At 43.0% G+C, this 52,724-nt stretch carries 33 protein-coding genes and 2 pseudogenes; 19 read left to right on the top strand and 16 right to left on the bottom strand.

From position 1 onward, the window contains the following. A partial coding sequence (locus ACE1B6_RS07885; RefSeq protein WP_413256701.1) for a hypothetical protein occupies window positions 1-195 on the bottom strand: 195 nt, incomplete at its 3' end. A gap of 10 nt (window positions 196-205) precedes the next feature. Here ACE1B6_RS07885 and ACE1B6_RS07880 point away from each other — a divergent pair. Continuing rightward, a complete protein-coding gene (locus tag ACE1B6_RS07880; RefSeq protein WP_413256700.1) occupies window positions 206-859 on the top strand; it encodes a hypothetical protein in 654 nt (217 codons plus the stop codon). Window positions 860-899: 40 nt separating this feature from the next. Here ACE1B6_RS07880 and purM read toward each other — a convergent pair whose 3' ends face one another. Then, the gene (gene purM / locus ACE1B6_RS07875) at window positions 900-1,928 is read right to left on the bottom strand and encodes a phosphoribosylformylglycinamidine cyclo-ligase (protein WP_413256699.1); all 1,029 of its coding nucleotides are present in this window, start codon (window positions 1,926-1,928) and stop codon (window positions 900-902) included. Window positions 1,929-2,383: 455 nt separating this feature from the next. Between purM and ACE1B6_RS07870 the strand changes: the two genes are divergently transcribed. The 3 genes from ACE1B6_RS07870 to ACE1B6_RS07860 all read left to right on the top strand — a co-directional run bounded on the left by ACE1B6_RS07870 (window position 2,384) and on the right by ACE1B6_RS07860 (window position 6,920). After that, a complete protein-coding gene (locus tag ACE1B6_RS07870) occupies window positions 2,384-3,508 on the top strand; it encodes a septal ring lytic transglycosylase RlpA family protein (RefSeq protein WP_413256698.1) in 1,125 nt (374 codons plus the stop codon). A gap of 176 nt (window positions 3,509-3,684) precedes the next feature. Further along, a complete protein-coding gene (locus tag ACE1B6_RS07865; RefSeq protein ID WP_413256697.1) occupies window positions 3,685-5,259 on the top strand; it encodes a bifunctional pantoate--beta-alanine ligase/(d)CMP kinase in 1,575 nt (524 codons plus the stop codon). 662 nt (window positions 5,260-5,921) lie between these two features. Beyond that, a complete protein-coding gene (locus ACE1B6_RS07860) occupies window positions 5,922-6,920 on the top strand; it encodes a polysaccharide deacetylase family protein (protein ID WP_413256696.1) in 999 nt (332 codons plus the stop codon). Between the two features lie 25 nt (window positions 6,921-6,945). On the opposite strand, the gene ACE1B6_RS07855 is transcribed toward ACE1B6_RS07860, so the two are convergent. After that, entirely contained in the window at window positions 6,946-11,706 is a 4,761-nt protein-coding gene (locus ACE1B6_RS07855) for a glutamate synthase-related protein (protein ID WP_459562986.1), read from the bottom strand. Window positions 11,707-12,251: 545 nt separating this feature from the next. Between ACE1B6_RS07855 and ACE1B6_RS07850 the strand changes: the two genes are divergently transcribed. The 12 genes and pseudogenes from ACE1B6_RS07850 (at window position 12,252) to ACE1B6_RS07795 (ending at window position 23,074) form a co-directional block, all read left to right on the top strand. Next, window positions 12,252-14,144, top strand: coding sequence for a phosphodiester glycosidase family protein (locus ACE1B6_RS07850; protein ID WP_413256694.1), 1,893 nt, complete (start codon window positions 12,252-12,254; stop codon window positions 14,142-14,144). A 283-nt stretch (window positions 14,145-14,427) separates the two neighbouring features. Beyond that, the gene (locus tag ACE1B6_RS07845) at window positions 14,428-14,844 is read left to right on the top strand and encodes a cupin domain-containing protein (RefSeq protein WP_413256693.1); all 417 of its coding nucleotides are present in this window, start codon (window positions 14,428-14,430) and stop codon (window positions 14,842-14,844) included. A gap of 5 nt (window positions 14,845-14,849) precedes the next feature. Further along, window positions 14,850-15,200 carry a HesB/IscA family protein gene (locus ACE1B6_RS07840; RefSeq protein ID WP_413256692.1) on the top strand — a complete coding sequence of 117 codons (351 nt, stop codon included), beginning with the start codon at window positions 14,850-14,852 and terminating at the stop codon, window positions 15,198-15,200. Between the two features lie 49 nt (window positions 15,201-15,249). Beyond that, window positions 15,250-15,633, top strand: coding sequence for a 30S ribosomal protein S12 (gene rpsL / locus ACE1B6_RS07835; RefSeq protein WP_413256691.1), 384 nt, complete (start codon window positions 15,250-15,252; stop codon window positions 15,631-15,633). 208 nt (window positions 15,634-15,841) lie between these two features. Continuing rightward, window positions 15,842-16,312 (top strand): 30S ribosomal protein S7, encoded by a 471-nt coding sequence (gene rpsG / locus ACE1B6_RS07830; RefSeq protein WP_413256690.1) that lies wholly within the window; start codon window positions 15,842-15,844, stop codon window positions 16,310-16,312. Between the two features lie 158 nt (window positions 16,313-16,470). After that, window positions 16,471-18,549, top strand: a complete 2,079-nt coding sequence (gene fusA, locus ACE1B6_RS07825; protein WP_413256689.1) for an elongation factor G — start codon at window positions 16,471-16,473, stop codon at window positions 18,547-18,549. Window positions 18,550-18,574: 25 nt separating this feature from the next. After that, window positions 18,575-19,804: an elongation factor Tu gene (gene tuf, locus ACE1B6_RS07820; RefSeq protein WP_413256688.1), complete on the top strand. Its 1,230-nt coding sequence runs from the start codon at window positions 18,575-18,577 to the stop codon at window positions 19,802-19,804. Between the two features lie 244 nt (window positions 19,805-20,048). Beyond that, window positions 20,049-20,366, top strand: a complete 318-nt coding sequence (rpsJ, locus tag ACE1B6_RS07815; protein ID WP_073594782.1) for a 30S ribosomal protein S10 — start codon at window positions 20,049-20,051, stop codon at window positions 20,364-20,366. A gap of 260 nt (window positions 20,367-20,626) precedes the next feature. Further along, window positions 20,627-20,716 (top strand): annotated as a pseudogene (locus ACE1B6_RS07810) (LON peptidase substrate-binding domain-containing protein); the annotation flags it as partial. Window positions 20,717-20,875: 159 nt separating this feature from the next. Further along, complete coding sequence (gene tuf, locus ACE1B6_RS07805) at window positions 20,876-22,102, top strand: elongation factor Tu (RefSeq protein WP_413256687.1); 1,227 nt, start codon at window positions 20,876-20,878, stop codon at window positions 22,100-22,102. Between the two features lie 135 nt (window positions 22,103-22,237). Continuing rightward, window positions 22,238-22,366: a hypothetical protein gene (locus ACE1B6_RS07800; protein ID WP_413256686.1), complete on the top strand. Its 129-nt coding sequence runs from the start codon at window positions 22,238-22,240 to the stop codon at window positions 22,364-22,366. Between the two features lie 66 nt (window positions 22,367-22,432). Beyond that, window positions 22,433-23,074 (top strand): LON peptidase substrate-binding domain-containing protein, encoded by a 642-nt coding sequence (locus ACE1B6_RS07795; RefSeq protein WP_413256702.1) that lies wholly within the window; start codon window positions 22,433-22,435, stop codon window positions 23,072-23,074. Window positions 23,075-23,335: 261 nt separating this feature from the next. Here ACE1B6_RS07795 and ACE1B6_RS07790 read toward each other — a convergent pair whose 3' ends face one another. Together ACE1B6_RS07790 and pheA are read right to left on the bottom strand one after the other, a co-directional pair. Then, window positions 23,336-24,742 (bottom strand): hypothetical protein, encoded by a 1,407-nt coding sequence (locus ACE1B6_RS07790; protein ID WP_413256685.1) that lies wholly within the window; start codon window positions 24,740-24,742, stop codon window positions 23,336-23,338. 54 nt (window positions 24,743-24,796) lie between these two features. Continuing rightward, complete coding sequence (gene pheA / locus ACE1B6_RS07785; RefSeq protein WP_413256684.1) at window positions 24,797-25,693, bottom strand: prephenate dehydratase; 897 nt, start codon at window positions 25,691-25,693, stop codon at window positions 24,797-24,799. 286 nt (window positions 25,694-25,979) lie between these two features. Here pheA and ACE1B6_RS07780 point away from each other — a divergent pair, with 286 nt between their 5' ends. Beyond that, window positions 25,980-26,555, top strand: a complete 576-nt coding sequence (locus tag ACE1B6_RS07780; protein ID WP_413256683.1) for a DUF1997 domain-containing protein — start codon at window positions 25,980-25,982, stop codon at window positions 26,553-26,555. Window positions 26,556-26,627: 72 nt separating this feature from the next. Here the strand turns inward: ACE1B6_RS07780 and ACE1B6_RS07775 are convergent, their stop codons facing one another. From ACE1B6_RS07775 to ACE1B6_RS07755, 5 genes are all read right to left on the bottom strand, one after another. Next, window positions 26,628-27,215 carry a ribonuclease HII gene (locus ACE1B6_RS07775; RefSeq protein WP_413256682.1) on the bottom strand — a complete coding sequence of 196 codons (588 nt, stop codon included), beginning with the start codon at window positions 27,213-27,215 and terminating at the stop codon, window positions 26,628-26,630. Between the two features lie 108 nt (window positions 27,216-27,323). After that, window positions 27,324-29,636 carry a ribonuclease E gene (rne, locus tag ACE1B6_RS07770; RefSeq protein WP_413256681.1) on the bottom strand — a complete coding sequence of 771 codons (2,313 nt, stop codon included), beginning with the start codon at window positions 29,634-29,636 and terminating at the stop codon, window positions 27,324-27,326. Window positions 29,637-29,909: 273 nt separating this feature from the next. Further along, window positions 29,910-30,050, bottom strand: a complete 141-nt coding sequence (locus ACE1B6_RS07765; protein WP_413256680.1) for a hypothetical protein — start codon at window positions 30,048-30,050, stop codon at window positions 29,910-29,912. A gap of 580 nt (window positions 30,051-30,630) precedes the next feature. Then, on the bottom strand, window positions 30,631-33,345 hold the full coding sequence (locus tag ACE1B6_RS07760) for a TIGR03960 family B12-binding radical SAM protein (protein ID WP_413256679.1): 2,715 nt from the start codon (window positions 33,343-33,345) through the stop codon (window positions 30,631-30,633). A 382-nt stretch (window positions 33,346-33,727) separates the two neighbouring features. Next, window positions 33,728-34,063, bottom strand: coding sequence for an STAS domain-containing protein (locus tag ACE1B6_RS07755; RefSeq protein ID WP_413256678.1), 336 nt, complete (start codon window positions 34,061-34,063; stop codon window positions 33,728-33,730). A 539-nt stretch (window positions 34,064-34,602) separates the two neighbouring features. On the opposite strand from ACE1B6_RS07755, the gene ACE1B6_RS07750 reads away from it, so the two are divergent. Further along, window positions 34,603-34,797, top strand: coding sequence for a hypothetical protein (locus ACE1B6_RS07750; RefSeq protein WP_193980889.1), 195 nt, complete (start codon window positions 34,603-34,605; stop codon window positions 34,795-34,797). 142 nt (window positions 34,798-34,939) lie between these two features. On the opposite strand, the pseudogene ACE1B6_RS07745 reads toward ACE1B6_RS07750, so the two are convergent. Further along, a pseudogene (locus tag ACE1B6_RS07745) lies at window positions 34,940-35,676 on the bottom strand (RNA-guided endonuclease InsQ/TnpB family protein); the annotation flags it as partial. 104 nt (window positions 35,677-35,780) lie between these two features. On the opposite strand from ACE1B6_RS07745, the gene ACE1B6_RS07740 reads away from it, so the two are divergent. Beyond that, entirely contained in the window at window positions 35,781-36,962 is a 1,182-nt protein-coding gene (locus tag ACE1B6_RS07740) for a pyridoxal phosphate-dependent aminotransferase (RefSeq protein WP_413256677.1), read from the top strand. Window positions 36,963-37,219: 257 nt separating this feature from the next. Here ACE1B6_RS07740 and ACE1B6_RS07735 read toward each other — a convergent pair whose 3' ends face one another. The 5 genes from ACE1B6_RS07735 to ACE1B6_RS07715 all read right to left on the bottom strand — a co-directional run bounded on the left by ACE1B6_RS07735 (window position 37,220) and on the right by ACE1B6_RS07715 (window position 52,414). Beyond that, window positions 37,220-38,059, bottom strand: coding sequence for a hypothetical protein (locus tag ACE1B6_RS07735; RefSeq protein WP_413256676.1), 840 nt, complete (start codon window positions 38,057-38,059; stop codon window positions 37,220-37,222). Window positions 38,060-38,198: 139 nt separating this feature from the next. Beyond that, a complete protein-coding gene (locus ACE1B6_RS07730) occupies window positions 38,199-39,266 on the bottom strand; it encodes a D-alanine--D-alanine ligase family protein (RefSeq protein ID WP_413256675.1) in 1,068 nt (355 codons plus the stop codon). A gap of 102 nt (window positions 39,267-39,368) precedes the next feature. Beyond that, entirely contained in the window at window positions 39,369-46,226 is a 6,858-nt protein-coding gene (locus ACE1B6_RS07725) for a hypothetical protein (RefSeq protein ID WP_413256674.1), read from the bottom strand. A 2-nt stretch (window positions 46,227-46,228) separates the two neighbouring features. After that, window positions 46,229-48,181, bottom strand: a complete 1,953-nt coding sequence (locus tag ACE1B6_RS07720; protein WP_413256673.1) for a right-handed parallel beta-helix repeat-containing protein — start codon at window positions 48,179-48,181, stop codon at window positions 46,229-46,231. Between the two features lie 33 nt (window positions 48,182-48,214). Then, on the bottom strand, window positions 48,215-52,414 hold the full coding sequence (locus ACE1B6_RS07715) for a hypothetical protein (RefSeq protein WP_413256672.1): 4,200 nt from the start codon (window positions 52,412-52,414) through the stop codon (window positions 48,215-48,217). Window positions 52,415-52,724 lie beyond the last annotated feature (310 nt).

Here is a 52,724-nt window from a genome sequence, read left to right as displayed (position 1 = left end):
TGGGGACTGGGGACTGGGGACTGGGGACTGGGGACTGGGGACTGGGGACTGGGGACTGGGGACTGGGGACTGGGGACTGGGGACTGGGGACTGGGGACTGGGGACTGGGGACTGGGGAGAATATTTTCCTTTATCCTCCTTGCCCTCTGCCCTTTGGTAGTAATTGGCTAAAATCGAAAGTACAATCGCATCCAAGGAAATAGTAATGATCGGAAGGATTTGGCAAAAAATAGTGCAGTTTTTTCAGAGATTGTTTGGGCGCAGTGGAAGCAGAAGATCCAAATCCTCCCTAGCAGCTATAAAACAGCAAGCTCAAACGCCCAAACCATTAGAAAATGCTGATTACGAGTTTTTATTCATGCAGCTATTAGAAGGGATAGCTCATGGTTGGCAAGCGCCAAAAGTAGAAAAATTTTTCGCAGAATTAGACGATCGCACCACCGAAACTCAATGGATACAATGGATACGCAGCTTTGGTGAAAGATTACTCGCCTCACCTGCCCCAAACCAAGAATTAGCCATGAGAATGTTAGCATTAGGCGAAATGGGTTGTGGAGAAATTAGCGATACAGCAGGTGAAATTGGTTTTCAGTTATTACAAAAACATGAAAAACCATTAATACAAACACCAGAAACTTATAGCCCTTCCTCTACTGTTTTTCTTGCTGTTGATGAAGCAGGTAATTTTGCCGATCAACCGCAAACTATCTCCTTAGAACAACTTTGGGAATTACTCCAACAAGACCCAGAATTAGTGCAACAAATGGCAGCGTTACTACAAATTAATACTAACAATCCCGAAGAAATTATTCGGGTTTTGATGAATCAGTCCAATAGTAGTTTCAGTGATGAAATTTAGACGGATTAAAAACAAATTATCGTCTAAACCTTTTCGACAATTACGCTGGTAAACCAATCAAATTACCTGTACCAGGAATCACTTTACCAATGCAATAAGCAGCAATATTTTGTGATTCAAACCATTTGATAGTTGCTTCTTGTGCTTTTGGATTCACCAAAACTACAAAGCCAATTCCCATATTAAAAGTGTCAAACATTGCTTGAGGAGTAACTTTACCAGCAGCAGCTAACCACTCAAAAATTGGTAAAATATTCCAGCTATTCGGGATAATTTCAATTGATTGATTAGCACCCAAACAGCGAGGTAAATTTTCTGGTAAACCGCCACCTGTAATATGCGCCATGCCATGAATTTCAATTCCCGAAGCAATTGCAGCTAACACAGGTTTGACATAAATTTGAGTGGGAGTTAGTAATACTTCACCTAAACTTTTACCGCCTAATTCTTTTGGACGATCGCTCCAACTAAACCCACCATCATTAACAATTTTTCGCACCAAACTAAAACCATTACTGTGGACACCTTGAGAAGCTAACCCGATCGCCACATCCCCCACTTCCACCTGAGAACCTGACAAAAGTTGGCTTTTTTCCACCACACCCACACAAAAACCCGCCAAATCATACACCCCAGGCGGATAAAAACCCGGCATCTCCGCCGTTTCCCCACCTAACAAACTACACCCCGCCATTTCACATCCTTGGCTAATACCAGCCACCACCTCAGCCAGTTGTTCTGCTTCCAACTTTCCCGTCGCTAAATAATCCAAAAAAAACAAAGCTTCCGCACCAGAAGTCAGCACATCATTGACACACATTGCTACCAAATCAATGCCTACAGTATTGTGGCAATTTAAATCATGAGCCAACTTCAGTTTCGTACCTACCCCATCAGTTCCCGAAACTAAAACAGGTTCTCGATACCCGCTGGGTAACGCAAAAAAACCGCTAAAACCACCCAATCCACCAATCACTTCCGATCGATGGGTTTTATTCACCAAACTGCGGATTCGATCGACAAAAGCTCTACCCGCCTCTACATCTACACCTGCGTCTCGATAATCCATTCATTAATCTCCCACTTCATTCAATCTTCGCCCTTAATTAGGGGGTAAGTCTTACATTTTAGGTGTTAGGGAAAAAGACAATTCCCTACCCCCTATCCCCTATCCCCTATCCCCTAAATTTAGGGTGGCAAATTATGATAACAATTCCAAATGAATTAATAAATATTCTATAAAAATTTGTTTTATACTTCTCCAGTCAAAAAAGCTTGAAACGTAGATTATACCAGTAGTTATACTGAAATTTTATGGTTTAGTACAGAACTGCTGAATTGCAAATTCCGGCATATACCGATCCCCAATTCTAAAAGTTCATGGTAATCTGTTGCAGTTGCAAAATTTAGTAAAGCGAATACAAATCGACTACAAGTTAGCCGAAAAATTCTCGGCTTGGTGCTGATACCAAATAATCACAGCCCTCAATAGTAGCGATATTAACCTCGACAGAGCAAAAGCTTATGAAGCAAAGATTTTGGAGCGGCGTTTCTGCTGCCATACTAACAACTGCCCTGGGCACAACCCTTTCCTGCAATGCCGAAACTAACAAGGTAGCGGGAACGGAATCAGAAAACAAGCCAGCGGCAGCTGCTAGTCAACCTTCAACGCCAATCAATACTCCACCCGACACCATCAAAGTCGGAGAGTTTCAATCAAAGACTGGAAGTAATGCTCAAGAGCAGGTAATCGCAAAAATTCAAGCTCATGAAATAGCAGGTCGTCAAGCTGCAACCCTTTATTTACGAGACATCCCCGTTTTAACCTTTGTTAGTACTTCCCCAGTTGAGTCCAGCAGTGTCAAAGAAGGTACTTCATCTCAGAGTGGCAACCCACAAGTTGAAAGTGTAACGATCAACCCAACGGCAAGAGCCAGTACGATCGCCGCTAAGCTAAACCAACTAAATCGGGAAAACCTCGACGCTAGTCAAATCACAGTTACTTACGCTGGAAGCAACAAAGTAAGTAACAGTAACGAAGAAACATTACAAGCACAAGCAAACACAGCCAGCAATCAAAAAACCGCGTTATTAGCTAAGGTTAATCGCGATCGCTACATCATCAAAATCAACGGTGAAAAATTAGTAGAAATCACCGAAAACACCAGACTGCCAGATACCACAAATAACCTAGCTGAAGATGCCCTCCAAGCCACCAACAGAATCCGGCGACTGATGGGCAACGCTCCCCCCTTAACCGAAATACCCGGTAAACCTACGCCGCAATCTCAGCCGGGACAAGTTGCATTTCTCCGTACTCAACCCACAATTAAAGCAATTCTCAGAGGGATTGCTTCTTGGTATGGCCCCGGTTTTCACGGCAATCGGACCGCCAACGGTGAAAGATACAACCAAAATTCCCTCACAGCTGCTCACCGTAGCTTACCCTTTGGCACAATGGTCAGAGTGACCAACTTAAGAAATGGTCTGTCAGTAGTAGTCAGAATTAACGATCGCGGCCCATTCACCAGAGGTCGGATAATCGACCTTTCCGCCGCCGCCGCTAGAACGATCGGGCTAACAAGCTCAGGAATAGCTCGTGTAACCGTCGAAGTCTTAGGTGAACCACAAGTAGCCACCAATAACTAAAGACAAGGGGACAAGGAGAATTTTTAAAAGCCTTCTGCCCCCCTGCCCCTCTGCCCCCCTGCCCCCCTGCCCCCCTGCCCCCCTGCCCGATTTCCACCCATCAACAGTGTCTTTTCTGCCGGATTCGCTATAAACTACTATCGATCTAAATTCGGTGGAAACCTGAAGGAATCAAAGTGCGCCTGTTTACTACAGTTGCGGCACTGCGCTGCTACCTGCGGCAAGCCCGTGCTGGACAACCTAATTCTGAGTTTGAAGTTGGCTTGGTTCCTACGATGGGAGCTTTGCACGCAGGTCATCTCAGCTTGATTGAAAAAGCTCGAAAAGAAAATAATCTGGTAGTAGTTAGTATTTTTGTCAATCCCCTACAATTTGGGCCAACAGAAGATTTTCACAAGTATCCCCGGCAACTAGAGATCGATCGCCAATTTTGCGAACCAGCTGGGGTAGATGTGATTTTTGCTCCTACTCCAGCAGAACTGGGAATAATTCCCCTGGCAAAAGTTACACCAGAGGAAAGTTCTTTACCCGTAACAGAAGTCATCCCACCAGCGGCAATGATTTCTGTGATGTGTGGACGATCGCGTTTGGGACATTTCCCAGGCGTAACTACCATTGTGGCTAAGTTATTCAACATAGTACAACCGGACAAAGCTTATTTTGGTCAGAAGGACGCGCAGCAACTAGCGATTATTCGCCGCATGGTACAGGACTTGAATTTCCCGATGAAAATTGTCGGTTGTCCGATTATTCGGGAACCTTCTGGACTAGCGTTAAGTTCTCGCAATCAATACTTGACCCCCGAACAAAAAGCAGAAGCCACGATTTTATATCAAGGACTAAAACAAGCAGAAATCGCTTTTCATAAAGGAGAAGTAAAAAGTCAGCAGCTAATTGCCATTGTTAAGGCACAATTAGCAAGGGTATCTTCTCTTCAGACAGAATATGTGGAGTTGGTACATCCAAATACACTAAAACCTTTAACAGAAATTGAGGAGGTTGGACTGTTGGCGATCGCAGCGAGGTTGGGTTCTACCCGTCTCATCGATAATATTCTTCTTGACAAACGTCTGCCCATTGTGGCTATTGATGGCCCAGCGGGTGCAGGAAAATCTACGGTAGCCAGATCGGTAGCCCAAACTTTGGGACTACTATATCTGGATACGGGTGCAATGTACCGAGCTTTAACTTGGTTAGTCTTGAAATCAGGTATTTCTGTTGACGATCGACCAGGAGTGACAGAAATTGCTAGTACTGCTCAAATCGATCTCCGCATGAGTGACGACCCCCAAACCGGGGTGCGGGTGTGGATTAACGGTCAAGAATGTACTCAAGAAATTCGCTCTGTAGAAGTAACTTCTAATGTTTCTGCGATCGCAGCCCAAAAAGCTGTTCGTGACGTATTAGTTCAACAACAGCAACAATGGGGTGAAAAAGGCGGATTAGTTGCCGAAGGTCGAGATATTGGAACTCATGTTTTCCCCGATGCGGAACTCAAGATTTTCTTAACGGCATCAGTCGCAGAACGTGCCCGTCGCCGTCGTGCTGATTTACTGGCATCAGGCGAGGCGGAACTCAGTTTAGAAAAAATGCAAAAAGACCTTTCGGAACGCGATTGGAAAGATAGCAACCGTGATATTGCACCTCTGCAAAAAGCTGCTGATGCGATCGAAATTCAAACCGATGGCTTAAGCATTACCCAAGTTACTGAGCAAATTGCTAGCCTCTACTGGGAAAAAACCAACCACTAGCAATTTAGAACTCTTTGCCTAGATCTCCGACCTTTTAAAAGTCGCCGGGGGTCTAGATTAAGACTTACGCACTCTCAGCCTGAAACCCAGATCCCCCCTAGCCCCCCTTACCAAAGGGGGGAATTTCTCAAGCCCCCTTGGTAAGGGGGTTGGGGGATCTGAGTGCGTAAGTTCTATAGATTTTAAGACTTACGCACTCTCAGCCTGAAACCCAGATCCCCCCTAGCCCCCCTTACCAAAGGGGGGAATTTCTCAAGCCCCCTTGGTAAGGGGGTTGGAGGATCTGAGTGCGTAAGTTCTATAGATTTTTTTATCTTATTCTTTCCTCTGCGGAAATTCTTTGAGGATTTACACTCCAAACCCATTTTTTTAACGTAATTCCGTTATTTTAGAGTCAAAGTAGTAACGAAAAATCAGGTTTCTTGACCTATGACGACGTAAGTCAGATGCTTTTGCCATTTTTTCTAAATTTATTTCCCACTTATAGTAATTTGGGCAATTTTATGTGTATAACTTATATCAAATAACTTTTTGTTGTTTCAGCTTCTGGCATGACAGAATTATCTAGCTCAAGCAAACTCAGTGCTTTTTCCTAAAAGTTTGTGGTTATACAAAGACGCTGAACATTTCAATTTTATAATGAGGAGTGTAAAAAGAATCAAATGATCAAGGTTAGTCGCAGAAACTTGCGGGCTTTCACTTTTATGACTTTGTGCGGTGCTGTTTTTAGTTTTGTCATTGGTTTGAGCCTGTCAATTAATCACTACCGTCAGCCAGTACCTTACCAGAATCATCCCGTAGTAACAGCAACACCACATTTACCAATAAATGATTTGGATACAGAGAAAAAAGAGAAGCAAAAGTCACAACTAAAGCTAGGCGATCGGGAAAAAGTTCCCGTTGTTGACAAAAACAAACTAGAACCGCAAGCTTTTAACCCACCTGCCAACTTTCAGGGAAAAACTCTCAAAGAAGTTCATGTGGCGGCGCAAAATAAAGTCATTGCCTTGACATTTGATGATGGCCCTTGGCCGAAATATACGCAAAAAATTCTAGAAATACTTAAGAAAAATGATATTAAGGCAACATTTTTCTGGATTGGGCGAAATCTGAAGGCATTTCCTGAGATTGGCTTACAAGTAGTTGCAGAGGGTCATGCGATCGGCAATCACACTTGGAATCACTCCTACCGGAGAATGAGTCAAACCCTTGCCTCCCACGAAATTGAGGATACCGCAGCAATTATCGAAAGCACCACGAAAGTAAGAACCACGCTTTTTCGTCCCCCAGGCGGAATTTTGACCAATGGGCCAGCAGGTTACGCCCTCTCACACAAATATGCTGTATTGATGTGGTCAGCTGATTCTACAGATTATGCCCGAAGAATTTCTGTAAATACGATGGTTCAAAAGGTTCTTAACAGCGCCAAACCTGGAGGCATGATCCTAATGCACGATGGTGGAGGCGATCGCCAACGCACCGTTCAAGCCCTACCAATCATCATCAACTCCCTGAAAAAACAAGGCTACAAATTCGTCACCGTTCCCGAACTGCTAACAATGGAAGAAAGCAAAGGCACTTCGGTGGGACAAGGACACAAAGAAGAGGAGCAGGGGAGCAGGGGAGCAGGGGAGCAGGGGAGAGTTGTTGATGTAAATTAAGAAACTTCTCCCCAGTCCCCAGTCCCTAAACTGAACTGAGAACCTTATCTGCCGTTGCTTCTGGGTTAGCTTCAGGAGAATCAGCTTCCGAAGGCGGAACTACTTGCCAGAACATCGGCAGATAAGACTGCCAATTTTCTAGAATTAGTTTCGCTTTTTTGCTGTCAGTGCGATCGGCATGAGCAGCAATCAATTCCTTTAACTGCGCTTCCCCAGCAGCAGTTAACACCCGTTGGACTTTAACAATTTCCGGGTTAACTTTCTGAGAAAAACTACCATCTTCATCTAAGAAATAAGCCAAACCGCCTGTCATCCCAGCGCCGACATTGCGACCTACTTTACCCAAAACCACAATTACACCACCAGTCATGTATTCACAACAGTGGTCGCCAGCACCTTCAATCACTGCTTTAGCCGCTGAGTTCCGCACTGCAAAACGTTCCCCAGCTTGACCGCAAGCGTACAATACGCCACCAGTTGCCCCATAAAGGCAAGTATTACCGACAATCACATTGGCTGACGCATCGTAAGTAGCTGACTCTGATGGCTTAATAACGATCTCTCCACCGTGCATTCCTTTACCGACATAATCATTTGCCTCACCTGACAAATTCAAGATTACTCCTGGCAAATTGAAAGCGCCGAAGCTTTGACCGACACTACCCGTTAAATTGAGCGTAATTCGACCTTCAAATCCAGTATTACCGTAAGTTGAAGCGATCGCACCCGCAATCCGAGTCCCGAAAGTCCGGTCAGTATTTACCACCCCGACATCTTTAGTCACCTCAGAAGAGTGCGTAATCGCTGCCGCAATTTCGGGATCTGCTAAAAGTCGATCGTCTAAAACTGGGCCATTGGTATGTACTTCTTCATGTGACAACCAACTGCGATCGACTCTAGTATCCGGTAAAGCCAACAGGTAAGATAAATCCAAATGTTCTGTCTTCGCCAGTTGAACATCTTCCCGCATTTTCAACAAATCAGCCCGACCAATCAAGTCATTGAGAGTGTGATAGCCGAGTTTTGCCAAGATCGATCGCACTTCTTCGGCTACATAATAGAAGAAATTCACCACATTCTCCGGCACACCAGAAAACCGTTTCCGCAGTTGTTCCTGCTGAGTCGCTACACCAACCGGGCAATTATTAGTGTGACAGATCCGCGCCATAATACAGCCCTCAGCGATCATCGCGATCGATCCAAAGCCATATTCCTCGCCACCCATCAAGGCACCCATCACTACATCCCAGCCAGTTTTAAAGCCACCATCAACTCGTAAAATCACTCTGGAACGCAATTGATTTTCCATCAACACCCGATGGACTTCAATTAAACCCAACTCCCAAGGACTTCCGGCGTGTTTAATCGAAGACAAAGGCGAAGCCCCAGTCCCCCCGTCATGACCAGAAATTTGGATAATATCGGCGTTAGCTTTAGCCACACCCGCAGCGATCGTACCAATCCCCACTTCAGCCACTAATTTCACCGAAACCGCAGCCTTGGGGTTAATTTGGTGTAAATCAAAGATTAACTGCGCTAGGTCTTCGATCGAATAAATATCATGATGCGGAGGCGGAGAAATCAAAGTCACACCCGGCTTAGAACGCCGCAACATCGCAATATAAGGACTAACCTTCTTACCCGGTAACTGTCCACCTTCTCCGGGCTTGGCACCTTGAGCAATCTTAATCTCAATTTGCTTGGCACTCATCAAGTATTCTGGAGTTACGCCAAAACGACCAGAAGCCACCTGTTTAATCGCACTAGAAGCAGTATCCCCATTCCGCAAACCTTTCAAATGCGGGAAAGTAGGCGACAATCCATTTTCGTCTACATCATGGAGAATCTTGTAACGCTTCGGATCTTCTCCACCTTCCCCAGAATTAGATTTACCACCAATTCGGTTCATGGCGATCGCCAAAGTCTCATGCGCCTCCGGTGACAAAGCACCCAAAGACATTCCCCCAGTGGCAAATCGCTTCATAATCTCCTGGGCAGATTCTACCTCTTCAATCGGGATTGAAGGGCGATCGCTCTCAAACTCTAACAAATCCCGCAAAGCCGTAACCGGACGTTCGCTGAGAATTTTCCGATACAGTTCATAGTAATTAGAAGGGGACTGGGGACTGGGGACTGGGGACTGGGGTAGAGACGTTGCATGCAACGTCTCTACAGCTTTATATTCTGCTACTGCTTTATGCAAAGCTTTAGCCATTTCCGGCGAGTTCATGTGATATTCACCACCCGGACGGAACTGCACAAAACCGAAGTTTTCCAGTTTCTTAATTGTTAATTCTGGGAAAGCTTTACTGTGGAAAGACATCACTTCCGATGCCAATTCTTTCACAGTTAAACCACCAATCCGAGAAGCTGTACCCTTGAATCCTAATTCTAATAATTCTGGGCCAATTCCAATTGCTTCAAAAATTTGTGCTCCTTGGTAAGAAGAAAGCAGCGAAATTCCCATCTTCGAGAGAATCTTCAACAAGCCATCTTCCACAGCTTTTTTATAATTAGCTTGCGCTTTTTCCAAAGTACAAGCAGCAATTTTCCCTCGTTCCATCATGCTTTGAGTCTTGGGATTTGACCACCAACTCCGCACAGATTCAAAAGCTAAATAAGGACAAACAGCCGCCGCACCATAACCAATTAAACAAGCAAAATGATGGGTACTCCAACATTGTGCTGTATCAATCACGATCGATACTTTCATCCGCAATCCTTCACCAATCAAATGATGGTGAACTGCCCCCATAGCCAACAAGGTCGGAATATAAGTACAATCGGCACTAATTCCTCCATCTGTCCTGTCACTTAAAATCAAAATCTTCGCGCCAGATTTCACTGCTGCATCTGCATCAAGGCAAAGTTTATTAACAGCAGCTTTCAAACCATCAGGACCAGAAGCTACGGGATAAAGTGTAGACAAAGTAGCTGTAGGGGCGGGTTTTGTTGTAGAATTTTCGGCTGTGTTAACAGAGTTATCTCCTAAACCCGCCCTTACAAAACCCGAATTCCTTACGGCATCCAAATCAGTTTCACTCAAAACCGGAGACTGAATTAATAACTTTTTCGCATACTCTGGGTTGGCTTCTAAAATATTACCCCGTTCGCCCAAAGTCATGCTCAAAGACATTACCAATTTTTCCCGCAAGGGATCGATCGAAGGATTAGTAACCTGAGCAAAACGTTGCTTAAAATAATTGTAGAGTAAATGGGGACGACCCGAAAGAATCGCCAAAGGAATGTCATCACCCATGCAGAAAGTCGGTTCCTTGGCATTTGCTGCCATTTCCTCGATAATCATTTCTACATCTTCGATCGTATAACCAAAAGCCGACTGCCAACGCAGCAAATCTCGATCGTCCAACAAGCGAGTTTCTGGGAAAGGTTGAGATTGTAAAACTTGCCGATTTTTCAACCATTCACCGTAAGGATGATGTTGAGCAATTCTAGTCTTCAGTTCCCAATTTTTCAGAACTTCCTGAGATTCTAGATCGACTGCAATCATTTGCCCAGGCCCCAGGCGACCTTTTTCCAGAATTTCTGCTTCAGGAACATCAACCACACCAGCTTCTGAAGCCACAATAATGCAGCCATCTTTAGTAATCAGAAATCGGGCGGGTCTTAAGCCGTTGCGATCGAGTGTAGCACCCACCTGTTTCCCATCACTAAATACTAACAGCGCCGGACCATCCCAAGCTTCCTGCAAACCGCTGTAATACTCGTAAAAATCAACAATTTCTTGATGTTCTAACAAATCCGGCTGATTTTTATAAGCCTCTGGCACCATAATCATTAATGATTCCATTGGAGAACGCCCAGAACGCACCAGCAATTCTAAAACATTATCCAAATTTGCCGAATCACTATTTTTCGCATCCACAGAAGGTTTTAAATCAGCAATATTTTCTCCCCAAACTGGATGCGCCAACTCTGATTTTCGCGCCATCATCCAGTTAATATTGCCCAACAAAGTATTAATTTCCCCATTATGCCCCAACAACCGCATTGGTTGAGCCAAAGGCCATTTAGGCATAGTATTGGTGCTAAAACGACGATGGTAAACGGCGAAATTACTCTTATATTCTGGGTTTTTCAAATCTGTATAAAATTCTGCCAATACTGCCGATCGAACCATGCCTTTATAAACAATCGTCCGGCAAGAAAAAGAACAAATATACAGATCGTCAGGCCATTTCAAAGAAGTTTCCGTTTCTAATCTTTTCCCAATTCGCCGCCGCACTAAATACAAATGTCGCTCTAATTCATCCCCTTGCAGCGCCTCAGACTTAACAATTAACTGCTCAATTTTTGGCTGATTTTCCCTAGCTTGAATCCCTAAAACATCAGTTTCCACAGGAACTTTTCGCCAAGCAACTAACGTCAGCTTTTCCTCTGCTAAAACCCGTTCAATTACATGACGGACAATTGATGCTTTCTGCGCTTCTGGTGGCAAGAAAACCATACCCACAGCCAAGCGAGATTTGTCAGTTTCACCACCTAACCAATCCTGCAACAAATCCCAAGGAATCGCAGTCATGACTCCCGCCCCATCTCCAGAGTCATAATCTGCACTACAACCGCCTCTATGTTCCAAACAGGCTAGAGCAGATAACGCTTTATCCACAATATCATGGCTAGCGTGTCCATCCTGATTAGCAATAAAACCAACACCACAAGCATCTCTTTCTTCTACTAACCAAGGTTGACCCAAATAGCCAACATTAGATAGTTGATTTGATTCGTTTAGCAAAGTATTTTCCTGCGAAATTCTCTGATTCATGGATTGACTCATCTGTTACTACTTTCTTGATTGACGTGAATGTTTCGGCAAAAATTAAACAATTCAAAACTCGACCATAATTTTTGGATTAACAAGATTTAGAGGTTTTATGTAGAGACGTTGTATACAACGTCTCTACATACTTCAGAATCAATCCCGAAATCCTCAAATCCTTTAATCCCGATCCAGGGTTGAATTAATTTAGATACTCATTTCGTTCTTTTAAGATCTTAAAAAAGTAAATCGACCTAAGAACAACTTCTAAACAAATAAAAACTGCAATTGGATTCACTTAATTCAAGAAGCTCTCTTGATAGCCAAAGTACAGCGACTCACTTGCGACAGATGTTTAAGATTCTATAAAAAAAGTTGTACGCAAGCAACACCTAATTTGGTATCCTTTATCAGCTAGAGTTTTTGTTCATAAGGAACTCCAAGCCGCAGCTAAAAGCATCTTTACTCTCCCGATCTGTCTATATCACAAATGTAGCGTCCTGCTCAAAAATTATTGTAAATAACGTCATCATTCCCTGACTATTGACATCGTGAAAGCTCTCTCCAAAAATCTCCTATTTAACTTTTTCAGTACCATTCCCTTTGTCGCTACCCCCATTTGGGTGAGTGTAAATACCTTACATCCTGATTTTCCGGTAGAGGCGGCAGTGCAGGGATGCAGGGGTGCAGGGGTGCAGGGGTGCAGGGCGGCAGACGAAGCTAAGGACTGTTTCTCTAGCTCAACACTTTCTTCTGCCTTCTGCCTTTCTGAGTCCCTAATCTCTAGTTCTGCTGGTAATCAAATTTCTGTTAATGGTCGCAGTTTTCCTTTTCCTTGGAAACAGTGGGGAACTTCTGCAACGGGTGGGGTGCGAGTTGGGGTTAGTGAAGCTGGATTAATTCAGGCGATCGGACTAGAGTTATTAAGTAGTTTAGATCCGAAAACCCAACCAATCCAATGGTTTTCTGCTAATACTCAACCTTTTGTCTTAGCTACACAGTTTACCGGACAAGATCGTTATTTAGATATTACCGATTTAGCTAAAACCTCCGGTTGGCAAATCCAAACTTTAGGCGAGACTCTACAAATTACCACAACCCCAGCAACTATCCAAGAAATTCGCGTCGGAAATCAAGATTGGGGACAAAGAATAGTTGTAGACTTAGACCGTTCTACACCTTGGCAAGTAATTTCCGATCACAAAAGTTTAACTGTAAAAATTGACGCTCAAGCAAATCCAGAACTTTTAGAACGATTTCAAGCGATCGATTCTACTTTAAGAGTAACCAGTACAGAAAATCAAATTTTACTACAAACGAGTATCCCGAAAAATCTTCGCCCTCGCGTTTGGACTTTAAATAATCCTAATCGCATCGTTATAGATTTAGCCGCCGAAGTCTTACAAGAATTAGATATTCTTTGGACTCCTGGCATCCGTTATAAACAAAAAATTATTAATTTAAATAATTCTCGATTTCCTGTAACTTTATTAGAAATTAATCCCCGTCAACCAGGATTAAAATTAAGACCAATTTGGGGAAATTCGCCAACAATAACCGGAATCAATCCTTTAGTTAAATTAGCAAGAGAAGCTCAAGTTGCTGCGGCAATTAATGGAGGTTATTTTAACCGAAATACTCAATTACCTTTAGGCGCAATTCGTCAAGATGGTAATTGGATTTCTAGTCCGATTTTAAATCGAGGTGCGATCGCTTGGAACGATAACAGCGAATTTAAAATCGCTCGTCTTAGCCTCCAAGAAACATTAACTACATCTAACGGACAAAAATTACCCATAGTTAATTCTAATAGCGGTTACATACAACCAGGAATCTCCCGTTATACTCCCCGCTGGGGAACAGTCTACAGTCCTTTAACCAACAACGAAACCTTAATTGTCATTGCAAATAATCAAGTACAAAACATTGTCCCTGGAGCAACAATAGGACAAAATCCTCTTTCTATTCCCAGCAATGGTTATATTTTGGCAATTCGCGGCAACTTAAATTGGCAACCAGAAATTTACTTACCTGTAGGAACAACTATTAGTTTCCAAACTGAAACTACGCCATCTGAATTTAACCGGTATCCCAACATCATTGGTGCTGGGCCAATTTTACTCTTAAATGGTCGCATAGTTCTTGATGGTAAAGCCGAACAATTTCGAGATTCTTTTATCAAAGAATCTGCCTATCGAAGTGTAATTGCTACCAACAGGATGGGTACTATACTAATAGCCGCCGTAGGCAACCGCTCAGGTGGAGTTGGCCCAACTCTCAGCGAAATGGCCCAAATTATCCAACTTTTAGGAGCAGTTGATGCTCTCAACCTTGACGGGGGTAGCTCTACAAGCCTTTACCTGGGTGGTCAACTGATTAACCGTTCACCTAACACCGCTGCCCGCGTACACAATGGTCTAGGTATTTTCCTGCAACCTAATTAGTGAGAACTTAAAGTTTATTTAAAGCGATCGCTTATTTCGTTAAAGATTTAATGTAAATCACCTAAACTGGGCATTTTAAAGGTGACAACACTTAAGTGTGGTGTTATGTTTGCCTATTAGAGACAACGGCAGTAACCGGAACTCCAATTAAATATCTTGTTTCTTAATCAAGAATTTTGTGAGTTCGGTGTTTAAAGTTTGAAACATAACCACACTCGAATAACGCAATTAATCAACGCAAAACTCTTGCTAACGGGATAAAAAACTATAAGGAATTAAAATCATGGCGCAAGCTCAAGAAATTTCCACCACATCTTTGGTAGCTTTAAATTCATCCAACTCTGTAGCAGCAACAGAATTACGTCCTTGGGGTTCTTTTACTACCTTGGAAGAAGGAAAGGGCTATAAAATTAAACGAATTGAAGTGAAACCAGGGCACCGTCTGAGCTTACAAATGCACCACCACCGCAGCGAACACTGGATTGTGGTTTGTGGTACAGCTAGAATCACCTGTGGTGAAGAAGAAAAATTACTTGGCCCCAATGAATCTACTTACGTTCCTCAGTGCGCTCTGCACCGTTTAGAAAATCCTGGGGTGATTCCCTTGATTTTAATTGAAGTGCAAAATGGGGAATATTTGGGAGAAGATGATATTGTTCGTTTCCAAGACGATTACTCCCGTACTAGTTCCACTAAGTAAGAGCAATGATTAATCTCAGCAAAGCAGCCGCCAGCGAAATCAGGCGATTAATGACTAAACAAAAACAATCCAACTCTCAGTTCCGTCTGAGTGTCCAGCCTGGAGGCTGTGCTGGGATATACTACACGCTGGAGTTCGCAGCAGCAATCCAATCTCAAGATCGAGTTTATGATTGCCAAGGTATACAAATCGTAGTAGAAGAAAATAATTTAAAATATGTTAATGGCCTCACCCTAGACTATACTGAAGATTTGATGGGTGGAGGTTTTCGTTTCCATAACCCTAATGCCAGTTCGACTTGTGGATGTGGTAATTCTTTTTCTGTAATTGACACAAATCCACTCAAATCGATATAATAAATATTTGTGATTAATTCCAAACAGCCAAGACAGTACCCTAGAGGTCATGCCCACAATTCAACAATTAATTCGTGATGAACGCCAAAAAGCGCGTAAGAAAACCAAGTCACCTGCGTTGAAGAGTTGCCCTCAACGACGCGGTGTTTGTACTAGAGTATATACAACCACTCCGAAAAAACCAAACTCGGCACTACGGAAAGTGGCGAGAGTGCGCCTAACCTCTGGATTTGAGGTAACGGCATATATTCCCGGAATCGGACATAATTTGCAAGAACACTCCGTCGTGATGATTCGGGGTGGTCGGGTAAAAGATTTACCTGGGGTAAGATATCACATTATTCGCGGTACTCTAGATACTGCTGGTGTGAAAGACCGCAAGCAGGGACGTTCCAAGTATGGCACTAAGCGTCCCAAACCAGCAGGCAAGTAATTAAGATATAAATTCCCATGCTTAAGGTACTAGGGAATTAAGTTAGGGCATAAAGTAGGAAAAGCGCCTAGCAATTTCCTAGTGAATTGCCAAGGAGATCGCTTCTTTGGAAATACTATCGATACGCCTAGCGGCAAGCTACGCGATTGCTAATGGCTTAGTTCCATGCCTAAAGCCAAATCTTTAAAGTCCATGTTGAAGGCTTATTATGTCTCGTCGTTCAGTTGTTCAAAAACGTCCCGTACCGCCAGATCCGGTATATAACAGCCGCCTAGTCAGTATGATGGTGCGGCGGGTAATGAAGAGTGGGAAAAAGTCTGTTGCTTCCAGCATTGTTTACGATGCTTTTAAGATCATAGAAGAACGGACTGGTTCCGATCCTCTAGAAACCTTTGAGCGAGCCGTAAAAAATGCTACGCCGTTGGTAGAGGTAAAAGCTCGCCGTGTAGGTGGTGCGACATACCAAGTACCAATGGAAGTTCGCTCAGATAGAGGAGCAACTCTAGCACTACGTTGGTTAATCCAGTTTTCTCGTGCGAGAACAGGTCGCTCAATGGCTAATAGATTAGCAAATGAGTTGATGGATGCAGCCAATGAAACCGGGAGTGCGATTCGGAAGCGGGAAGAAACGCACCGGATGGCAGAAGCGAATAAAGCGTTTGCTCACTATCGCTACTAGTACGGGCGGGTTTAGCAGACAATTTCTGCATCTGACAGACAAATTATGTACAGAACCCGCCCCTACAATCCAAAAACAGTGGCTTTGCCACAAAAAAGTATAGAATCTTAACAGAGAGTAAAGAAAGTTTATCTACGGCAATAACCAAGGAGGTAGCCGTGGCACGTACCGTCCCGCTTGAAAGAACACGAAATATAGGTATTGCAGCCCACATTGATGCGGGCAAGACCACAACAACAGAAAGAATCCTGTTCTATTCCGGTATCGTTCACAAGATTGGGGAAGTCCATGAAGGAACGACTGTAACAGACTGGATGGAGCAAGAGCGGGAGCGAGGAATTACCATTACTGCTGCCGCTATCAGCACTAGCTGGAAAGACCACAAAATCAACATTATCGACACACCGGGTCACGTAGATTTCACAATTGAAGTTGAACGCTCCATGAGAGTTTTGGATGGAGTGATTGCCGTATTCTGCTCGGTGGGAGGTGTACAGCCTCAATCTGAAACCGTATGGCGGCAGGCAGACAGGTATAAAGTGCCGCGGTTTGCCTTTGTCAACAAAATGGATCGGACTGGGGCTAACTTCTACAGAGTTTACGAGCAAATTCGCGAAAGGATGAGAGCAAATGCAGTTCCCATCCAACTGCCTATTGGTAGTGAAAGCGACTTCAAAGGAATTATTGACCTAGTGAAGATGAAAGCCTTGATGTATAAAGACGATCAAGGTAAAGAAATTACAGAAGAAGAGATTCCCGCAGATCTCAAAGATAAAGCAGAAGAGTTTCGTCTGAAATTGGTAGAAGCAGTAGCAGAAACCGATGATGCTTTGACTGAGAAGTATCTGGAAGGGGAAGAATTAAGCGAACAAGAAATTCGCCAAGGACTGAGAAAAGGCACTATTGATGGGTCGATCGTACCCATGCTATGCGGTTCCGCCTTTAAAAACAAAGGAGTTCAACCATTACTCGATGCAGTAGTGGATTACTTGCCTTCGCCACTGGATATTCCAGCGATTAAAGGGCAATTGCCAGATGGAAGCGAAACCGAAAGACGAGCCTCAGATGAAGAGCCATTGTCCGCATTGGCCTTTAAAATCATGGCAGACCCTTACGGTCGTCTTACCTTCATTCGCGTCTACTCAGGCATACTGAAAAAAGGCAGTTACGTCTATAACTCCACAAAAGGGAAGAAAGAACGCGTATCTCGCCTGATTATTCTCAAAGCAGACGAACGCATTGAAGTAGATGAAATGCGGGCAGGTGATTTGGGCGCAGTTCTAGGACTGAAAGATACTTTCACAGGCGATACTCTCTGTGAAGAAGGATCGCCAGTAATACTAGAATCTCTGTTTATTCCCGAGCCTGTAATCTCGGTGGCGGTGGAACCAAAAACCAAACAGGACATGGAGAAACTCTCCAAAGCCCTGCAATCTTTGTCAGAGGAAGATCCCACCTTCCGAGTGCGGATTGACCCAGAAACTAACCAAACTGTAATCGCCGGAATGGGCGAACTACACTTGGAAATTCTGGTTGACCGGATGTTAAGGGAATTCAAGGTAGAAGCAAATGTGGGTGCGCCCCAGGTTGCTTACCGAGAAACCATTCGCAAAGCCGTCAACCGAGTTGAAGGTAAGTTTATTCGTCAAAGTGGTGGTAAAGGTCAGTATGGTCACGTCGTCATCGACTTAGAACCAGGAGATCCGGGGAGCGGCTTTGAATTTGTATCAAAGATTGTGGGCGGTGTAGTACCCAAAGAGTACATTGGCCCAGCAGAACAAGGGATCAAAGAAACCTGTGAATCTGGCGTATTAGCTGGATATCCACTGATTGACGTGAAAGCTACTTTGGTAGATGGGTCTTACCACGATGTAGACTCGAATGAAATGGCTTTCAAAATTGCAGGTTCAATGGCACTAAAAGCAGCTGTTGGAAAAGCTTCACCAGTGCTATTGGAGCCTATGATGAAAGTTGAGGTTGAAGTTCCCGAAAACTTTTTGGGAGATGTAATGGGCGACCTCAATTCCCGTCGCGGTCAAATCGAAGGGATGGGATCGGAACAGGGACTTGCTAAAGTCACCGCTAAGGTGCCATTGGCAGAAATGTTTGGCTATGCCACGGATATCCGGTCTAAAACTCAAGGTCGGGGCATATTCTCGATGGAATTTAGCCACTACGACGAAGTGCCGCGCAATGTGGCTGAAGCTATCATCGCCAAGAGCAAAGGGAACGCATAACTAGGAAAAAGGAACATCTAAATTCATGGCACGCGCAAAGTTTGAAAGGAATAAACCCCACGTTAACATCGGTACGATCGGTCACGTTGACCACGGCAAAACTACCTTAACAGCAGCTATTACCATGACCTTAGCTGCTTTAGGTGCGGCAAAAGCTAAGGGTTATGCTGATATTGATGCTGCTCCCGAAGAAAAAGCACGGGGAATCACCATTAATACGGCTCACGTAGAGTACGAAACCCCAACTCGTCACTACGCGCACGTAGACTGCCCCGGACACGCTGACTATGTGAAAAATATGATCACTGGTGCGGCGCAAATGGATGGAGCCATCCTAGTGGTATCCGCAGCTGATGGCCCCATGCCTCAAACCCGGGAACATATTCTGTTGGCGAAGCAGGTAGGTGTACCTAACATCGTGGTTTTTTTGAATAAGAAAGACATGGTGGATGACGAGGAATTGTTAGAGTTGGTGGAACTAGAAGTTCGCGAACTCCTCAGTTCTTATGATTTCCCCGGCGACGATATTCCCATCGTTGCAGGTTCAGCACTACTGGCTTTAGAAAAGATGACCGCCGATCCCAAAACTCAGCCCGGTCAAGATGAGTGGGTAGATTGTATTCATAAACTCATGGCTGAGGTAGATGCCTACATTCCTACTCCTGAACGGGATATTGATAAGCCGTTCTTGATGGCTGTAGAAGATGTATTCTCGATTAGTGGTCGTGGTACTGTGGCTACAGGTCGGATCGAACGGGGTAAGGTGAGAATTGGTGAAACCGTTGAGTTGGTTGGGATCAAAAAAACCCAGAGCACCACTGTGACTGGTGTGGAAATGTTCCAGAAAACCTTGGAAGAAGGTATGGCTGGTGACAACGTAGGTCTGTTGCTGCGGGGTCTGAAGAAAGATGATATTGAACGGGGAATGGTAATCGCTAAGCCCGGTTCTATTACTCCTCACACTCAATTTGAAGGTGAAGTATATGTACTCACCGAAAAAGAAGGTGGTCGGAAAACTCCCTTCTTCCCTGGCTACCGTCCTCAGTTCTACGTGCGGACAACTGACGTAACTGGAAGTATTACAGCTTTTACGGCAGATGATGGCGCTGCCTCAGAAATGGTAATGCCGGGAGACCGGATCAAAATGACTGTGGAGTTGATTAGCCCGATCGCGATCGAACAAGGTATGCGCTTTGCGATCCGTGAAGGTGGTCGGACCATCGGTGCAGGCGTGGTTTCCAAAATCGTGAAGTAGTGTTTTTTTAAACTACTTGAGGGGCAGAAAAGTATTACCAATTTGGTATAATTCTTTTCTGCTCCTTTGTCATCCTGTTAAAAATGACCAGGCAGGATGTTATGATTAAATCCGGTGGCTTAGAGAAAAGCTGGCAAGGTTAACACTTCTGCATTTCCGGTAATCTTGACCGATAGACCAATAAAAAATAAACAGTGTGGAACCGGAAAAAATACAAGTACTTAGAACCTAGAAAACTTAAAAAATGGCAACTATTCAGCAGCAAAAAATTCGCATTCGTCTTAAAGCATTTGACCGTCGTCTGCTTGACACTTCTTGTGAAAAGATTGTCGATACTGCAAATCGAACACAAGCTACAGCTATTGGCCCGATTCCTTTACCAACACGCAAGAAAATTTATTGCGTGTTGCGTTCTCCTCACGTAGATAAAGATTCTAGAGAACATTTTGAAACTCGGACTCACCGCCGGATCATTGATATCTATCAGCCTTCTTCTAAGACTATTGATGCTTTGATGAAACTTGATTTGCCTGCGGGTGTTGATATTGAAGTCAAACTCTAACTAAGAATTTTTCCACCTGGTTCTGTAACCGGATAAAACTTGAGATAGCCTTTTAGAATTGATTCTAAAGGGCTTATTTATTTCGGTTTTGGGGTCGGGATCAGTTAAAGTAATTAATATTCGCCATTACCCTCTGTGACTATGCGATCGTCATCCTCGATCGCGCTTTGAAAGCTTCCTGCTATACAAAACTCCCCAATCTAGACAAGTTTGAAAAGGAATGAGCAAGAATTTGACTACTAAGTTAAGCTCTTTTCCCACTGCCAGAAGTAGTTTTGTTTACTGGTAGACCTTTACCTTTGCATATTTTTCAATTTCGCTGCCAAATCATGATGAATCCGATTCTCGATTAAGTTAGTTTTTGTCCCTCTGGCAAAGTTAAAGTTTTATACCACAAGCTTTACGCAATATTTATCAGATTTTATTATTACTTTATGGCGATGTAGTTGAAGCTGTCATCGCCAAGAGCATAAATAACGCATAAATAAGAAAAAGGAACATATAAATTCATGACACGCGCCAGGTTTGAAAGGAATAAACCCCACGTTAACATCGGTACGATCGGTCACCTTGACCACGGCAAAACTACCTTAACCGCAGCAATTACTATGACCTTAGCTGCTTTAGGTAGGACAGAAGCTAAGAGCTATGCTCATATCGATGCGGCACTCGAAGAAAAGATAGGGGGGATCACCATTAACATTGCTCACGTTGATTACGAAACTGAAAAACGTCACTACGCCCACATAGATTGTCCGCAACAGGCTGATTATGTGAAAAACATGATCGCTGGTTCAGTCCGAATGGATGGTGCGATTCTCGTAGTGGCGGCAACTGATGGGATAATGCCCGAAACTCGGCAGCAGATCCAATTGGCACAAAAGGTCGGTATCCCTCGGCTAGTCATCTTCTTGAACAAGGTTGACATGGTAGACGATCGGGAAAGCCTCGAATTCATGGAATTAGTATTGCGCGAACTTTTGAGTGAATACAAGTTTGATGGTGACAATATTCCCATTATTCGCGGCTCTGGGTTAAAGGCGCTGGAAGCAATGACTGGGAATCCGAAAATTCAAAAGGGTGAAAATGAGTGGGTAGATAAAATCTACGAACTGATGGATGCGGTAGATGATTACATTCCGGCTCCAGAAAAAGATGTGGACAAGCCGTTCCTGATGGCTGTGCAAGATGTATTCTCGATTGCTGGTCGGGCTACTGTGGCTACAGGTCGGATTGAACGGGGTAAGGTCAGATCGATGGATACAGTTGAAATATTGGGACTTAGAGATACCCGCAACATCACTGTTATCGGGATTGAAATGTTCAGGAAGAGCTTGGACGAAGGTATGCCTGGTGATGAAGTGGATCTGTTGGTACGGGGTCTGTATAAAGAAGATATTGAACGGGGAATGGTAATCGCTAAACCTGGTTCTATTACTGCTCACACGGAATTTGAAGCTGAAGTATATTTACTCACCAAAGAAGAAGGTGGTCGGCACACTCCTTTCTTCCGTGGCTACCGTCCTCAGTTCTACTTGCGGACAATTGACGTAACTGGAACTCTTGTAGCCTTCACTTCTCAAGACAGCGCCGCAGAAATGGTGATGCCGGGAGACCAAGTGACAATGACTGTGGAGTTGATTAGCCGGATCGCGATCGAGCAAGGTACGCGCTTTACGATCCGTGAAGGTCGTCGGACGATCGGTGTAGGCGTGGTTTCCAAAATCCTGAAGTAGTAGTCTTTTGTTAAACTACTCAAGGGGCAGAAAAGTATGCCCAATTTGGTGGAATTCTTTTGTGTTCCTTCATTATCTTGCTAAAACTGTCTAACTGAAAACATACAATTAATTCAGAACTTAGAAAACTTAAAAATGACGATTGTAGACAGTGGAAATCGGACACAAGCTACAGCTATTGGCTCGATTCCTTTAGCAACACGCAAGAAACTGGAACCGTATCAAACTAGAGAAAGCCTTTTAGAATTGATTCTAAAAGGCTGATTTATTTCGGTTTTGGGGTCGGGATCAGTTAAAGTAAGTAAAGAAACGCCATTACCCTCTGTGACTATGCCACCGTCATCCTCGATCGCGGTTCGAGAGCTTCCTCTATTCCCACTACCAGAAGTAGTTTTGTTTCCCGGTAGACCCCTACCGCTGCATATTTTTGAGTTTCGCTACCGAATCATGATGAATACGATTCTGGATAGCGATCGCCGTTTTGGGGTACTACTAATGGAACCATCCGGTAAACCAGCATCAGTTGGTTGCTGTGCGGAAATTGTCCGCTTCCAAAGATTACCAGATGACCGAATGAAAATACTTACTCTAGGACAACAACGTTTCCGGGTTTTGGAATACGTGCGCGAAAAGCCCTACCGAGTTGGTTTGGTGGAATGGATTGAAGATCAACCACCTCAGAGGGAATTAAACTCTTTAGCAGCAAATGTCGAACAATTACTGCGGGATGTAGTCCGCCTTTCCGCTAAACTTACAGAACAAAATATTGAATTACCCGATGATATTCCCTCTTTACCCAGAGAGTTGTCTTATTGGGTTGCTAGTAACCTCTACGGTGTACCAGCAGAACAACAGATGTTGTTAGAAATGCAGGATACTGTATCTCGGTTAGAACGGGAAGCAGAAATTCTCACTTCTACTCGCAATCATCTAGCTGCTAGAACAGTTCTGAAGGATACTTTGAAAAACTAACTAGTTGTTGGGAAAAATTATTCAACTAAACACCTGATTTCTTTGGTTGTGGGTTGCTTAGGGGCGATATGCCTACGGTACGCTGCGCGATCGCAATTTAATCAGAAATCAGGTGATTTTTTTTGACGTTATACCAAATCCGGCTTAGCTACCCCCTTTATCTTCTTCCTCTTCTCTTCGCGCTCTTCGCGTCTTCGCGGTTCAAATAAGGTTCAAATAAAAAGGAGGTAATCAACCCGGATTTAGTATTACTTCTTGAAATCAGGATCTACTATTTAACTGATAAAAACCATACCAGTTACGAACAGCTAACCAAACCGCTGAAAGCAATCCTGCTAAACTTAGGGTTAAACCACTATAAGTTACTAATAATCCTAAAATTGGCAAAATTGCTCCTGTAATAGTACAAATTATTGCCGCAAGAGAAGTAAGCAAATTTCTTCCCAATCCCCAAGTTAATACTAATAGAACCAGCGAAATCATCGTCCAAGCTAGCTGGGGATTTATAATTCGACTCAAATAAGTTAAAGCCAAAATTGTCGCAAAGAAAATTCCTCCAGTTAGTGCGACATCTTTTAATTGCATTGGGATGGAAAAATATAATAATAACAGCCACCAGAGAAAGATTGCTGGGGCTAATAATAATAAGCGAGGAAGAATTCCTGTATTGCGAATTGTGCCTGTAGCTGTAAATACGCCAAAGGGATTGAGAACGGAAACATTGTCGTCAAAAATCCAAGTAAAACGAGTACCTTGTCCTTCTACTTTTGCTTCGGTAGGAACAACGCCGCTAGCAAAATCTGCATTGGGAAAGTTTGCTAGTACAGAAAGTCGAAAATTAGAAAGTAATTGTCCATTGGCATTATAAACCCAACGTGGGCCGCCTTGGGCTTGGTAGGTGACACGAAAACGAGTTTCAGTGTTTGGTTTTAAGCTGAAAGGAAATGTATATTCACCGGGATTATTTGGTTGTAATCTGGTTCCGTTTTGTTCTACTTTAAAGTTTTGGAGTAAAGAATAACCGTTAGGTGGTGGTACTTCCAAGAAAAATTGGTCTGTATCTTTGAGGCGATTTACTAACTGATATTCGGCGGTAAAGTCTGCTAAATAAATATGGCGATCGTCCTTTTGCGGATCGGAAACTTGCATAATATTAACTTGAATTTGAGAACCAGTTAGTGCTAGAAAACGGTTCACAGTTCTTTGTTCTTGAACTCTGACAAGTCTGTTTCCTACTTGGGTATTGTAGCTGTATGGTTCTTGAATCGTGTAGCGAACTTGGGGGGCTATTTGTTCTAATCGATCTCCGGCTACACTTGCTGCTACTTTAGTTACTCTAGCTTGTTCCCAAAAATGATAGCGATTAGCTAAAGTCGTACAGAGAAAAAATCCGGCAATTAAGATAGTTAAAACTAAAGCTGTGTGTTGTAAACCGCGTAATAACGCTGAGTAACGGACTACCCATTCATTAATAAAAATTCCCGGTTCTGGTGCGTCTCGCCGTAAATAAGAGAGGGAAAAACTTAAAAGTGCGATCGCCACTCCTAACACCCCAACTAACCCAACTAAAATTAAAAATAACCGGAGGATTTCACCTCCGAATTGCATAATTTGGTTAGCTTGGGTTAAATCTGGTAATGAGGGAATACCTTGGGCCGCTACGATCATTAGTTTTCTGTTTGAGTCCTAACTTTTTTGCGATGTAGAAAAAGACTGAATTAATTAATCAAAAGTTTCTTGATTTACCGGATTGATTTGGTTTCCCTCTTCATTTTTGGCGGGAATGGGTAAAATATTGTAACTTCCAAAAATCTTTAAAGTTTCCGTATGCAGCTTTAATTCTGCTAAAGCAGATTGGATTGATGGATTGTTAGCATTAGCTTCAATATCAATAAAAAATAAATATTCACCAAGCGATCGCTTTGTCGGACGAGATTCAATCCGACTCAGATTAATCCTACGACTAGCAAATATTTGCAAAGGTTGTGCTAAAGCTCCGGGTACATTTGCGGGTACGCTAAAAGCTAAAGAAGTATGACTACCCCCAGAAGAAGGATTTAAACTTACTACTAAAAACCGCGTATGATTGTCTGGATAATCATTAATTGGACAAGCAAGAATTGGTAAATTGTAAAGTTCGGCGGCGCGTTGAGAAGCGATCGCTCCCGCTGTAGTATCCTGTTCTAAATGCCCTAAAGCTTCCGTCGTCGCATTAGTCGGAACTAACTGCGCCAAAGGTAAGAACTTATCAATCCATCCTTGACATTGAGCCAAAGCTTGCGGATGAGAATAAATCGTCCGAATTAATCTTAAATCTTCTGCACAAGATAGCAAAGCGTGAGCAATAGGTAAAATTAACGCCTGTTGAACTTGTAAATTATCCAATCGCCACAAAGCATCCATTGTCATTGTGACGCTACCTTCCAGAGAATTTTCGATCGGCACCACCCCCAAAGAAGCCTCCCCATTCGCCACAGCTTGAAGAGTTTGGGCAATGCTAGGGTAAGAACACAAAAGTGATTGTTGACCCGTTTCTTGAGTTAACCATTGAGAATAAGCCAAAGCAGCTGCTTCTGCGTAAGTTCCATTTGGCCCCAAGTGTGCAATTGATAGACTCATAAAGCGGTAAATCTCAGTTTTTTAACGTTTCTCAGCATTGCAATATGCCTACGGCACGCTGCGCGATCGAACTCCATCCGCAGGCTTAAGCCATTTTGGAGAGAAATCCTTCGTAAACTTTTGTAATGATAAACATACATAGTCGCACAACAGTTTACTATGAGTAGCTAAATTTCACTGTTGAAATGCAAATTTAAGTTACAAGAGATTGTACGTAATTTTTAAGAACCGTAACGTACAATTAAGTAAGTAGTAGTACAGCGTAAACTTCTGTTACCAAACTCTCATGCACACCCGATTTGATGCCTCCCAATCAGTTGAAATCGCTGTTCCACAGCAACCAATACCCATTCAACACTATTTACGTCAACCAAAACGCCTAGTCCAGGCTTTAGTTGATGCCAATCGGATTGAACAGCTAAGCGATGAAATTTTTCGGCTAAAGATGCGCCCGCTGGCATTTATGACCCTGACGATTCAACCCACAGTAGATATGCGGGTATGGGCAGACAGTGAAGGCACTGTTCATCTGGAATCTGTGGCTTCTCAAATTCGCGGTGTGGAATACATTAACCAACGCTTTGCCTTAAATTTGAAAGGGCGACTTTCTCCCCACCACATTAACGGCATTACCTATCTCAAAGGTAGAGCAGATTTACAAGTCCAAGTAGAATTACCACCACCTTTTTGGTTAACTCCCAAACCAATCCTCGAAACCACTGGTAACGGTCTACTTAAAAGCGTACTACTAACAATCAAACATCGCTTAATGCAACAACTTCTATTAGATTACGCTGCCTGGGCGAAAACTGGTAACGCCGCCAACATCTCTGGTGAAGTGAGAGTTTTGCCAGCAAATTAGAAGGCAGGGAAGCTTCAGGGATAGGGAAGAGGAAAACGCAAAACTTTTCTTTCCATCTCCCTAACTCAAAACTCACAACTTTTCCGCACAGGGGCGAAAAGAACGGCGATGGTGACGTGAGGGGCCATGTTCTTTTAAAGCTAAAAGATGACGGGCTGTACCATAGCCTTTGTTGGTTTCTAAACCGTATTCTGGATATTTTTTAGCTAAACGGAGGATTAGTTCATCGCGCCATACTTTAGCTAAGATGCTGGCAGCTGCGATCGCTAAAACCTGCTCATCACCCTTAATAATTGATTGTTGTGGTATTTCCAAATTAGGAATAGGCCATTTACCATCCACCAGACAAAGACTAGGACGTAACTTCAGTTTAGTTACCGCCCGTTTCATTGCCAACAAAGAAGCCTGAAAAATATTTATCTGGTCAATTTCCGCAGCAGAACAGTAACCAATTTGATAATCTAAAGCGACTTGACGAATGATTAAATCAAATTTTTTTCTGCCCACATTGGTTAGCTTTTTGCTATCTTTAATTCCGGCAATCTTTAATTCACTTAGCACCTCATCAGGTAAGATTACTGCTGCCGCTACCACTGGGCCAAACAAACAGCCTCTTCCTACCTCATCAACTCCGGCAACTAAAGTTTTTAATTCCTTCATAGTGTGATGACTTGTTATTAGCCATTAGCCATTAATCTTAAGTGATTTATGACTTACAAAAACTTTTACTAATGACCAATGACCAATGACTAATAACAAATTAAATTATTAACTTCCTCCATCATTTTCTAGAGCAGAAGAACGACGGCGACGGCGACGACGCACGCTGGAATCGCTGGAATCGCTGGAATCGCTGGGATCGCTGGGATCGATCGACTCACTTTCCGACTCACTGCTTTCAGGAGTAGGAATTTCCGGTGATTCCCTACGCAATACAGGAGGCTCAATTGTCCGTTCTTCTTCTGGCGCAGAATCCTCCGAAAAATCCAACTCCATCTGATAATTTTCTGGCTCATCATCACCTGTTTCTTCGTCATCTGTTACATCATTTCTTCTGTAACTATCTGACCTATAACGCAGTGCTTCATCGCTAGATGTTGTTGAATCTGATTTTCCAGGTAACTTAATAGAAACCGTCGCAGTTTTGGGATTTTTCACCTCTCGATCTAATAACAGCAAAGGAGATATACCCATTAAGGCATAAACTTCTTGTTCCTCTGGTGTCATTTCCACAGAAATTACTTCCGAAGGAGCAACTTCTTTCGTCGGACGATTGTAACGGTCTGAGCTATCTAAACGAATTCCTTTTTGTAACAGTGAGGCATTTTTAGAAACCTGATTTGGGAAACTTTTAGATGTAGGAGTAGGCATTTCTGGCTCCGCTACCCAACCAGATTCACTAGCTCCCGAAAAAGATGTAGAGGAACTAGTACTACCTCTACCCATATTTTCCTCTAATCGTTCATTTTCGCTAATTAGGCGACGACGACGACGACGACGCGCATTATTCAAACCACCTCGATCTTTTAAGTCGGGATGATTCAGCATATCTGCGTCTGGGTAATCAACATTGGAGTCAAAATCATCTGTGTAACCTTTATCTTCCCAGATAGGTACACTTTTAATTTCTTTAATCGGTGCACGAGTTGGTTCGACAGTCGGATAATCTCTAAATGATGATGATGGTGCGGGTTCTCTTTCTGGCAAGCGTTCTCTCGATGATTCGCTAATTCCGGTGGCAGACGGGATGTTAACCCGGTGACGGGGTGAGACGATTTCTTCACTACTTGTCTCTGTCCATCTTCTCGCTTCTGTGTCAAAGATTTCCCGTTCCCTGGTGATATTTTCCCCTGGTAAGTGAACGACATGACCTAAGCCACCACAAGTGGGACAAAGCCGACCAAATAATTCGTAAATATTTTGACCTTGGCGTTTGCGAGTTAGTTCCACTAAGCCGAGTTCAGAGAGTTGAGCAATCTGGGGTCTGGCTTTATCTGCTTTCAGGGCTTTGTTAAAATGCTCTAGGACTTGTAGCTGGTCGCGTCTGGAGTCCATGTCGATAAAGTCTACAATGATTACTCCGGCGAGATTCCGTAGTTTTAATTGGCGGGCGATTTCGGTGGCGGCTTCGCAGTTAGTCCAAAGTACGGTTTCTCTGGCGGTGGCGGAACGGGTGAAGGAACCAGAGTTAACGTCGATTACCGTTAGTGCTTCTGTGGGTTCGATGATGATATATCCACCAGAAGGTAAGTCTACTCTGGGTTTGAGGGCTTCTCGGATGGCGGCGTTGACGCGGAAGTAGTCTAAGATGGGTAAGCGATCGCGATGATGATCGATTAACACCCCTTGTGGTGTCTTACCTGCACTCCAGTTGATTAAATGTTGCTTAACTCGCTTAACTCCAGTATGTGAATCTACTACAATTCGATTCACATCTTCGCTATACATATCGCGTAAAACACGCTGCACGAAGTCATCATCCCGATTTAATAATGCTGGAGCCCGACTAGAAATTACTTCTTGTTGAATCGCTTCCCATTGTTTTTGCAGCGATTCTAAGTCTTCAATAATCGCTTCTTCTGGCTTATTTTCTGCTTCGGTTCGCACCAGTAAACCCATTCCTGGTGGCTTTAATAAAATCGCTAAAGCTCTGAGGCGATTGCGCTCGCTTTCGCTTTTAATTCGCCTTGATAAATTTACGCCTCTGCCAAAGGGCATTAATACTAAATAACGACCGGGCAAAGTAATATTACCAGTGAGTCGAGGGCCTTTATTTCCCGTCGGCTCTTTCATTACTTGAACTAAGACTTTTTGTTGTGGTGCTAATAGTTCTGTAATTGCGCCTGCTGTCCGTTTTAATCTTAATGGGCCTAAGTCGGAAACGTGAATAAATCCGTTGCGTTCTGGATCTCCAATATTTACAAAGGCGGCATCAATACCCGGTAATACATTTTCAACTACACCAAGGTAAATGTCTCCTACTTGGTGATTTCCGGTGGCAACGACTAATTCTTGAATTTGATCTTCGGAAAATACGGCAGCAATGCGATGTTGTTCTGCTATGATGATTTGTTTTGGCATTCAAATACCTCTTTAGATTTTAGATTTTAGATCTTAGATTTCAGATTTCAGACTTTATTAAAAAATCTGCAATCTCAAATCGAAATCAAAATCATTATTTGGCTTTTTTTGGTTCTAATGGCTCTTGAAAAATCTGCTTTTTGCAGCAAGTAGATAAGGGCATCTTGCCTGATAGATGTTAGCAATCTTGCCTGTATTAATAATCCCCATCTTTCTGAATATACTGATGAACAATTACATCAATTTTCAGAAAATATTTTGGTTGTTAATGACTCAGAAATGACGGAATATTTCACTCAATTTCCTTGCGGCAATTAATTTGTCGATCGATCGCTTAACTTGTGCATTAGCAACGATCGTGCAAGCGATTGGAACTTTGTCAATTGGTCTACCAAAATCGATTTTTCTTTTCACTGTACTCTATCTCTGAAGGGAGTACAACAACCCCCTTTGAACATTCCATTGATTGGCATAGATAGAGCTTATTTTAGAAAGCATTGTGGCACAATCTAGGTTTTTTCTCAGCATGGTGCTTGACGCAAATTAATTAAAAGCATATCTAACCAAAATTTTTGGTCTGATTGCGGGTTGATTATGTTAAATTCCCCTATTTTAACCTGCTTTTTACCTTAGTAAACATCAAGTCAAAAGTTAAAAGCTAAAAGTCAAAAGAAAGAATTTACTTTTTACCTTTTACTTTTTACTTTTTACCTTTTACTTTTGTTAATAGGGGGCAAAACTGGAACCCCTAACATTAAATGTGATTTTGTCTTGCTCCATTGGCAGACAAAACTCGGTGAATTTCGCTTTAGAGTTAATCACAAAAATTACAAACTAATAGTTACGAAGAAACATGAAAGCTTCTTATTTTTGCTTAACTCTAAATCGCATCTTATCACATCTAAACTAGGTAATTTCATCCATTAACCGGGCAGGGATAATTTTTGCTGCTTTTTGATAAGCAAAAATTATTGATTTCCGAAATTCTGTCCCATTATGCTGGTTGTAGGATTAGCTGAGTCCGGTGAGCGTGAAGTAGTTGAAACTCCTGCTGAGTTACTTGTTCTAGCATATAAACGATGTGTTCGGGGCGCAACAAGTTCCCATCATTGCGGCTGTAACCTAGATAACGGATCTTTGCCTGTTGCTGATTTTCAGTTTCGGGGAAGGCAAGTTCTAATTCTAACAAGCGATCGCGCAGATTTACCTCTACCTTTTTCCCTGATTTAGTAGTCTGCTCCCACAAAATTCGATCGCTCTTTAACACCGCTGCTATCCACTCGTCCCACTGTACAGGTAAAATTTCTGGCAGGGGCGGGTTTTGTTTGGAACTTGTCTGTGGGAAACTCAGGTTATCTGCTAAACTCGCTCCTACTGTTAATAAATACTCTGCTTTTTCTAACAGTTGGGTAGCGGCTGGCGTTTTCAAATCCACCTCCTCAACGCGATAAATCGGAATATTTTCTGGGATTTGAGCGATTAACTGAGTTCGGAAACTGTCTATTTCCATTACCTCAGTTAACTCGAAATCGACGATTTCACCTTCGCTAGTGCTTCCCAGCGATAAAGCGTTGGCGATCGAAATCCGTGGACTAGGGTGAAAACCACCAGTAAAAGTAACTGGTATGTCTGCACGCCTAATAGCTCGATCAAACAACCGGGCTAAATCTAAATGACTCACTAAAGCCATATCGCCAAGTTTACCAAACCAAACTCGCAACCTTTGGGCTTTGTGTTGGTTAGGAACAAACTCCCCCACAAATTGCGGAATTGCTGGAGGTGCTACTACTATGTTATGCCCAAAATCAGTTCCACACACTCCACAATGGGAACAACCATCAAAAGAGCAATCTGGAACAGTCGCTGCTGCTAAAGCTTTTGCCAAATCAGCCTTTAACCAATTTTTATCGATTCCGGTATCAATATGATCCCAAGGAAGCGATCGATCCAACAGTTGGGGCGGGTTTTGCCCGGAACTTGTCTGCGGGACAGACAGATTATCTGCTAAACCCGCCCCTACCTCTGTTTGTCCGTTTGCTAAGTTCCATTCGCCTTGTTCTACCAGACGATACTTCCAGGTTAGATCGGATTGGGCAATCGCTTCTCCCCAAGCATTGTATGCTTTTTCTAAACTGTCAAACCAGGAATCCATTCCTGCGCCCAGTTCCCAAGCATGACGGAGTACTGCGGACAAACGACGATCGCCTCTCCCCAAAAAGTCTTCCATTGCCGAAATTCGCACGTCCGTAAAGTTAGCCTTTACTCCTTTCATCCGGCGAAACTCGGCTCGCAAGAGTTCCTGTTTTCGTTTAAACTCTGCCGTAGAAACCGAATGCCATTGAAAAGGCGTGTGCGGTTTGGGCGTAAAGTTAGAAATCGTTAAAGTGAAATTAATTTGCCTTTTACCTTTAATCCGGCATTCTTGCTGTAACCAATGAACAGTTTCGGCAATTCCTAAAACATCTGCATCGGTTTCCCCAGGCAAACCAATCATGAAGTATAACTTTATTTTATCCCAACCTTGTTCGCGAGCAGTTTTGATTCCCCGGAGTAATTCTTCGTTGGTCAAACCTTTATTAATGATGTCCCGCATTCGCTGCGTACCTGCTTCTGGCGCAAAGGTAAGTCCACTTTGTCTAGTTCCGCCGATAATGTTGGCAATATTTTCATCAAAGCGATCGACCCTTTGACTAGGAAGAGAAAGAGAAACATTTTCATCTTTTAAGCGGTTTCTCACTTCCACGCCAACCGCGGGTAAAGCCAAATAATCGGAACAGGAAAGAGATAACAAAGAAAATTCATTGTAACCAGTCGCCCGCATTCCGTCAGAAATAGCTTCGATCACCTGTTCTGGTGCTACATCTCTGGCTGGACGAGTTAACATTCCCGGTTGACAGAAGCGACATCCTCTAGTGCAGCCGCGGCGAATTTCTATTGTCAGGCGATCGTGTACAGTTTCGACAAAAGGAACTAAGCCGATCGAATAAGCCGGAATTGGAGTCGCCACCCGACGTAAAATTCTTTTGGGAACGTCCGGGCGATTCGGATGAACTGAACCATCCGCTGCCATATCATAAAATTGCGGCACATAAACTCCCGGAACTTGGGCTAAATCTAACAATAATTCTTTGCGACTTAACCCTTGAGCTTTCCCCTCTTCAATTACTAAACCAATTTCCGGTAACAGTTCTTCCCCATCACCCAAAGCCACAAAGTCCAAAAACTCCGCGTAAGGTTCCGGGTTAGAAGTTGCTGTTTGTCCCCCAGCAAAAATCAAAGGGTATTGAAAATCATCATTTTCGCCTCGTTGTTGCCAAGTTAAGGGAATTCCCGCTAAATCGAGCATTTCCAAGATATTTGTGGCTCCCAGTTCATAACTGAGGCTAAAGCCCAAAATATCGAATTCTTTCACTGGTTGACGCGACTCGACCGCAAATAAAGGTGTTTTAGTTGCACGTAGTTTAGTCGCTAAGTCAGTTCCAGGTAAGTAGGCGCGATCGCATAATTGACGGGGCTGTTGATTCAAAATGTTGTATAGAATAATATGCCCTAAATTAGACGCTCCTACTTCGTAAACTTCTGGATAAGTCAACACCCAGCGCACTTTTGCCTTCTCCCAAGGCTTATGCACTGCGCCTAACTCATTACCTAAATAACGCGCAGGCTTAAAAATTTCTGGTGTAAGTAACTTTTCTACTGCTACTGCCACAGCTATTATCCTTGTTTGAAGTTGGCTCTCAGAGTCTATAGTTAAATATAGCAAGAGGACTCCCTTAACAAGTAGTTTACTAATGGTAGAAACCTTAGTTTTAAAGTAATATTGTGCCGATTAAGTGAATTTTGCCGATCGCCTAATTCCATGCCAAACTAGATTACGCCACAATTCTGCTTATTCCAAGAACAACAAGCAGATTGGGCAATATGAAGTTTCGATTAGCACTCTGTCAAATACCAAAAACTTAGATAAGATTCTGTTAAAGTTTTTGTATCGCTTTTTACCAAACCTTGCTGGGGCAGGTAACGTTCTGAAGTATCTTTGAAAGTGAACCCAACTAATTAAAATCCCTTAGAATCATGATTGCTTGGAAAAGTTACTGCAATGTAGCTTCAAAAGCACTTTTACTTTCAAATATCTCGAATACTCTATTTAACTGTGTCAATTCAAAAATAATCCGAATTGATGGAGAAAGAGAGCAAAGGCTAAATCTCTGGTTCTGGCGCTGCGCTAAGTTGAAAGCAGAAACCAAAGCCATTAGTCCAGCACTATCCATAGAATCTAGCCGTTCCATATCAACTAATACAACAGCGTTATGATTAGCAGCGACTGCTGCTGTTAGTTGGCTGCGAAACTCGGTAGCATTAGCAGCATTAAGGTGTCCTTGGGGTTGAACAACGGTGATTGGCGAAGTTACAGCTAAAGTTTGCATGATTCAGTCCTGTTGTGACAAAAATTACGTGCCATTCCATTTATTTAGAGGTTATAGCCTGGATCGGGATATTGACTAGGCAAGCTCCGTATTTTTACAGAAACTTTACCTACAGTACAACCTTTTTAAAGATTTTAATAAGTTAATAAAGTGGTAAAGTATGTAAAGATACGGAAAGTATCTCCGATCTTTCCGGTTAAGAGAAGAAGTAAGTGAATAAGGGGTCTGTTTTATTACTTAATAACCAAGTAAAGATAAATTGAGAGACAAAAAAAACTTTCTTGCTCACACTATCTTTAAGCTTTCTTTTGATTACATCAGTCAAAAGAGTGATTCCGTAGATGCGAAAAACTAGAAAACAGAGGGTCTGATGTTAATTGAGATTCTCTGTGAGTAGATTTTATTGCTTATTTCGAGTCAAACACAGGTTTTCTGAAGATGCCTGTGAGTTAGATCACTAAAAGCAAAAGGTTTCGATCACCCGCAATGACAAATATTCATTAGAAAATCATTTTATAAAGGAGTTCTGGTCAGTAACCGTGGAAGCTAAAAATGCGATTCGTGGACTTGTAGAAAAAGCGATTTCTATTCGTCGTCTGACTCCAGATATCGAAAATGAAATTAACTATGAATTAACCAGGCTGGGATATATATCTGATGTTGACTACGAAGCCTTGGAATTATTGATGGATGAAATGGATGCTGGTCGAATTCAGTTAGTCCCTACCTGCTGAATTGACCAAATCTAGGTGCTTTCCTGATTTTGGAGGCTGAGAGACCCTGGGATGAAGCAGGAAGCAGACTCTCTAGGAGCAACTGCTTCTAGTTAAATAGTGAGACTTGAATAAGTTTAGGTAAACTTTGACACTCCTCGCCCTAAAAGTGCGAGGATTCTTGGTTCACAGACTCACCATAACCTAGCAGGATGGCTCCAACTAGGCTAGAGGGCAAATCTCCCCAAGCTTTAGATCCAGTATGCCCTACGTACTTAGTGCTAATTTCAGGATATTAATTGCGGCGTTGATATCTCTGTCTTCTATAAACCCACAATGCGAACAAACATGAGTTCTAGTTGATAAAGACTTCTGCACTTTCTCTCCACAATTGGCACATTTTTGACTCGTATTATAAGGCGGAACTGCAACAGTTACCTTCCCATACTTATAGCCAAAATATTCCAACCAAAGGCGAAATAAATACCATCCTGCATCACTGATTGATTTCGCTAGATACCGATTTCTCACTAACCCTTTGACATTTAAATCTTCATAAGCTACCAAATCGTTAGATTGGACTAAACGGAGTGCCACTCTCTTGGCAAACTCTTCTCGTTGCCTACTTACTTTTAAATGCTTCCGAGCCGATCGATTTCTCGCTTTCTGATAGTTCTTTGATTGGGGTTTCCCTTTCTTGAACTTCTTAGATTTTTGCCGATTCAAGCGGTTTAAACTTTTCTCTCCTTTTCGATAAAACTGGGGATTAGCTTCAATGTTTCCTTGACTATCTGCCAAGAAATATTTAATTCCTAAATCTATTCCTACTGCTTTCTGACTGGGAATTAAAGGCTTGCTCCGCTCTCTGGGATCGGCTTGAATGGCAAAGTATATATGATAACATGGAATTGAAAAATCGGTAAGAGAAAGCCGTCCTAGAAGGACGGGGCTTGTATCCCATTATTTTTGGTTAAATGGCTTTCTACATCACAATATAAATCGCCATGCAGTTTGCTCAACGTTTAGAAAAAATTCCTCCTTATCTGTTTGCGGAACTCGATCGCAAGCGGGATGCACTAGTTAGTCAGGGTGTGGACATTATCAATCTGGCAATTGGCGATCCCGATAAACCGACACCAGTGCATATTGTAAAAGCAATGCACGAGGCGATCGACGATCCTTCTACTCACAATTATCCGCCTTACCGAGGCACAAAAGAATACCGTCAAGCAGTGGTAGATTGGATGCAGCGAAGGTTTGGAGTGGCTGGATTAAACCCAGAAATCGAAGTAATTCCTTCTATTGGTTCAAAAGAAGCGATTCACAATACTTTTTTGGCTTTTGTTGAACCAGGAGATTATACGCTGCTTCCTAATCCAGGGTATCCAGTGTATCGAACTTCAACATTTTTTGCTGGTGGGGAACCTTACTATATGCCATTGCTTCCCGAACGAGGATTTTTGCCAGATTTACAAGCAATTCCCGAAGCAGTAGCTAGTAAGGCTAAATTGTTATGGGTAAATTATCCGAATAATCCTACTGGTGCGATCGCCAGTTTAGAGTTTTTTGCTGAGTTAGTGGAATTTTGTCAAAAATATGACATTTTATTGTGTCACGATCATGCTTACTCGGAAATAGCTTATGAAGGTTATCAGCCACCTAGCGTTTTGCAAATTCCGGGTGCAAAAGAAATAGCGATCGAATTTCATAGTTTATCTAAATCTTATAATATGGCTGGCTGGCGAATTGGTTTTGTCGTCGGAAATGCCTGGGGAATTAAAGGACTGAGCCAAGTTAAAACTAATATAGATTCTGGTATATTTAAGGCAATTCAACGGGCAGCAATCGCCGCTTATTCAACTACTCAAACCGAACTTCAACAATTAATCTCTGTTTATCAAAAACGCCGAGATATTGTAATTGAAGGCTTAAGATCTTTGGGTTGGAAAATTGAAGCACCATTAGGAACTCTTTATATCTGGGTTCCCGTACCTAAAGGTTATACTTCGGCTGAATTTGTAACTTTGTTGTTGGAAAAATGTGCGATTGTTGTCCCCCCAGGTAACGGTTACGGAGACGCAGGTGAAGGCTTTTTCCGCATCGCCTTAACAGTTTCCGACGCAAGACTATCCGAAGCAATGCAACGAATGAAACAAGCCGGAATTTGTTACCAAAATTTTAGCTGAGTTTGGGGAAACAGGGAACAGGTAACAGATTTATCCCGGTTAGGTTGGTACCCTTTTTGCCTACGTCATTCAGCCAGAAACAAAAAACCCCCGACCCAACCAGCCGAGGGATGTTAGTCTTATCAGGGTGCATCTACCATCCCTTACTACCCTAACTAGAAATAGCGGTCAGGAAAAAAATCTGAAATTAAGCGAAAGTTTTTTGAAGGCAGAAAGCAGAAAAGTAAATTTCTCCCCGCCTCCCCATCTCTGTCCGGTTAGCGATCGCTCATGATAGACTGTTTCCGTCGCTTCGCTGTCGTATCGGTCAATACTTTCTGACTATTACGAGGTAAATTTTGTCCATTAGGCCATCTGACAATTGAATCTGCCACCGGAATTTTCCCTGGATTAGCGACTAAAGGCTTTCTTGAACCAGGTGCGATTCTTTTGAGAGGTTTACCATTCTTTTGTTTTTTTGGTTCTTTTTCCGGGTTTTTTTCCGAACTTGAACCAGGCAGTATTTTTGGCAACAGCTGTCGTTGCATTTTCGCAGCTAATTTTAACCTTCTTCTGTACAACAACCAAGCACCTACTGCACAACCAGCACCAATCGCCAAATACAATCCTAACAGCGCATTTTGTTCAGTTTGCTGAGTTACCGTTGTTACAGGTACATTTTCTGTCGTAGGTGTAGGATTAGGTAAACTTTCAGGAGTCTCCGTAGCACTTTCAGTTGTTGGACTGATAGCAGTTATCAGAGGATTAGTTGGGAATTTTAACTCATATCCTTGTTCCGGGCGAGTCAAACCAATTGCTGCTATCCCGGCTACTATCAGTATTCCACCAGAAAAAGTCAACAGTAGCAATAACGGACGCTTTAGAAGTAATTGCACCAACAATTGATTCCAGGGAAGTGGTTGATGCAATGCTGGATTAACTCTTCTGCGTCGTTCGTTTAGCGTTTGTTTCTGAGGAACTTTTTGCAATCGCGGTGACTTCTGAATCGGCGCTACTGGTCTTCTCGCTTGCTGATTCAGTGCGGGAAATTGCGGTAATTCAGGTGAACGCTGCTGTGCCAGTCGGTTTTTTGCCATGCCACTTTTTGATAGTTGCACCTACTCAAAACAAAATTGTATGCTCCGAACTAAATCTCGGCAACAGTAAATGCCGTTTTGTTTCCTTGGGTAATTCAGTAATATTACATAGATTTGTTGGAATCACTGTTAAAAATTTATCACTGATTTCCCAGCTTACCTATTTTTGAAATCTCTCTAAAGCTGCTTGGATTAAGCGGTCAACCAATTCTGCAAAAGGAACACCGCTAGCCGCCCAAAGTTGAGGATACATACTAGTAGAAGTAAAACCAGGTAATGTATTAATTTCGTTAATCAATACTTCGCCCGTTGCTTCCACATAGAAGAAATCTACTCTCGCTAAACCAGCGGCATCCACAGCTTGAAAAGCTTGAATTGCCATTTCTTGTACTTTAGCAGTAATTTCTGGAGATAACTTAGCGGGAATAAATAAGTCTGCTTTGCCTTCTGTATATTTAGTTTCGTAATCGTAAAAATCACTATTGTAAGTAATTTCTCCCACTACTGAAGCTTGAGGATAATCATTACCTAAAACCGCACATTCAACTTCTCGTGCTTTCACTCCAGCTTCGACAATGATGCGACGGTCGTAACTGGCGGCATTATCTAATGCTACTTCTAATTCCTGGCGCGATCGCACTTTGGAAATCCCCACCGAAGACCCCAAGTTTGCAGGTTTCACAAAGCAAGGATAACCTAAATTAGCTTCAATCTCATCCCCTAATTTGGGAAAAACACAAGGATTAGACCAAACTTGAGAACGACTAATTGCCATATATTTTACCTGTGGCAAACCCGCCTGGGAAAAAGCCATTTTCATAGCAATTTTATCCATTCCCACCGCTGAACCTAAGACCCCAGTTCCCACAAAAGGAACTTGCATCAAACTCAACAAACCTTGCAGCGTTCCATCTTCCCCATTTGGGCCATGAAGAATAGGAAACCAAATATCAACCTCAGTAACTTGAGGTGGAAACTGCCAAAGATTTGCTTTCAAACTATCAGAATCAGCAGATGTTTGTAGCGGCTGTTTTGAATCTAAAACCTGTTGGGAAACCTCTACACCTTGCCAAATCCCATCTTTTTGGATGTAAAAAGGCAGCAGTTCGTACTTTTGAGCGTTTCCATTTGTCAGTATAGCTTTGGCGATCGCACTAGCAGAGACGATCGAAACCTCATGTTCCCCAGAACGCCCACCAAACAACAACCCAACACGCAACTTCTTCATCACCAATACCTTAGACACTCCTCATCGCAGTTAGGGTAACATAAAACGGGCGATTAGGGACTGGGGATTAGGGATTGTCTGCTTTCTCCTTGTCCCTAGTCCCTAATCAATCCTCACCCGGAACCGCACAAAGCCGAAATTACTACCTGTCGTATTTGGAATTTGATTAAAGTTAAACAATACCGAACCATTTGGATTAGTTTGGTCAGTGCAGGGATTACCCGAAGGCAAAGGTGCTAACGGTGAGAAAAATCTTCCTAAATCACCATCTTGCACATTTGTCAAGACCGAAACTGCCCCAGCTAAATTCAGCTGCATACCAGTACCGGAACCAAAACCATCAGCAACAAAAGCCGTATTTGCGGGAATCGCATCACAAATACTCACATTATCTGCCGCAACCGTACCATCAGATAAAAAGTAGATCGTATATTCTACAGTATCGCCACTCCGCAAAGGTTCAGTTTCGGGAACCGTCACCAAACCCACAGGGCGGAACTGTGACCAACCCGGGGCATTATCATTTTGATCGGTTGGGTCATCAACCAAATTAGAAAACTGTGCAATATTACCAGACCTAATCACAGAAGTAATTCGTTTTACCAATCTTATCCGCGGTTCTCTGGGAACAATCTGTACAGTAGTTGCTAATTGGTTATTTGCTGGCTGAGAATCATTAGGTGAAGTAACAGTTACGGAACTAGAAATTGTCCCAGGTGCAGTGGGAGTTACCACTACAGGAACAGCCACCGTTTGACCAGGATTAATAGTACCCAAATTACAAACAACATTATTCCCAGAAAGTTCGCAAATACCTTGAGAAGGAGTTGCCGAAACAAAAGTAGAATTTGCTGGCAATGGGCTAGTTAAAACCACAGAGGTTGCTGGAACTGTACCTGTATTAGTTACCCCAATATCGAAAGTAAGATTATTTCCTACAGGTTGAGGTTCAGTCGGCGCAGATATTTTTACTGCCAAATCAGTTTGCGGCACAATTACCTCAGCGGGTGCGATCGCGTTATTATTATTCGGGTTGCTATCATTAGCCAGACTAATAGACACAGGATTATTAATTATTCCCGGTGTTGTGGCAGTAACTACGATCGGAATACTAACATTTTGACCCGGAACTAAATCACCCAAATCACAGGTAATAGTATTATTAGCAAAAGTGCAAGTTCCCTGAGAAGGTGTCACCGAAACAAAAGTCACCCCAGCAGGTAAAGGATTAGTAAAAACTACTTGATTAGCAGTATTAGAACTAATATTAGTAACTTGAGCCGTAAACGTAATATTACTACCCACATTTACCGGAGCAGCAGGGCCGGTTTGAGTTACTTGAACATCTGCGATCGCTGGAGTTAAAGTTGTAGTAACCTGGTGATTTTCTGGCTGCGAACCATCATTGTTACTAGGATTCGGATCAAAAGTATCAGCAGTACTAGAAACCACATTCACAAAAGGCCCACCACTATTCGGAGCCGTAGCCGTCACCGTCAGAGTTACACTAGCCCCAGGTGCCAAACTAGGAATAGCCGGGAAAGTCACCACACCATCAGCAAAAGTACCCCCATTAGAAGCATTATTAAAAATCAACCCAGGTGGCAAATTACTGCGAACAATCACATTAGTCGCAGGATTAGGTCCATTATTAACCACAGTAACAGTGTAAGTAATCGTACCCCCAGGATTCACCGTAGCTGGGCCAGTCTTACTCAGCACCACATCAGCAGTAGCAGGAGTAGCAATCGTCGTCACCACCCTAGCTGGCGGTTGCGTCCCATCATTATTTTCCGGTATCGGGTCAGGAGTATCCGAAGTATTAGAAGCCCGATTCACCACAGAACCAGCATTATTCGGCGCTTGCACCGTCACAGTCCGCGTCACAGCACTCCCCGCCGCCAAACTCGGAATCGGCGGAAAACTCACAATCCCACTAGCAAAACTACCCCCATCCGAAGCACTAGTAAAAGTAGTTTCTGGCGGAATAATGTCCCGAATAATCACATTAGTAGCAGCTGCCGGACCATTATTCCGAGTAGTAATAGTGTAAGTAATCACACCACCAGGATTCACCGTCGCCGGACCACTCTTAATAGTAACAACATCAGCAACCTGCGTTGGATCGTTACTAATAGTAGTAATTACCTGTGCAGGAGGTTGCGAACCATTATTATTCCCCGGATTCGGGTCAGGAGTATCCGAAGTATTAGAAGCCCGATTCACCAAAGGCCCACCACTAGCAGGTGCCGTAATATTTACAGTTCGAGTTACACTACTTCCCGGTGCCAAACTAGGAATCGGCGGGAAACTCACCACACCATCAGCAAAAGTACCCCCATCCGAAGCATTATTAAAAGTAGCCCCCGCAGGTAAAGTATCACGAATAACTACATTACTAGCAGGCTGAGGACCATTATTAGTAGTAGTGATAGTATAAGTAATTCTCCCCCCAGGTAAAACCGCACTCGGCCCAGTCTTAGTCGTCACCACATCAGCATTAGCAGTAGTAGCCGTAATAGTCGTAATTACTTGTGCAGGAGGTTGCGAACCATTATTATTCGCCGGATTCGGGTCAGGAGTATCCGAAGTATTAGAAGCCCGGTTCACCAAAGGCCCACCCCCAGCAGGTGCCGTCACCACAACAGTCCGAGTCACACTACTATTTGCTGCCAGACTAGGAATCGGCGGGAAACTCACCACCCCATTAGCAAAAACTCCTCCATCAGAAGCACTACTGAAAGTAGTTTCTGGTGGTATTGCATCCTGAATCACCACATTAGTAGCAGCAACCGGGCCATTATTACTAGTAGTAATCGTGTAAGTAATAATCCCGTTCGGTGCAACAACACTTGGCCCAGTCTTCGTAGTCACCACATCCGCACTATTAGTAGTAGTAATAGTAGTTGTCACCTGAGCAGGAGGTTGCGAACCATTATTATTCGTAGGATTCGGGTCAGGAGTATCCGAAGTATTAGAAGCCCGGTTCACTAAAGGCCCACCGCTAGCAGGTGCCGTCACCACGACAGTCCGAGTCACGCTACTATTTGGTGCCAGACTAGGAATCGGCGGGAAACTCACCACCCCATTAGCAAAAGTTCCTCCATCAGAAGCACTGCTGAAAGTAGTTTCTGGTGGAATATTATCCTGAATAATTACATTGGTAGCTGCTGAAGGGCCATTATTAGTCGTAGTGATGGTGTAAGTAATGCTGCCATTTGGTGCGACAGTACTTGGCCCGGATTTAATCGTCACTAAATCAGCGTTACCAGATGCCTGAGTAATAGTAGTTGTCACCTGAGCAGGTGGTTGCGAACCATTATTATTCGTAGGATTCGGGTCAGGAGTATCCGAAGTATTAGAAGCCCGGTTCACCAAAGGCCCACCGCTAGCAGGTGCAGTTACAGTAATAGTGCGTGTCACACTACTTCCTGATGCCAAGCTGGGAATCACTGGGAAGGTAACAACGCCATTGGCAAAAGTTCCTCCATTGGAAGCACTGCTGAATGTAGTTTCTGGGGGGATGTTATCGCTAATAATTACGTTAATTGCTGGGTTAGGGCCATTGTTAGTCGTAGTGATGGTGTAAGTAATGCTGCCGTTGGGTGCTACTGTACTTGGCCCAGTTTTGGTAGTAACAACATCAGCACTGGTGGGTGCTTGGGTGATGGTAGTAGTTACTTGGGCTGGAGGTTGAGAACCATCATTATTATTAGGATTTGGGTCAGGAGTATCAGAAATATTAGAAGCACGATTGACTAAAGGCCCACCACTGTTTGGCGCAACTATAGTAACAGTACGGGTGATGCTACTTCCCGATGCCAAGCTGGGAATTGCTGGGAAGCTAACAACACCATTGGCAAAAGTGCCACCATCAGAAGCACTGCTAAATGTGGTTCCAGAGGGGATATTATCCCGAATAATTACATTAGTCGCTGGGTTAGGGCCATTGTTTGTAGTGGTAATAGTGTAAGTAATAGTTCCACCGGGAGCTATGGTAGCTGGGCCTGTTTTGGTGGTTACGACATCTGCGCCGGGGGGTGTGATGGTGGTAGTAACTCTGGCTGGTGGTTGTGAACCATCGTTATTGTTAGGTGTAGGGTCAGAGGTATCAGATGTGCTGGCGACTATGTTTAATAATGGGCCACCGCTATTGGGGGCTGTAACTGTAATAGTACGATTGACGCTGGCTCCCGATGCCAAACTGGGAATAGCTGGGAAGTTAACTTCTCCGTTGGCTAAGGTACCGCCGTCGGAAGCACTGTTAAAGGTAACTCCGGCGGGTAGGGTGTCGCGAATGACGACGTTGGTGGCTGCTGAGGGGCCATTGTTGGTGACGGTGATGTTGTAGGTGATGGTGCCGCCTGGGTTAACGGTGCTAGGGCCAGTTTTGACGGCGACTACATCGGCGGTTTGTTGAATGTTAGTAGTTGCTGAGGCGGTATTGTTATTTGGGTTGGTGTCGTTGCTAGAGGCGACTGTGGCGGTGTTGGTTACAGGAGAGGGGCCGCTATAGTTGGCGGGAACGCCTAATGTGGTGGTAATGGTGCGAGTTTGACCGGAGGGAATGTTACCTAAAACGCAAGGGAATGAGGTAGTACAAGCACCACTATTGCCCACAAAACTTAATCCGGTGGGGATGGAATCAGTAACTTGTACGTTGGTCGAGTCAGTGTTGCCGCTGGCGGTGACGACTATGTTATAGGTGACGTTTTGTCCGGGGGTGACTGGAGTTGGTGGATTTGGGTTAGTTTGGGTTTTGGTAATGCTGGCATCAGCAGAGGATTGACCGACGGTGAAGCTGTATGAGCGTCGGTTGTTATTCTCGTTGGGATTAACATCAAAATATTTGGGATCTGTAACATCTTTGGAGCGGAAGACACTGGCGGTGTTAGTAATAGTGGTTCCGACCGCAACGTTGGGATCTAATGTGCCTGTAACTTTGAATTCTACTACGCCGTTTACGGGTAAGTTAACTCTAGTGTCGATGTTGCCTGTACCAGATGTTGTGCGGCAAATTGAACCTGCTGGGGAGGCTGCTGCTGGGGCGCAAGTCCAACTAATGTTAGAAATTTGTGTGGGAAAATCGTCTGTTACTCTTGCGTCGATGTCTTGAGAATTACCAAGCGTATTTAAAGAACTAGGGCCATTATTTTTGACTGTGATGAGATAGGTTACTTGTCCTCCTGGGGCTGGGGTTGGACTTTGTGGATCGAGGGTTTTGGTAATTTCTAAGTCTGCTTCTCTAACTGCTATTTGATCGTCTAATTCTAAGGGATTAGAGGGAACGTAGACCCAAGTATCAATTCCTCTGTCGTTGCCAAATCCACTACTAGAATCAACAGAACCGTTGGTATTGAAGCTATGGGCTCCATTATTACTAGGAATTTTAAAGCCTATTAGTGGGTTGCTGGGGATATCTTTTGGTCTTACGTTGAGGTTGCTGTCATTGTAGTAGATGTCGCTGGATATGACAGAACCAGTATTCTGGTCTACTCGTTGGATGATGATTCCGTTTGGGTTATTTTCTGCATCTAATAAGGGAAAGTGAACTTCTCCTGTGTAGAGGGTAACTTGGGCTCGGTAGGTAAGATCTCCAGCGGGTACAGCGACTCCATTTCCGTCTGTAGCATTCCATTCTACGGTGTTTCCTCCTGTCTGGGTGGTACCAGAAAATATCTTGTCGTTGGAATTGCCGAAAATTCCATCTCTGTTGATATCTATAACAATTGTGTAAGGTGCAACTATAGGAGAGTCAAAGGTGAAATTGCCTTTTAAGGGTGCTGTTCCGGTTTGATTGGGAGTACCTTCTATTCCAGTAAACCTGAAGTTGGTGGGTTCGGGAGGTAGGGTAGGAGTGACTAGTAACCAGGTATTACCATCTGGTGCTGGGGCGGGGGCGGATGGGGGTAAGCCTGTTCCTGGGGTGTTATCTGGTTGGTTGAAAAAGATTTTGTGGGTGAAATCTGTGGTGGTGTCAGGATTATTAGGGTTGAAGAATGCTGTAGTTGGTAGATCGACGGATCTATAACTGGGATTACCATTATTGTCGGTAAATCCTTTGTTGTTGGCAAAAAAGATAAATCCGAAGGGGTCTAAACCGTTCAAACCTACTCGATATTGATAACCATCTCTAGTTTGAATAAAAGTTTGGGAGTTGAGGGAGAGTCCATTTCCGCCCATATTTAGGGCTAAGTATTTAGCATAAGCTCTACCAGGAATGTTTTGACCGCTGGTATCACGCACGGTAACGTCCCAAGCGGCTACCCAAGTAACATTATTTTGCTGTGTCCAGTTAGCATTGGCACCTGTGGGTGGGGGGTTGGTGTCTGCTGTTCCTGGTGGTGCAGAGTCAGGGCTGATAAATTCGATTTGCCAAACTCCTGCTCCGCCGTCATCGGTTGCGTCTGTACCAACGTTGAGAACACAAGGGGTATAGCCGTTTGCGTTAGGTGCTGGGCCAGCTAGTTCTTGAGTTCGGTTTTGGATTAAGCCTGTACCGCCTTTGTTAACTTGGCAAGTACCTGTGTTGCCTGTAGGAGATGTGTATCTGATGTCTCCATCGTCGCCGATGCCGAGTGCGCTAGAACCGAGATTGATGGTTTCGTCGTTGTTGGCGTATACGTAGATGATGGTGCGGCGTTGGATACCTGCGGTTTGGGCTGATGGTCTAATATCGTATAATAGGTAGGGTCGATCGCCTCCGTTAGCTGTTAATTCTCTGCTACCTTCAGCTAAGGCGGGTGATGAACAAGAACTGAAAACACCGAGAAAAAGTGCCAGCCAAAGTAGTTTTTTGGGCTGATTTTGATTGTTTAATTTAAATATTTGTTGGCAATAGGAACTGAGAATTTGGCTAATTGGTAGTTGGTAGTTGGTAGTTGGTTGGGAGTTTTTTCTACTAACTACTGTCTGATATATTTTTTTATGTTTTCCTGGCTTTTTCTGGTGGTTGGACATTTTTATGGTAGATCTTTGATAACGGTATTAACGGCAGGTTCGGAAGTACCGGATTCGCTGTCGTTGGCGATCGCACTAATTCTTTCTCCTGCTTTTAAGTTGGTCAGTGTGAGTGAAAATTTTCCTTCTTCATCTGTTACTGTATTGGCGATCGCTTCACTTAATGGCCCTCGAGAACTAGAGTTTTCGTTAACTCGATATATTTCTATTGTCGATCCAGGTTTGGCGGTTCCTTCTAAGGTGACGCTGCCATTTTCGGGGTTTAAAAAGAATTCTTTAGAAATAAAGTTTGGGGCATCAATGCCGAAGTTTGCTGTTTGTCTGCGTCTTTGAAAACTTCGCATTTTGGGGTTGGGTCCGTCACCTGTTAGGTAGGCGTGAAAGCCTGTGTTCATTTGGGTTACTAGGTCGATGCTTAAGCCTTGGAGGTTGGCGAAGGAGTTGCCTAAAATGATGTTGCGATCGCTATTTGGATAAGCGGCGACTACTATTCCTGGCCCTGATTGTTCGGAAATTTCATTATTAATTATTTGATGATCGTTTCCCATTAAATAAATTGCTGCTTGGTTAAATTGTCTGCCGTTGTTGGTGATTTTGTTTTGTCTAATTTCGACGCTTCCTTGGGGTTTAAAAAAGTAAATTCCTGAACCAGCATTGTCTCTGATTAAGTTGGATAATATTCTGGTTTGGTTAATCTCTCCTTCTAAACGAATTGCATCGGGCATTCCGCCAAAACCATTGGCAAATAGAATATTTTCGATAATCAAGGTGTTGCTAGCTCTGGCAGAGGTAATAATACCACTTCCGTCATGATTGGCAATTAAGTTGCTGCGAATTGTTGTGCCTGAACTGTTAAAAACGTAAATGCCGAATGCCGATCTGGTGGGTAGGCGATCGTCTGTCCGATAAATTTGAAAATGTCCGGGTTTTTCATGTCCGGTTGGTACTTGTTTTTCTTGAGTTAACTGGGAATTTGGTAATTGAGAAACTGGTTTTCCTAATGTGTCAACTCCTAACCAATTACAATCAATGACAATATTTTGAGGTGGGGTTTTACTCGGATTTCTCGCCCTACCTTTTTCGCCAAAAGTTGCTGTATCTTCTGCATCACCAATGAAGATATCTGCGGGGGGAATATTAGCAGTGGCACCCCGACGACGGGAGGAAAAACCATAAATACTTAAACCGCGAATTCTTACGTCATCAGAAACAACTGTGAAACCGCGAAAAACTTCTATTCCGGGTGCTGGTTTAATAACTATTACTGGTTGAGGAATGGGAAAATTACTAACAGTTGAATCTTGAGAAATTAATTCTTTTAATAAGCCTAGTCCTCTGATTGGTGCTGGTATTGGTGCGGGAATAATTGGTGATGGGATCGATCTAATTTTGGGGGTGCAAAAATTAGTTTCTCCCTGTTTTAATAAGCTTAAACCTCTGATTGGTGCAGGGGGAATGTTTTCAGGAGTTGGTACAGGTATTGCAGGAATATTTCTCTGTTCTTGGGCGTATCCGGGTTGAGTTGTACCGTCTATTACTACTGGTGCTGCTAATCCTGGTAAGGGAGTATTTAATTCTATATTTGTGTAATTTGGTGGTAAGTTAAATTCAATTTTTGCCCGGTTTTCTTTGCTTGGTGGAAGGGGCGAAATTTGATTACGTTCGGCGGCACTTAAACTTGTTAAATCTAGTTCGCCGTTCACGATAGATATGGCTTCTCGTAATGTCAATTCTCCATCTGGTTGAATGATATCTTGGTTACTGTTTATTATTAATCGTAAGGGTGGATTGGCTGTGGTTTGGCTGAAAGCCAGGAAGTTAGGAGTTAACCACCCAGCCAAAATTAATAGGAATAAATTAACCGGATTTTTGATTGATTTTGGTAGATTTTCAACGGAGGTTACAGCTAAGTTGAAAATCGTTTGACTAATTTTTTTGGCAATTTTTTGACTCATGGCTACACCTCTGGATGTTTTCCGAACCCCCGGTTATTTTACTGAGAAATTTGGCACTTGGAATTCGATGTTTAGGAATTTTTGCCTTAACTCTGAAATTATACTTTCTTGAGTGTTCTGTGTTTCCTGAGTCGGAGTTTTTTCTACTACCCATTCTCTGGTTCCTATTAAAGGTGCTGCACTTGTCAGTCTTTGGTGGAAAGCTAGAGAGTTTACAGGGGTAATAATTGGTAGGTGAGGTTGCTGTGTCAGTATTAAATTCAGTTTCGGTTGGTTGGCAAAGGTTAGATTTGTTGGAGTAATTGAGCTATTTTTTTGTCGATCTGATGGTGATTTGGGAACTAATGGTTGTTGATTTGTTGGTGTTTGATGCTGGAAGTTAAGATCGATTAATTGCGGATTGATTTCATAAATTAAATGTGATAAGAGAGCAAGTTTTTTCGTAGATTCCTGAATTGTTGAAGTAGTTGGGAGTCTTTTTTGTTGGGGGTTAGCTGCAATGGTAAAAGGTTGTAAGTGTGGTAAGGTTGCTACTGGTAAATCTCTGGGTCTAGGGCGGGGAATTGGTCTTTGGCGACCAAAACCATTAAATAGTTCGTTGACTTTAAATGTGATTTGAAAATATGGCCCTCCGTTGGAACGGAAACCGGAGAAATCGCGATCGTCAACGCTGCCAAAACTATAACCAACTCCTAGTCTTAAATCGGGTGTTAAATAATAACCTAATTCTGCTGCCCATCCCCATTCTGCGTAGTTGTTTTGTCCAATCCAACGCATTTCTCCGGCGATATCCATGCGATAGGCAAATCTAAAAGTGGTGCGAAATTGTCCGATTTGAGTTAAAGTATCGCTTTCGATATCTTCGTATTGAAAATTAGCTGTGCGAAGGGCATATTTTCCGAAGAATTCCCATCGCCAAGTTGGGGCATAAATGCCTTCTAATGATAAGACGTGGGCAGATCCACTGTTATCAACACCGAAGTCAATTGTTAAAGGTGTGGTGGCGGTATTTTGGCGGAATTCATATTTTAATAAAGCGTTAAATCGATCGTCATCTGGATTACGATAAGCTAATCCTAACCGAAGGTTCATTGAATTATCTAAGTCATCAATTAACTGGTTAGCAAAATTCCCCATTTCATAACGGAATAAAGCTGTTAAACTTCGGGATACTTTTCCTGCACCAGTAGCAGTGACTAAAAAGTGATCTTTTTCCGATCCACCAGTGCGATATTCTACTCTGGTACTGGCTTTAAAATCAGGGTTATCTGTGTATTCTAAGCCAACACTAAAGCTATTTCTGGCGCTTATTCCCAAGGAATAAGAACTTTGTCCAATGGCGTAAGGTTGGGGAAATCGATCGCCTGTTCCCGTCCTAGTAAAAATATCATTTTGGATTCTTTCAAATCCTAAATTTAATCGCAATCCGGGGGCAATTAAAATTCCCGATCGCACTCCTAAAGCACCTTGTCCCGTCATGCCACTGGCGCTATTAATAATCGAATAACGACTAGTAACGCTGGTGTTTTTCCAAAGTTGTCTTTCTACAATTGTGTCTAAACTAGTAATTGAGTTATTGTCAAAAAATCCCCCATCAAAAAATTGATGTGCTAACCTAACTGTCACTCCGGGAGATACTGCCCAATCTAATCCTAAAGTTGTTCGATTTGGATAAAGTGCGTCACTATCTCCTAAATTTAATTCGTTTTGGGCACGGAAAGTGACTACATTAGTTCTTTGTTGAGAACGGCGCAAAAGTGGCACGCTTAAACGAGAGACAATTTGATTGGAATTACCATCTAAATTGCCAATTTTATCATCTCTTTCTCTGCGGACATAATTAACGCTAACATCTGCGAAGCCAATTCTTTGTCTAACTCCAGCAGCAATTGTTGTTAAAGAATTGTCAAGGCGATCGCCTGGTCTAGCTTCAAATCCCGGATTAAATAAATCAAGAAAATCGGTTCTAACTAACGATGACAATCCAAAATTTTCTTCTCGATCGTAACTAGCTTCAACTAAGGTTGTGGGAGTAACTTGTGCTGTTACTGAAGCACCATAACGAGTTTGACCGGGAGCAAAACTAAAAGTAGCATTATTATTAAAGTCTTCATCTACAAATCGATAATAAACCCTGCCTCCAATTCTGTCAGTAATTGCCCCATTAGCTTCTAAACGAAATGCTTGTCCGGTGAGATTTCCTCGAAATGTTGTATCGGCATTAGAACGGGCATATTCTCCAACTATTCTGCCTCTTCTTCCTAAAGGGAATAAGAAATCTAAACCGAATAAATCATAATCTCTCGATCCTTGATTTTCTCGCCAATAACTAATAGCAGCCCAACTAGGATTATTAAAATTAGTGGAGAAATTGTACTGCAATCTTGTTCCTAAAGCATCTGTATCTTCTCCTCCTTCAAATTGATAGGTGGCTACTATTTGTTGGACTAGTAATGGCCCAGTTCCAGGTGTGCCAGTGTTGAAAAGATCGAAGTCTGTAGCGAAAATTGGACGGCGGAATAAGAGGGTGCCTCGATCGTAATCAATTTCATAGTCTGGTCCTCTTTGTAATGGTTTTCTTTCTACTACTGTACCGGGACGATTTAATTCTTGAGTTTCAATGAAAATTCTTTCACTTCCGGGAACGACGAGTCTTCTTGATAGGAAATAATATCCGCTAGTACCATCGGGGACGATCGCATCTCTTTGAAAACCTTCAACGTCTGGACTATATAAAGCTGTTACTTGTAAATTACCAAAACTATAATTAGCTTTGAAACCATGTAATTGGCGATTTGTGGCGGTAAAAACTTGGGAAGCCCTGGCAAATTCACGGGTGTTATAATCACCCCACATAATGTAGTCTGTTTCTGCGCCTCGTCTGCGGGAAGGACGTTCTAAACGGACAAAAACACTATCTTTAGAAGGTGTTAAATAATCAATTGTGGAACTATCACCATAAACTGGGTAAAGTTTCTCACAAAATTGAATGCCGCCGAATAATCTATTATCACCTTCGCAGGTTTCATTTAGGGCGCGTTGACTATTATAAGCACCTGTAAATAACCAATCCCCAAAAACTGCACCAGTGGCAAAAACTTGGGCGGTTAAATCAACTGATAAACCATCTTCATTTGGTCTTAAAAAGTCGCGTAAACTTCCCCAGAAATTTGTTCCTCTTTCCCCAATTCTTAAGTTAATTACCCCGGTGGCGATCGATCTCCGAATATTCGGCACAAACTCTAGTTGAGTATAAGCTTCGATCTCCGTTGGTGTAGTAAAAAATGGTGTAGTAGAAGCTGGATAATTGTAAGGAATAGTTAGGGTAGGATCGGGAATTGGCGATTGATAAGGAACTACTAAATTACCCGATCGATCGATTTCTAAAAACGGATTGTAAATTTGCACATAGCGATCGCGACTCACAGGCGCAGCTGCCCGAATTCTCACTTGTTGCGGCTGCAAATTTGATTGTAATTTAGTGACAAATTGCCCTTTTCTCGCAATTACTTGAAATCCCGGTTCGTCTTCGTCTTCATCTGCTTCAATAAAGGTTCCCGCACTAGCAGTTAAGGTAATTACTGTGTCTTCATTAATCGGATTTCCTGCATTATCGGTAATTCTTCCCACTAAAGTTACAGTCGATCTATTATCAGCAGGAATTTGTGCTTCTTGAGGACGAATTTCAATTTTTGCAGCGAAACTTCTGACATTTAAAACTACTTCCGCTACCTGGTTATTTTCTGATTCGACAACAATCCGGTTTTCCCCTTCTTTTAAGGTAATACCATACCAGGTTTGGGTAATTAAAGTTTGGGCTGCATTGCGAGAAATTTGGGTAGGTGTTTTCGGATCTAGAGGATCGCCATTGACAGTAACTTTGATATTTGTGCCAACGGGATATTGAATTACCAAGCTGGTATTGCGATCGCTAATTACCCCCGTTTGTGGTGCTAAAATTCGCACTCCTCCCGCTACATTTTCCCCAGGAATAGGTGTTGGAACTGGTGTACCAGGAACAGGTAATTGAGTCAGAGGTGATGAGGAATGAGGTTTTTCTGAAACTACTTGATAGTTGACATTTGCTAACTGGTAATTAGTAGTTGATGTCAGATGACCAATACTACTTAATACCTGATTTTCACTACCGCTATTCAGCGGTTGTGCATTTGCAGGTGGCAATGCGAAAACTATTCCCACTATGGTTGGTAGAAACGCCTGGTAAGCCGTCATGAGGGATAAGCCCAAAAATTAACATTTTTGCTTTTGCTGTCAGGTCATAGTTAGTAGTTTATTACCTACCAATCAACTGTGAGTTAACAGCAAATCAGTAAAGATACACCCGTTTTTACCTGATAAGCTGTTACGCATTAAAAAGTCATATTGTAGGGTGCGTCAGATTTAGATATTTTCCTTTCTATATCAGGCTTTACCGTCTGACGCACCCTACTCGTTAATAAGTGATTTAAATGCGTAACAGCTTACTATCCAAAATTTGAGTTACTGAAATTACAGAGAATTTACCCTAAATTCACTGAATTAA

Source organism: Floridaenema fluviatile BLCC-F154 (genome assembly GCF_041929135.1).
GTDB classification, from domain to species: domain Bacteria; phylum Cyanobacteriota; class Cyanobacteriia; order Cyanobacteriales; family Aerosakkonemataceae; genus Floridanema; species Floridanema fluviatile.
The sequence above is the reverse complement of the archived record's forward strand: the minus strand, read 5'-3'. Positions and strand labels throughout refer to the sequence as shown.

Bases quoted from the DNA above. Each gene is read 5' to 3' on its own strand.
- ACE1B6_RS07880 (WP_413256700.1), top strand. From the start codon at position 206: ATGATCGGAAGGATTTGGCAAAAAATAGTGCAGTTTTTTCAGAGATTG.
- purM (WP_413256699.1), bottom strand. From the start codon at position 1,928: ATGGATTATCGAGACGCAGGTGTAGATGTAGAGGCGGGTAGAGCTTTT.
- ACE1B6_RS07870 (WP_413256698.1), top strand. From the start codon at position 2,384: ATGAAGCAAAGATTTTGGAGCGGCGTTTCTGCTGCCATACTAACAACT.
- ACE1B6_RS07860 (WP_413256696.1), top strand. From the start codon at position 5,922: ATGATCAAGGTTAGTCGCAGAAACTTGCGGGCTTTCACTTTTATGACT.
- ACE1B6_RS07855 (WP_459562986.1), bottom strand. From the start codon at position 11,706: ATGAATCAGAGAATTTCGCAGGAAAATACTTTGCTAAACGAATCAAAT.
- ACE1B6_RS07845 (WP_413256693.1), top strand. From the start codon at position 14,428: ATGGCGCAAGCTCAAGAAATTTCCACCACATCTTTGGTAGCTTTAAAT.
- ACE1B6_RS07840 (WP_413256692.1), top strand. From the start codon at position 14,850: ATGATTAATCTCAGCAAAGCAGCCGCCAGCGAAATCAGGCGATTAATG.
- rpsL (WP_413256691.1), top strand. From the start codon at position 15,250: ATGCCCACAATTCAACAATTAATTCGTGATGAACGCCAAAAAGCGCGT.
- rpsG (WP_413256690.1), top strand. From the start codon at position 15,842: ATGTCTCGTCGTTCAGTTGTTCAAAAACGTCCCGTACCGCCAGATCCG.
- tuf (WP_413256688.1), top strand. From the start codon at position 18,575: ATGGCACGCGCAAAGTTTGAAAGGAATAAACCCCACGTTAACATCGGT.
- rpsJ (WP_073594782.1), top strand. From the start codon at position 20,049: ATGGCAACTATTCAGCAGCAAAAAATTCGCATTCGTCTTAAAGCATTT.
- tuf (WP_413256687.1), top strand. From the start codon at position 20,876: ATGACACGCGCCAGGTTTGAAAGGAATAAACCCCACGTTAACATCGGT.
- ACE1B6_RS07800 (WP_413256686.1), top strand. From the start codon at position 22,238: ATGACGATTGTAGACAGTGGAAATCGGACACAAGCTACAGCTATTGGC.
- ACE1B6_RS07795 (WP_413256702.1), top strand. From the start codon at position 22,433: ATGCCACCGTCATCCTCGATCGCGGTTCGAGAGCTTCCTCTATTCCCA.
- ACE1B6_RS07790 (WP_413256685.1), bottom strand. From the start codon at position 24,742: ATGATCGTAGCGGCCCAAGGTATTCCCTCATTACCAGATTTAACCCAA.
- pheA (WP_413256684.1), bottom strand. From the start codon at position 25,693: ATGAGTCTATCAATTGCACACTTGGGGCCAAATGGAACTTACGCAGAA.
- ACE1B6_RS07780 (WP_413256683.1), top strand. From the start codon at position 25,980: ATGCACACCCGATTTGATGCCTCCCAATCAGTTGAAATCGCTGTTCCA.
- ACE1B6_RS07775 (WP_413256682.1), bottom strand. From the start codon at position 27,215: ATGAAGGAATTAAAAACTTTAGTTGCCGGAGTTGATGAGGTAGGAAGA.
- rne (WP_413256681.1), bottom strand. From the start codon at position 29,636: ATGCCAAAACAAATCATCATAGCAGAACAACATCGCATTGCTGCCGTA.
- ACE1B6_RS07755 (WP_413256678.1), bottom strand. From the start codon at position 34,063: ATGCAAACTTTAGCTGTAACTTCGCCAATCACCGTTGTTCAACCCCAA.
- ACE1B6_RS07740 (WP_413256677.1), top strand. From the start codon at position 35,781: ATGCAGTTTGCTCAACGTTTAGAAAAAATTCCTCCTTATCTGTTTGCG.
- ACE1B6_RS07730 (WP_413256675.1), bottom strand. From the start codon at position 39,266: ATGAAGAAGTTGCGTGTTGGGTTGTTGTTTGGTGGGCGTTCTGGGGAA.
- ACE1B6_RS07725 (WP_413256674.1), bottom strand. From the start codon at position 46,226: ATGTCCAACCACCAGAAAAAGCCAGGAAAACATAAAAAAATATATCAG.
- ACE1B6_RS07720 (WP_413256673.1), bottom strand. From the start codon at position 48,181: ATGAGTCAAAAAATTGCCAAAAAAATTAGTCAAACGATTTTCAACTTA.
- ACE1B6_RS07715 (WP_413256672.1), bottom strand. From the start codon at position 52,414: ATGACGGCTTACCAGGCGTTTCTACCAACCATAGTGGGAATAGTTTTC.